At 60.7% G+C, this 57,215-nt stretch carries 53 protein-coding genes and 1 pseudogene (2 of these 54 cut by a window edge); 21 read left to right on the top strand and 33 right to left on the bottom strand.

Translation table 11 applies throughout. The features are described 5' to 3' along the window. The 3 genes in view from NGM99_RS10800 to NGM99_RS10790 are tightly spaced (each overlapping or abutting the next) and all read right to left on the bottom strand, a layout consistent with a single transcriptional unit that may run on beyond the window. On the bottom strand, positions 1-1,135 hold the start of the coding sequence (locus NGM99_RS10800; protein ID WP_252818783.1) for an error-prone DNA polymerase. It extends 2,171 nt beyond the left edge of the window; only the first 1,135 of its 3,306 coding nucleotides appear in the window; the start codon lies at positions 1,133-1,135; its stop codon lies beyond the left edge, outside the window. Next, positions 1,132-2,652 (bottom strand): Y-family DNA polymerase, encoded by a 1,521-nt coding sequence (locus NGM99_RS10795; RefSeq protein ID WP_252818782.1) that lies wholly within the window; start codon positions 2,650-2,652, stop codon positions 1,132-1,134. The genes NGM99_RS10800 and NGM99_RS10795 overlap by 4 nt, the downstream gene beginning before the upstream one ends. Continuing rightward, positions 2,567-3,328, bottom strand: coding sequence for an ImuA family protein (locus NGM99_RS10790; RefSeq protein WP_252818781.1), 762 nt, complete (start codon positions 3,326-3,328; stop codon positions 2,567-2,569). Before NGM99_RS10790 ends, NGM99_RS10795 begins: the two co-directional genes overlap by 86 nt. A 331-nt stretch (positions 3,329-3,659) precedes the next feature. Here NGM99_RS10790 and ku point away from each other — a divergent pair, with 331 nt between their 5' ends. Both ku and ligD read left to right on the top strand, forming a co-directional pair. Next, positions 3,660-4,643: a non-homologous end joining protein Ku gene (gene ku / locus NGM99_RS10785; RefSeq protein ID WP_289852439.1), complete on the top strand. Its 984-nt coding sequence runs from the start codon at positions 3,660-3,662 to the stop codon at positions 4,641-4,643. A gap of 4 nt (positions 4,644-4,647) precedes the next feature. Then, positions 4,648-7,296, top strand: a complete 2,649-nt coding sequence (gene ligD, locus NGM99_RS10780; RefSeq protein ID WP_252818779.1) for a DNA ligase D — start codon at positions 4,648-4,650, stop codon at positions 7,294-7,296. A 256-nt stretch (positions 7,297-7,552) separates the two neighbouring features. On the opposite strand, the gene NGM99_RS10775 is transcribed toward ligD, so the two are convergent. Then, a complete protein-coding gene (locus NGM99_RS10775; RefSeq protein WP_252818778.1) occupies positions 7,553-8,443 on the bottom strand; it encodes a LysR family transcriptional regulator in 891 nt (296 codons plus the stop codon). Between the two features lie 160 nt (positions 8,444-8,603). On the opposite strand from NGM99_RS10775, the gene NGM99_RS10770 reads away from it, so the two are divergent. Continuing rightward, positions 8,604-9,497 carry a DMT family transporter gene (locus tag NGM99_RS10770; RefSeq protein WP_252818777.1) on the top strand — a complete coding sequence of 298 codons (894 nt, stop codon included), beginning with the start codon at positions 8,604-8,606 and terminating at the stop codon, positions 9,495-9,497. Positions 9,498-9,919: 422 nt separating this feature from the next. On the opposite strand, the gene NGM99_RS21760 is transcribed toward NGM99_RS10770, so the two are convergent. Beyond that, positions 9,920-10,156: a helix-turn-helix domain-containing protein gene (locus NGM99_RS21760; protein WP_353937404.1), complete on the bottom strand. Its 237-nt coding sequence runs from the start codon at positions 10,154-10,156 to the stop codon at positions 9,920-9,922. A gap of 9 nt (positions 10,157-10,165) precedes the next feature. Further along, positions 10,166-10,831 carry a cupin domain-containing protein gene (locus NGM99_RS10765; protein ID WP_252818776.1) on the bottom strand — a complete coding sequence of 222 codons (666 nt, stop codon included), beginning with the start codon at positions 10,829-10,831 and terminating at the stop codon, positions 10,166-10,168. A gap of 72 nt (positions 10,832-10,903) precedes the next feature. On the opposite strand from NGM99_RS10765, the gene NGM99_RS10760 reads away from it, so the two are divergent. The 8 genes from NGM99_RS10760 (at position 10,904) to NGM99_RS10725 (ending at position 20,426) form a co-directional block, all read left to right on the top strand. Beyond that, entirely contained in the window at positions 10,904-11,644 is a 741-nt protein-coding gene (locus NGM99_RS10760) for an SDR family oxidoreductase (protein WP_252819192.1), read from the top strand. 831 nt (positions 11,645-12,475) lie between these two features. Further along, a complete protein-coding gene (locus NGM99_RS10755) occupies positions 12,476-13,501 on the top strand; it encodes a substrate-binding domain-containing protein (protein ID WP_252818775.1) in 1,026 nt (341 codons plus the stop codon). A gap of 150 nt (positions 13,502-13,651) precedes the next feature. Then, complete coding sequence (locus tag NGM99_RS10750; protein ID WP_252818774.1) at positions 13,652-15,160, top strand: sugar ABC transporter ATP-binding protein; 1,509 nt, start codon at positions 13,652-13,654, stop codon at positions 15,158-15,160. Continuing rightward, on the top strand, positions 15,150-16,115 hold the full coding sequence (locus NGM99_RS10745) for an ABC transporter permease (RefSeq protein WP_252818772.1): 966 nt from the start codon (positions 15,150-15,152) through the stop codon (positions 16,113-16,115). The genes NGM99_RS10750 and NGM99_RS10745 overlap by 11 nt, the downstream gene beginning before the upstream one ends. 30 nt (positions 16,116-16,145) lie before the next feature. Next, the gene (locus tag NGM99_RS10740; protein ID WP_252818770.1) at positions 16,146-17,030 is read left to right on the top strand and encodes a sugar phosphate isomerase/epimerase family protein; all 885 of its coding nucleotides are present in this window, start codon (positions 16,146-16,148) and stop codon (positions 17,028-17,030) included. A 41-nt stretch (positions 17,031-17,071) separates the two neighbouring features. After that, positions 17,072-18,832 (top strand): dihydroxyacetone kinase subunit DhaL, encoded by a 1,761-nt coding sequence (gene dhaL, locus NGM99_RS10735; RefSeq protein WP_252818768.1) that lies wholly within the window; start codon positions 17,072-17,074, stop codon positions 18,830-18,832. Beyond that, positions 18,727-19,410, top strand: a complete 684-nt coding sequence (locus tag NGM99_RS10730; protein WP_353937412.1) for an SIS domain-containing protein — start codon at positions 18,727-18,729, stop codon at positions 19,408-19,410. The genes dhaL and NGM99_RS10730 overlap by 106 nt, the downstream gene beginning before the upstream one ends. 44 nt (positions 19,411-19,454) lie before the next feature. Then, positions 19,455-20,426, top strand: a complete 972-nt coding sequence (locus NGM99_RS10725) for a sugar-binding transcriptional regulator (protein ID WP_252818766.1) — start codon at positions 19,455-19,457, stop codon at positions 20,424-20,426. Between the two features lie 286 nt (positions 20,427-20,712). Here NGM99_RS10725 and NGM99_RS10720 read toward each other — a convergent pair whose 3' ends face one another. Continuing rightward, positions 20,713-21,627 (bottom strand): LysR family transcriptional regulator, encoded by a 915-nt coding sequence (locus NGM99_RS10720; RefSeq protein WP_252818764.1) that lies wholly within the window; start codon positions 21,625-21,627, stop codon positions 20,713-20,715. A 104-nt stretch (positions 21,628-21,731) separates the two neighbouring features. Between NGM99_RS10720 and NGM99_RS10715 the strand changes: the two genes are divergently transcribed. Then, positions 21,732-22,784 carry an aldo/keto reductase gene (locus tag NGM99_RS10715; RefSeq protein ID WP_252819188.1) on the top strand — a complete coding sequence of 351 codons (1,053 nt, stop codon included), beginning with the start codon at positions 21,732-21,734 and terminating at the stop codon, positions 22,782-22,784. A 259-nt stretch (positions 22,785-23,043) separates the two neighbouring features. On the opposite strand, the gene NGM99_RS10710 is transcribed toward NGM99_RS10715, so the two are convergent. Next, on the bottom strand, positions 23,044-23,754 hold the full coding sequence (locus tag NGM99_RS10710) for a CHASE3 domain-containing protein (protein WP_252818762.1): 711 nt from the start codon (positions 23,752-23,754) through the stop codon (positions 23,044-23,046). Between the two features lie 346 nt (positions 23,755-24,100). Between NGM99_RS10710 and NGM99_RS10705 the strand changes: the two genes are divergently transcribed. After that, positions 24,101-25,102 (top strand): DMT family transporter, encoded by a 1,002-nt coding sequence (locus NGM99_RS10705; RefSeq protein WP_353937403.1) that lies wholly within the window; start codon positions 24,101-24,103, stop codon positions 25,100-25,102. 296 nt (positions 25,103-25,398) lie between these two features. Here NGM99_RS10705 and NGM99_RS10700 read toward each other — a convergent pair. The 7 genes and pseudogenes from NGM99_RS10700 to NGM99_RS10670 form a co-directional block, all read right to left on the bottom strand. Beyond that, positions 25,399-25,911 (bottom strand): annotated as a pseudogene (locus tag NGM99_RS10700) (FGGY family carbohydrate kinase); the annotation flags it as partial. Position 25,912: 1 nt separating this feature from the next. Further along, the gene (locus NGM99_RS10695) at positions 25,913-26,641 is read right to left on the bottom strand and encodes an SDR family oxidoreductase (protein WP_252818758.1); all 729 of its coding nucleotides are present in this window, start codon (positions 26,639-26,641) and stop codon (positions 25,913-25,915) included. A gap of 16 nt (positions 26,642-26,657) precedes the next feature. Further along, on the bottom strand, positions 26,658-27,917 hold the full coding sequence (locus tag NGM99_RS10690; RefSeq protein WP_252818756.1) for a sugar ABC transporter permease: 1,260 nt from the start codon (positions 27,915-27,917) through the stop codon (positions 26,658-26,660). Beyond that, the gene (locus NGM99_RS10685) at positions 27,914-28,738 is read right to left on the bottom strand and encodes an ATP-binding cassette domain-containing protein (RefSeq protein ID WP_252818754.1); all 825 of its coding nucleotides are present in this window, start codon (positions 28,736-28,738) and stop codon (positions 27,914-27,916) included. Before NGM99_RS10685 ends, NGM99_RS10690 begins: the two co-directional genes overlap by 4 nt. Before the next feature lie 84 nt (positions 28,739-28,822). Next, a complete protein-coding gene (locus NGM99_RS10680; RefSeq protein WP_435371420.1) occupies positions 28,823-29,890 on the bottom strand; it encodes an ABC transporter substrate-binding protein in 1,068 nt (355 codons plus the stop codon). 172 nt (positions 29,891-30,062) lie between these two features. Next, complete coding sequence (locus tag NGM99_RS10675; RefSeq protein ID WP_252818751.1) at positions 30,063-30,947, bottom strand: AraC family transcriptional regulator; 885 nt, start codon at positions 30,945-30,947, stop codon at positions 30,063-30,065. A 1,198-nt stretch (positions 30,948-32,145) separates the two neighbouring features. Then, entirely contained in the window at positions 32,146-32,535 is a 390-nt protein-coding gene (locus tag NGM99_RS10670) for a DUF930 domain-containing protein (RefSeq protein WP_252818749.1), read from the bottom strand. A gap of 201 nt (positions 32,536-32,736) precedes the next feature. Between NGM99_RS10670 and NGM99_RS10665 the strand changes: the two genes are divergently transcribed. Continuing rightward, positions 32,737-33,183 carry a BA14K family protein gene (locus NGM99_RS10665; protein WP_252818748.1) on the top strand — a complete coding sequence of 149 codons (447 nt, stop codon included), beginning with the start codon at positions 32,737-32,739 and terminating at the stop codon, positions 33,181-33,183. 90 nt (positions 33,184-33,273) lie between these two features. On the opposite strand, the gene NGM99_RS10660 is transcribed toward NGM99_RS10665, so the two are convergent. Further along, positions 33,274-33,828 (bottom strand): cupredoxin domain-containing protein, encoded by a 555-nt coding sequence (locus NGM99_RS10660; RefSeq protein ID WP_252818746.1) that lies wholly within the window; start codon positions 33,826-33,828, stop codon positions 33,274-33,276. 142 nt (positions 33,829-33,970) lie between these two features. Then, positions 33,971-34,999, bottom strand: coding sequence for a LacI family DNA-binding transcriptional regulator (locus NGM99_RS10655; RefSeq protein WP_252818744.1), 1,029 nt, complete (start codon positions 34,997-34,999; stop codon positions 33,971-33,973). Positions 35,000-35,122: 123 nt separating this feature from the next. Between NGM99_RS10655 and NGM99_RS10650 the strand changes: the two genes are divergently transcribed. From NGM99_RS10650 to NGM99_RS10635, 4 genes are all read left to right on the top strand, one after another. Further along, positions 35,123-36,148 (top strand): ABC transporter substrate-binding protein, encoded by a 1,026-nt coding sequence (locus tag NGM99_RS10650; protein WP_252818742.1) that lies wholly within the window; start codon positions 35,123-35,125, stop codon positions 36,146-36,148. 64 nt (positions 36,149-36,212) lie between these two features. Then, positions 36,213-38,447, top strand: a complete 2,235-nt coding sequence (locus tag NGM99_RS10645) for an ABC transporter permease (protein WP_252818740.1) — start codon at positions 36,213-36,215, stop codon at positions 38,445-38,447. Beyond that, complete coding sequence (locus NGM99_RS10640; protein WP_252818738.1) at positions 38,444-39,508, top strand: ABC transporter ATP-binding protein; 1,065 nt, start codon at positions 38,444-38,446, stop codon at positions 39,506-39,508. Before NGM99_RS10645 ends, NGM99_RS10640 begins: the two co-directional genes overlap by 4 nt. 5 nt (positions 39,509-39,513) lie before the next feature. Further along, positions 39,514-40,320, top strand: coding sequence for an inositol monophosphatase family protein (locus NGM99_RS10635; RefSeq protein ID WP_252818736.1), 807 nt, complete (start codon positions 39,514-39,516; stop codon positions 40,318-40,320). A 571-nt stretch (positions 40,321-40,891) separates the two neighbouring features. Here the strand turns inward: NGM99_RS10635 and NGM99_RS10630 are convergent. The 8 genes from NGM99_RS10630 to NGM99_RS10595 all read right to left on the bottom strand — a co-directional run bounded on the left by NGM99_RS10630 (position 40,892) and on the right by NGM99_RS10595 (position 47,083). Next, positions 40,892-41,857, bottom strand: coding sequence for an oxidoreductase (locus tag NGM99_RS10630; protein WP_252818734.1), 966 nt, complete (start codon positions 41,855-41,857; stop codon positions 40,892-40,894). A gap of 98 nt (positions 41,858-41,955) precedes the next feature. Beyond that, positions 41,956-42,861 (bottom strand): sigma-70 family RNA polymerase sigma factor, encoded by a 906-nt coding sequence (locus NGM99_RS10625; protein WP_252818732.1) that lies wholly within the window; start codon positions 42,859-42,861, stop codon positions 41,956-41,958. Between the two features lie 81 nt (positions 42,862-42,942). Beyond that, entirely contained in the window at positions 42,943-43,359 is a 417-nt protein-coding gene (locus NGM99_RS10620) for a cupin domain-containing protein (protein ID WP_252818730.1), read from the bottom strand. Between the two features lie 41 nt (positions 43,360-43,400). Beyond that, complete coding sequence (locus NGM99_RS10615; protein WP_252818728.1) at positions 43,401-44,150, bottom strand: SDR family oxidoreductase; 750 nt, start codon at positions 44,148-44,150, stop codon at positions 43,401-43,403. A gap of 204 nt (positions 44,151-44,354) precedes the next feature. Further along, positions 44,355-44,810: a carboxymuconolactone decarboxylase family protein gene (locus tag NGM99_RS10610; RefSeq protein WP_252818726.1), complete on the bottom strand. Its 456-nt coding sequence runs from the start codon at positions 44,808-44,810 to the stop codon at positions 44,355-44,357. Between the two features lie 301 nt (positions 44,811-45,111). After that, entirely contained in the window at positions 45,112-45,906 is a 795-nt protein-coding gene (locus tag NGM99_RS10605) for an alpha/beta fold hydrolase (protein ID WP_252818724.1), read from the bottom strand. Positions 45,907-45,977: 71 nt separating this feature from the next. Continuing rightward, the gene (locus tag NGM99_RS10600; protein ID WP_252818722.1) at positions 45,978-46,757 is read right to left on the bottom strand and encodes an SDR family oxidoreductase; all 780 of its coding nucleotides are present in this window, start codon (positions 46,755-46,757) and stop codon (positions 45,978-45,980) included. Next, a complete protein-coding gene (locus NGM99_RS10595; protein ID WP_252818720.1) occupies positions 46,754-47,083 on the bottom strand; it encodes a nuclear transport factor 2 family protein in 330 nt (109 codons plus the stop codon). Before NGM99_RS10595 ends, NGM99_RS10600 begins: the two co-directional genes overlap by 4 nt. A 136-nt stretch (positions 47,084-47,219) precedes the next feature. Between NGM99_RS10595 and NGM99_RS10590 the strand changes: the two genes are divergently transcribed. Beyond that, positions 47,220-48,056, top strand: coding sequence for a LysR family transcriptional regulator (locus tag NGM99_RS10590; protein WP_252818718.1), 837 nt, complete (start codon positions 47,220-47,222; stop codon positions 48,054-48,056). Between the two features lie 722 nt (positions 48,057-48,778). Here NGM99_RS10590 and ctaD read toward each other — a convergent pair. Further along, positions 48,779-51,283, bottom strand: coding sequence for a cytochrome c oxidase subunit I (gene ctaD / locus NGM99_RS10585; RefSeq protein WP_252818716.1), 2,505 nt, complete (start codon positions 51,281-51,283; stop codon positions 48,779-48,781). Beyond that, positions 51,280-52,038: a cytochrome c oxidase subunit II gene (gene coxB / locus NGM99_RS10580; RefSeq protein WP_289852436.1), complete on the bottom strand. Its 759-nt coding sequence runs from the start codon at positions 52,036-52,038 to the stop codon at positions 51,280-51,282. The genes ctaD and coxB overlap by 4 nt, the downstream gene beginning before the upstream one ends. Between coxB and NGM99_RS10575 the strand changes: the two genes are divergently transcribed. After that, positions 51,946-52,488: a DUF2231 domain-containing protein gene (locus tag NGM99_RS10575; RefSeq protein ID WP_252818712.1), complete on the top strand. Its 543-nt coding sequence runs from the start codon at positions 51,946-51,948 to the stop codon at positions 52,486-52,488. The genes coxB and NGM99_RS10575 overlap by 93 nt on opposite strands. Here NGM99_RS10575 and NGM99_RS10570 read toward each other — a convergent pair. The 6 genes from NGM99_RS10570 to NGM99_RS10550 form a co-directional block, all read right to left on the bottom strand. Beyond that, positions 52,455-52,946 carry a CopD family protein gene (locus NGM99_RS10570; protein ID WP_252818710.1) on the bottom strand — a complete coding sequence of 164 codons (492 nt, stop codon included), beginning with the start codon at positions 52,944-52,946 and terminating at the stop codon, positions 52,455-52,457. The genes NGM99_RS10575 and NGM99_RS10570 overlap by 34 nt on opposite strands. Further along, positions 52,943-53,458 (bottom strand): cytochrome c oxidase assembly protein, encoded by a 516-nt coding sequence (locus tag NGM99_RS10565; protein ID WP_252818708.1) that lies wholly within the window; start codon positions 53,456-53,458, stop codon positions 52,943-52,945. The genes NGM99_RS10570 and NGM99_RS10565 overlap by 4 nt, the downstream gene beginning before the upstream one ends. Positions 53,459-54,271: 813 nt before the next feature. After that, a complete protein-coding gene (locus tag NGM99_RS10560; protein ID WP_252818706.1) occupies positions 54,272-55,339 on the bottom strand; it encodes a M20/M25/M40 family metallo-hydrolase in 1,068 nt (355 codons plus the stop codon). Between the two features lie 492 nt (positions 55,340-55,831). Beyond that, entirely contained in the window at positions 55,832-55,954 is a 123-nt protein-coding gene (locus NGM99_RS21600) for a hypothetical protein (RefSeq protein WP_289852434.1), read from the bottom strand. A gap of 149 nt (positions 55,955-56,103) precedes the next feature. Beyond that, positions 56,104-56,412 (bottom strand): hypothetical protein, encoded by a 309-nt coding sequence (locus tag NGM99_RS10555; RefSeq protein WP_252818704.1) that lies wholly within the window; start codon positions 56,410-56,412, stop codon positions 56,104-56,106. 84 nt (positions 56,413-56,496) lie between these two features. Further along, a complete protein-coding gene (locus NGM99_RS10550; RefSeq protein WP_252818702.1) occupies positions 56,497-56,841 on the bottom strand; it encodes an SPW repeat domain-containing protein in 345 nt (114 codons plus the stop codon). 244 nt (positions 56,842-57,085) lie between these two features. Here NGM99_RS10550 and NGM99_RS10545 point away from each other — a divergent pair, with 244 nt between their 5' ends. Continuing rightward, positions 57,086-57,215, top strand: partial view of a DUF4142 domain-containing protein gene (locus NGM99_RS10545; protein WP_252818700.1) — the beginning only. Its footprint extends 434 nt past the window's final position; 130 of the gene's 564 nt are visible here — the first part of the coding sequence; the start codon lies at positions 57,086-57,088; its stop codon lies beyond the right edge, outside the window.

Below are 57,215 nucleotides of genomic sequence, written 5' to 3'. Positions count from 1 at the left end.
GCTCGAAGTCCACATCGATGTCGGGCGGCTCTTTCCGCTCCTGCGAGACGAAGCGTTCGAACAGGAGATCGTTGGTCTCGGGGTTGATCGAGGTGATGCCGAGCACAAAGCAGACGGCGGAGTTCGCGGCCGAGCCCCGGCCTTGGCACACGATGTCCTGAGACCGGGCGAAGGCCACGATGCTGTGGACAGTCAGGAAGTATGGCGCGTATTCCAAGCTCGCGATCAGTGCGAGTTCACGCTTGAGCGTTGCGGCGACGCTTTCCGGCACGCCATCGGGGTAAACCTGCTCGGCTCCTTCCCATGTGAGCTTCTCCAGCGCCCCTTGTGGCGTCAGGCCATCGACGACCGCCTCCTCCGGATACTGGTAGCGTAGTTCGTCCAAGCTGAAGCGGCAGCGGTCAGCGATCTCTGCCGTGCGCCTTAAGGCCTCGGGGTAGGAACCGAACAGGCGCTGCATCTCGACGGGAGGCTTGAGAAAGCGGTCGCTGAAGCGCTCGCGACGCAGGCCGAGTTGGTCGATGGTGCACTTCTCACGAATGCAGGTGACGACATCCTGCAAGATGCGTCTGCCGGGCTCATGGAACAGCACATCGTTGGTGACGACGGTTGCTGCACCGGCTTGAGCAGCGAGCAAGCTCAGCCCATGCAAACGCATCTGGTCGCGAGGACGGCGGCGCAGGGTCAGCGCGCAATAGGCCCGGCCGGGGAACAGGGCGACAAGCTGCGCAAGCTGGTCGGCGCATCTCGCGTCAGCCTCGTCGGGCAGTAACACGGCGAGCAGGCCATCGGCATGTTCTGCCACATCCGTCCACCCGATCCGGCAGTTGGCCTTGCCACCGCGCTTCTTGCCGATGCTGAGCAGCCGGCAGAGATGGGCATAGCCTTTCCGCTCCATCGGATAGACCAAGAGCGACGAGCCATCCGTCAGGTCGAGCCGGCAGCCCACGATCAGCCGCACGCCCGTGGTCTTCGCCGCCTCGTGGGCGCGCACAATCCCAGCCAAGCTGTTGCGGTCGGTAATCGCGAGCGCACCGATGCCCATGACCGCTGCTTGGGCGAACAGTTCCTCACAGGACGACGCGCCACGCAGGAAGGAGAAGTGCGAGGTGACCTGGAGCTCGTTGTAGATCATGCAAAGAGGCCGTGCATGAACCAGTGATGCGGGCCGGTGTCGGGATGCACGCTTTCGCTTTTGCGGAAGAGCCAGAAGCGCAGGCCCGCTTCGTCCTCGACATGGAAGTAGTCGCGCGTGCCGAGCATCTCGGCATCCGACCTGATCCATTCGCCGTGCATGCGCTCGGGGCCGTCCGCGCGGATCACGCGGTGACGCGTGTTGCGCCATGTGAAGGTCGCAGGCGGATGGTCGGGCAGAAGGGCAACCGTGGTGATGGGCTCGGGCGGCGAGAACAGGCGCGACGGGCGTGGCCAGTTCTCCGGCCAGCGCAGGGAGGTTGGGTTGCTGAGCGGTGCAACCCGTCGCACGGAGCGCTCGGGCAGATCGCTCTCGACCAGGGCCATGCGGTAGAGCCGTTCTGCGCCGACGCGCGAAGCGAGCGTATCGACCAGCGTCGTCACATCGGCACGTGCCTTCTCACCCAGCGTGCCGGTCGGTTTGTAGTCGAGAGGTTCAGCGACTAAGGCTGTCAGCGTCATGCGCTCGACGCCAAAGCCCGGATCGACCGTTTCCAGTCTGCTGAGCAGCAGACGCGACAGGTGTTTGGGCTCGCGTCCCGGTTTGGCCGTGCCGATGCGGATCGCCTCCACACGGGCGTCGATGCGATGGAAGAGGAGATCGAGCTTGCGCGCGCCCATGCCGCCTTTCTCAAGACGGACACATAGGTCATCGACGAGAAGCCCCGTGTAGCGTTGCAGCGTCTCGGGGGCTGAGATCGGTTCAGGAAAGCCACGTGTGACGCTGATCAGATCGGGGACGACGACCGGCGTGATGGGCTCGGCGATGTGTCCGGTTGCCTGATCGAGACGACGACTGAGTTCCGTGCCAAAGCGATGGACAAGTGGGGCGCGTGGACGGGCGAGCAGATCGCGCACGCGCTCCAAGCCCATGACCTTGAGACCTAACACGGTCTCGGCGGGCAGGCGAAGGGCCCGCACGGGGGCGAGCCCAAGCGCTCTCTTCTCCGAAGGGAAGTCATGGACGTTGATCTGCATCGGCATGGTGCGAGCCAGTGCATGGGCTGCGCCATAGGTACTGGCCATTGCCGCTTTGGCTTCAATGCCCGCCTGTCCGAGCCGCAAAACGATGTCGTTGAGCATCGGATACTCGCCACCATGCAGATGCGTGGCACCCGTGGCGTCAATCGCCAGCCCATCCGGTGCGTCGGCGGCAACCACGGGCGAGTAGCGCTTGAGCGCCCAAGCGGCGAGGCGAGCAAGATGCGCTGCATCCTCATCTGGTTCCGCTTCGAAGGTCGCAAGATCGGGCAACAGCGCCTGCGCTTGGGTCGCGGCCATGCCTGGCCAGATGCCCAGCCTGCGTGCCGAGTCATTGACGGCGAGCACTGCCCGCCTGTTGCCCTCGCGACCGGCCAGCACCACCGGGGTCTCACGCGTGGGCGCGGCGGTCCCAAGCCTGCGCGACAGACGGTCGGTCGCCCAAGTCGGCAGGAACACCGAGATAACCTTCCTCATCGCAGCCCTCGACGATCCATTCCGAACTCTCACCCGCCCGCACACGCATCAGTTCGACCAGCCAGCGGGCGCGGCTGATCCCGGGAACAGGAAGAGGACCGGACGGCACCGCCGTGATGCGCCATCGTGTGACGGCAGCGGTCGGGGAGCCGAAGTCGGCGGCTTCGGCCGGCCGCCGCCAACGGCGCACCGCGATGCCGATGGTGCCGGTGCTTTCAGCTGCCAGTTGCAGGCGGCGTGATGCGGTCATGGGAAGGCGCGCAACTTCCGCGACGACCGCGACCAGCCCACCATGGCGCAAGCCTTCCTCGAAACAGGCGAGGACGGCGTCATTGCTCCCGGCTTCCACATAGATCACGCGATCAGGATCGAGCCCGGCCTGAGCGAGTGCTGGGGCAAAGAGATCAGGTGTCGTTAGGCACCACAGCACCCAGCCATCGAGGCGTGCGACAATTCCCGCCGAGAAAAGGGCCGCCGCTGCTGCATCGACCACGCCTACACCGCCGCCAGCGACCTCATGAAGCGCACCGAGCGCCAGCCCGCCGCTCGGCAACGCCTTATCCATCGCAGGCATGCCGAACGGTAAAGCCGGGTAGCTGGTCCGTTCGCCCGCTTCGATCTGCGCCACTTCGGCACGCAGCGCCTCAAGGGCTGAACTCGTTCGTGAGGCAGACAAGACAGGCCCTCGCGGATCACAGATAGGACTTTGTTCCTTATCTGTTCCGGTGCCTGCGGGGAGTCAATGAGGGAGAGGATCAAAATTAGGGATAAGGTCCTAGGACGACACTTGGCGTTCGGCGAGTTGTTGATGGCGATTGGCGCACTTGCGCCACCCCTGCAGAGTCAACTACGCCGCACAAATTGTCCCCGTTATTCTATTTACCATCCCTGGATTTGGACTCGGAACGAGTCGCGAATGAGTCCCGTTGAGTCGTCACCTCGCGGCGTTCGACCCTTGTCCGAGTCGAGTAGACTCGCCGCTTCACTAATTATATTTGGGTGTTGTTATGGCAGCGCGTTCGACATGGAAAGGATACTTGAAGCTGTCGCTTGTGTCTTGTGCGGTCGGCCTTTATCCTGCAACGACATCTTCTGCGCGCACCTCTTTCCACACCATCAACCGCGATACTGGCAACCGGGTGAAGCGCCAGTTCATCGACAGTGAAACGGGCGACGTGGTCGAAACGGAAGATCAGGTTAAAGGCTATGAGGTCGGCAAGGGTTCGTATGTGATCGTCGAGCCGGACGAGCTTGATGCCATCAAGATCGAAAGCACGCACACCATCAACATCGAACGCTTCGTGCCGCGCGACGAGGTCGACGAGCGCTATCTCGACGTTCCCTATTATCTCGCGCCGGAAGACAAGGTCGCGCAGGAAGCATTCGCCGTTATCCGCGATGCGATGAAAGCCAAGGACAAAGCCGGTGTCGCCCGCATCGTGCTCGCCAACCGCGAGCGTATCGTGCTGCTCGAGCCCCACGGCAAGGGCGTGCTCGCGACGATCCTGCGCTATCCGTATGAGGTAAAGCCCGACGAAGCCTTCTTCGAAGAACTACCGGACGTTGAGCTGCCAAAGGAAATGAGCGAGCTTGCTGCGCACATCATCGACAAGAAGGCAGGCAAGTTCGATCCCACCGAGTTCGAGGACCGCTACGAGGAAGCCGTGCTTGCGCTCGTGAAGTCCAAGCAGAACGGGAAGGATCCCAAGCCCATCAAGGAGGGCCGCAAGGCATCCAACGTCATCAACCTCATGGACGCGCTCAAGAAGAGCATTGCCGCCGAGGGTAAGGGTGGCAAGAGCGACGAGGGTGAGGGTGATGAGAAGGCTGCGCCAGTGAAGCGGACGCGCAAGGCGGGCGGCAGTGCTGCTCCGTCCCGATCGTCCAAGAAGACTGCGACGACTGCGAAGCTCAAAGCGGGCGCGGCGAAGACCGCCGCGTCACGCGCCACGTCCAAGAAGAGCCACGCGCCGCTAAAGAAGGCCTCATAACCGCATGGCAAGGGTCGAGCATGATGGCGGTGGAGGCGGCAGCGCTGGAAAGAGCGCCAGGCCGCCCGCATCGAGGTCGAAGCTTTCCGCCTATCGCGCCAAGCGCAACTTTGCGACAAGTTCCGAACCCAAGGGCCGCTCCGCCCGGCGTAAGGGCAATCGCTTCGTCATCCAGCGCCATGATGCGCGCCGTCTGCACTTCGATCTCCGCCTCGAACTCAATGGCGTGCTCAAAAGCTGGGCCGTCACCCGCGGCCCAAGCCTTGACCCCAAGGACAAGCGGCTTTCCATCCACACCGAGGACCATCCGCTCGAATACCTATCCTTCGAGGGCGTGATCCCGAAGGGCGAGTATGGTGGTGGCACCATGATCGTTTGGGACCACGGCACCTGGGTGCCGGAGGGCGACGCGGACGCAGGCCTCGCCAAGGGCCATCTCGAGTTCACGCTTCAGGGCACGCGGCTGCAGGGCCGCTGGCACCTGATCCGCATGAAAGGAAGGGGCAAGGAAGCCAAGGAGCCATGGCTGCTGGTCAAGGGCGAAGACGAGCATGCGGTCGAGGAGGGTGGTTCGCATCTCGTTGAAAGCGAACTGACCTCGCTTTTGACGGGACAGACCAACAAGGAACTCGAAAAAGGCGGGGTTGTCCGCAAGGACCATGCCGCGCGGCAGGCTGTAACGAGTTCGACTGTTAAGAGCACGGCGAAAGCTGCCCGCGCCAAGCCCGCGCTGCGAGCGATCTCGAAAGCAAAGAAGGCGCTGCTGCCTGTCTTCGTCGAGCCAAGCCTCGCGACCCTCGTGGATGTGGCGCCGTCCGGTCCCGAATGGCTGCACGAGATCAAGTTCGACGGCTATCGCCTTCAGGCGCGCATCGACGGCAACACGGTCAAGCTCCTGACCCGGAAGGGTCTCGACTGGACATCGAAGTTCAGAGCGATTGCCGAGGCGCTGAGGGCTATGAAGCTCGGCTCGGCGCTGATCGATGGCGAGGTGGTGGTCGAGACGGAAGCAGGCTTGTCGTCCTTCTCGGCCTTGCAGGAAGCTATCAGCAACGGCCAGTCGGAGGGCATGGTGTTCTATGCCTTCGACCTCCTTTATCTCGATGGGACGAGCACGGCTGCGGCACCGCTCGTCGAACGCAAGACGCTGCTTTCGACTCTCTTCGAGGATGCCCCGGAAGGGGGCACGATCCGCTTCGCCGAGCATATCGAGACTGAAGGGGGTGCCATGCTACGCCATGCCTGCCGCTTGGGACTCGAGGGCATTGTCTCCAAGCGCAAGGACCAGCCCTACCGTTCGGGGCGGGCGCATTACTGGCTCAAGACCAAGTGCACGGATCGTCAGGAACTGGTGGTGGCAGGGTTCATGCCCTCGACCACGGCGGCGAAAGCGATCGGCTCGCTGATCCTTGGCACATACGAGAATGGCGACCTCATCCATGTCGGCCGTGCCGGCACGGGCTTCACCGAAGCGGTCGCGCGTGACATCTACAAGAAGCTCGCACCCCTCAAACGCACCACGCATCCGTTCCGGGAAAAACCATCCGCCCTCGCGTCGCGCAATGCCCGCTGGGTGGAGCCTGAGTTGGTTGCCGAGGTGGAGCTACGCGGATGGACGGCGGACGGGCAGGTTCGTCATGCGGCCTTCAAGGGCCTGCGCGAGGATAAGGACCCGCGTGAGGTGGTGCGGGAAACGCCAGAGAGGGCGCAACCGAAGCAAGGCATCAGGGCTGCGAGCAAAGCCAAGACCAAGCACACTGCTTCAACGCGTGCCGAGTCCATCCAGGCGGACCATTTTGCGCTCACGCATCCCGACCGCATCTTCTGGCCCGACATCGGTTTGACCAAGCTGGGCCTGGCCGAGTTCTATGCCGAGATCAGCGACTGGATCCTGCCCCATATCGTCAACCGTCCGCTCTCGCTCCTGCGCTGCCCGAACGGCATCGAGGGCGAGCGCTTCTTCCAGAAGCACGCTTGGGCCGGGATGGACGATGCCATCCAGCGCCACGAGATGAACGGCGAGGAACTGATAAGCATTCGCGACATCGATGGGTTGATCGCATTGGTGCAGGCCGGCGCGCTCGAAATCCATCCCTGGGGTTCGACGCTCGACAAGCTCGAGCAGCCCGATCGCATCACTTTCGATCTCGATCCGGATGAGGGCCTCGACTGGCAGGATGTGGTCGCAGCGGCGTTCGAGGTGAAGGACCGCCTGGCAGCACTCAAGCTCGAAAGCTTCGTGAAGACCTCAGGCGGCAAGGGATTGCATGTGGCGGTACCAATCACGCCCAAGCGTCAGTGGGACGAGGTGAAGAGCTTCACCAAAGGCTTTGTTGAGCGGATGGCGAAGGACAGCCCGGAGCGCTACACAGCCAGCATTGCCAAGCGCTCACGCGCGGGCCGGATATTTGTCGATTACCTGCGCAACGGACGAGGTGCGACGGCGGTTGCGGCCTACTCGACCCGCGCGAGGGCAGGGGCGCCGGTCTCGACGCCGGTTGCATGGGACGAGCTAAGGCATGGTGTCCGGCCGAGCCAGTTCACAGCAGAAAATTTTGTTCGTCGCATTGGTGTAAGGATGAACAATCCTTGGGACGGGTTCGACGATGTTTCCTCGCTGCGTTGGAAAGGCGAAAATGTCCGGTCCGAATAGGCTGAATAGCGAGCTGGATTAGTGCACGCTTCGATGCAAATGCCGCAAACCTATATTTGGCAGTTTGAATAAGAGCAGCTGATTGGTTTGAACCCGACCAAGCACGGAGTGCGTGGGCCGCCGAAGCGACCAGACTTTCCCAATGGTGGATTAGCCTATCTTGTCCCAGCTGAGATACGTTGTGTTAGCAAGCCTTTTCGGTTCAGGCGCTTGGATTGGGATGCGACGAATATCGATGAGTGGAGGTGCATAGCTATCAGCCTGCCAAGGCAAGCCTGCCATTCCGGCTGACTTCATTTTTGATCTCAGTGATCAGGGTGGTCACGGCTTCATTCCGCGTCTTCTTTGCACGGCGCACGACGTAGGCAAGCGAAGGCGGCTGGGGCAGGGGCGAACCGATCATCTCCATTTCTGGGCGCAGGTGACGATCACTTAGCAGCGCAACGCCCAAGCCCGCCTTGACCGCAGCAACAATGCCTGCAGCACTGGAACACTCAAAGACAGTTTCCAAAGCCACATGGTTGTCCTGCCCGACATCCAGCGCCCAATGACGATAAAAGCAATGGTCGTCAAAGGACAGAAACGGGATCGGCAAATCGTAGCGCAAGGCCAACTCGCGTGACTTCACCCAGTGAAGCTTCTCCCGCATCAGCACAATGTCGGTCGGACGAACTTCGTGGGCAAAGATCTGAAGGATGCCCAGGTCCAGTTCCTGACGCTCAAGCATAGCCCGCAGAACCAAGCTCATCCGCACCTTTGTTCGTACGCCAACCTGCGGGTGTAGCCGTTTGAAGCGCCCGAGAATGTGTGACAGGTCAGAACAGGTGGTGTCTTCTGTGAAGCCAAGCATGATGCGGCCTGCGAGCTCTGATCGCGTAAGGCTAAGGAGTGCTTCGTCATGCAGGCCGAGGATTCGTGCCGCATAGTCGAGCAGGCTTTCCCCTTCGGTGGTGAACAGGCTGCCGCCAGGTGTGCGGGTCAGGAGTGTACAACCAAGACTGTTTTCCAGCCGTTTGATTTTGTGGCTGATCGCAGACTGGCTGAGCCCCAGCACTTGGGCCGCGCGTGTCACACCGCCATGCAACTTGATCGCACGCAGCGCCCTCAAAGCCTCAATCTCAAGCCGCTTGGCATTGATCTCAGTCACGGCGCGTCAGCTCCAATACAAATGAGGTGAAGTGACCCATAACAACTAGCTTTGCAAACGGTAATGACACAGAAAGGGGCTTTGTCATGGTTTCATGATGATTTGTCATGCGCTTCATGCTGAGAATTTCGTTAATTCGGGTGTTCATAACCAACACCGCATGGCTCTCGCTTTGTCCGCTCCGAATACCCCACAGTCGCCCGCCCTCTTTCCTGCGCTGGCTGGTCTCCTCGTGATTGGCTGGAGCTCGGGCTTCGTCGGCATCCGCTATACCAATGAACAAGCAAGCGTCGCTCTGCTCCTGTTCTGGCGAACACTGTTGTCGGGCCTGATCATGCTGCCCTTCGCCCTCGCCATCGGTCCCCGGCTCAAGCTGGGTGCCGTGGCGTCACAGATGGGGTTCGGTGTGATGGCCGTCTTCATCTACCTTGGCGGCTTCGCACTGGCGATCGAGCAGCGCGTTCCGACAGGGCTTGTGGCCCTCATCGCCGACCTCGTGCCTCTCGCCATCGCGGCCATGTCCCAGCCGCTCTTGGGCGAACGGCTCTCGCGGCGCCAATGGCTGGGCACTGCGATCGCAGTCTCGGGCGTGCTCATCGTCTCGTTCGACAGCCTAAGCTTTGGAGCGGCACCTCTCTGGGCGTATGGGGTGACGATCGGTGCCATGCTGGTGTTTGCATGGGCGTCCGTGTTGCGCCGCGGGCGTGAGAGCCTGAACATGCCCGTGCATCAGAGCCTTTGCATCCATTCACTGACCGGAGCGGTGTTGTTTGGCGCATGTGCACTCGCGCAGGGCGGGCTGGCGCCGCCACTCACGCGCGAATTCGCCATCGGCATGGCGTGGCTCGTGTTGATCGCCACCTTTGCTGCTTATTCGGTCTACTACACCATGCTACGCCTGTTCCCCGTCGCCAAGGTCAGCGCAGCCATCTATCTGAGCCCCCCTGTCACGATGCTCTGGGCTTGGGCACTCTTCTCCGAACCGCTCACCGCTGCCATGTTCTCTGGGCTGGCCGTGACGTTGCTGGGCGTCTGGCTGACCGTGCGGAACTGATATCCATGGCGGCCGGCGGATGCGCTCAGCGTCAGCGACGAAGTCAAGAGCGAGATGGCAGCTTTTCAATGTTCCTGTTCAGACCCGGACTGACCGCTTCCGGCCCAACTGTCGCCATTCCGCTTTGCGCCTCAAGACCGCCCCGGTTCAGCTTCGGCTGGCCGAGGCCAAGATCCCGCCACAAGCCCTGGATCGCGTGGCGGCCGAACACTTGTGGGCGCTATCAGAAGAGGCGACTGGCGTGCGGTTTTAAGCAATCTTGCGAGGAGACGCACCTAGCCAAGTATCTGATCATTGTCGCATCGGGCTCCCGGCGTTGCACGAGTTGAGAACACTTCGGTTGCCTTCGGTCTTTCGATCATCCAGCCAAGCGACAGGAGCATGCAAGCCCTGCGCCTTTAAGCACTGATCGTCCTTTATCATCACACGTCTGAGCGCGGGGTTCGTCCCATTGTCCGTTTGAACGCCTGCGTGAAGGCACTCTGGGACTTGTAGCCAACCTCCCCGGCGACCGCTGCAACGCTCGAACCTGCCGCTAGCTTCTGCCGAGCCAAAACCATGCGCCAATAGATTAGGTAATCTATCGGTGGGCGACCAACACGTCGCGTGAACTGCGAGGCGAAGGCCGAACGTGACATGCCGACCTCTCGCGCCAGCATTGGCGCCGTCTAGGGGAGCGTGACATGATGGTGCATCAGGCTGAGCGCTTTAGCCAAGCGTGGATCTGCTAGCGCGGCGATCCAGCCGAGACTGTCATATGGCCCGGCGGCAACAAAGGTGCGGACAGCTTCGGCAACAAGTATTTCGGCCAAGCGGGCAGCGATAAGTGCGCTTCCAACGTCCGCAGTTTGGACCTCAGCCTGCAGCGACTCCAATGTCCGCGAAATGGCTGCCGCGCTTGGCGACGCACGGTCGATCCGAAGAAACCGCGGTAGGGCCTCGAGGACAAACGGGGCGCAACCATCTGCAAAGCCGCTGCCGCCTCCAATCATTGCGACATCGCAATCCTTTCCCAATTGTACCGCGTCCTGACCTTGGCCAGCGTAAAGCTCCATGCCGTCGACCGGTTCGACACTAGGATCACTTGCCACCGTGTAGCGCGTATCGCTGAGAAGAACGACGTCTCCTTTTTCTAACAATTCGGGCTCCATGTCCGAGAGTATGAGCCAGCATTGGCCCTGCGTTACTGCAACGAACTTAAGCCGTGACCGCCCGTCGAAGGTCAGAGCCCACTCGCCCGACGCCTCAAGACTGGTTCCACGGACGTTTCGGGTGCCGAGAACGGCTACAACTTGAGAGAACGGATCGAACATGGTTTTGGCGGATCGCGACAAGGAAGTGGTCAGTCAAACATAGAGCCGCTCATGGTCGCGTCATAGAGTGAGCCTCTCGAAGTAACGGAGGTCATCATGAGCATTGAGAACAAGGTCATCGCAATCACGGGAGCTGGCCGTGGCATAGGACGGGCAACAGCGCTGCATCTAGCTGCACGTGGAGCGTGCCTTGTGCTGGGAGCGCGGAGCGAAAGCGAGATTGCCAATGTGGCGCGCGAGATCAAGACCGGAGGCGGAAAGGCCCATTGTCTTTCGGCCGATGTGACTGTCCGCTCGGACCTTGATGCCTTGGTTGGACTTGCTCAAGAACGCTTTGGCCGGCTGGATGTGATGGTCAATAACGCTGGAATTGGTCCAATCTCACGGTTCGACGCTCTACGAGTTGAGGATTGGGATGCTATGATTGACGTGAACCTGAAAGGCGCACTCTACGGCATAGCCGCAGCGCTCATACCTTTTGCGGCGCAGCGAGGTGGGCACATCGTAAATGTCATTTCCACAGCCGGCCTCAAGATTGTTCCGGCGATGGGTGTTTATGCGGCAACCAAGAATGCGTTGCGAACTGCAACCGAGGCACTTCGACAAGAGTGCGTGCCCGGTCTTCGGGTCACGGAGATTTCCCCGGGCTTTATCGACACGACTTTCGTCGAGTCGTCAGTTTCTGAACCTAGCGTTCGCGAAGAGGTTAGTCGGCGAAAGCAGGAACTCGCAATTTCCCCTGATGCCATAGCGCGGGCAATTGCCTTCGCGATCGAGCAACCTGACGATGTCGAGATCGGCAGCATAGTTGTGCGACCGACGGCGCAGGACTGAGTAGCTGAGCCCGTGACGCACATAAGCTTTCGGACACTGCGATCGTTTAGTTCCACCCCGATGACGAGGTAGAATGGGAATGGCGACTTTGAACTGCAACTGGCGTACCAGCGACGCGGATGTGAGACGTGCGATCGATGCAGCACACGTGGCGCTCGGATAGGTCGCCTCGGCTGCAGGACCGTTGTGATGATCTGGAGATGATCTTCTTAAGGTGATGCGCACGCTCCTCGTCGCAGGGAGAGCTTCGCAGGGTGAAGAAGTCCTCTGCAACGCCAACGAGTTCGGCGTCCTTGGCAACTCCCACGGCGATGTCAGGTTAGATGGGCATCTCGAACGACCTCACAGGTAGTAGGCGAGGGGCGGCGATGCCGTGATATTCTAAGCCTAGGCCAGATATGGATGGCAGCTTCTAGTTGATTGTGCCTGAAGCCAGACGGTCTGCTTCCGGCCCAACCCCGCCATTCCGCTTCGTGCCTCAACTCGGTCACTAAGCTCGCGCCGCGCGAGTTTCGAAGTGTACATTTAGCGTGTGCGTTTTGCGCGCGTGCGGGCTCGCCCGGCTATGGCGAGATGAGCGAACCATTTCCTCATAAACCACGGATCTCTCCTGACCGCTTAGACTGGGAACTCGCCGCCAACCGCGTCCTGCCTCCCGACCCGCTGGCCGCCCTGCGCGGTCCGAGCGAGGTGCGACAGGTACGCATTCGTCGCATCTTCGAAAATTAGTCAGCCTCTAATGTTTCTGCTCTGCTGCGGGCAGCGCAGAAGTCGGAGCAGAAAACGAAAAAGGCTCTCTTGTAAATTAAAAGATACACTTGTATCGGTGGGTTGGGCTGCGCTTCTCGACGGGTGGAGATTTGTCGGCAGCGTGTTCCTGAACGCTCGCATCCATTTTGGGAGGACATCATGAAGACCCTTTTCCGGCTGTCGGTAGCCGGCCTCTTGCTCGCATCTGCGTCAGCCTTCGCACAGGATGCCGCACCCGGCACGGCGAAGAAGGATAGCTACCGCTTTGTCATCGTGCCGAAGGTCGTCCATCCGTGGTTCGACAAGGTGAATGACGGTGCCAAGCAGGCCGCCGCCGCCATTGAGGCGCAGACTGGCTCAAAGGTCGTGATCGAATACAGCGCGCCTCAGCAGGCTGACGTCGTACAGCAGAACCAGATCCTAGAAAGCTCGATCGCGACCCGTCCGGACGGCATTGCCATCGACTTGCTTGATCCGGCCGGCAACCGCGCGCCGCTCGAAGACGCCGTCGGCCAAGGGATACCTGTCACCATCTTCGACTCGGTCGCACCGGAAGGTATGGAGCTGACCAGTATCGGCAATGACTTCTGCGAGCAGGCCTCGATAGCGTCACGCCGTCTCATCGAGTTGCTTGGTGCAGAAGGTGGCGAAGTTGCCATTATGATGGGCGTGCCGACCGCACCGAACCACGCCATCCGCGCCGAATGCCACCAGAAGGTGTTCGCCGAGAATTCGAAGATCAAGGTCGTCGCCACAGGCATCGACAATGACGACATAGAAACGGCGCAGAAGCAGGCCGCAGCAATCATGCAGGCCAATCCGAACCTTAAGGGCTGGGTGGCCTCTGACGCTGCCGGCCCGATCGGAATTGGTCAGGCGATCAAGGAAGCAGGCAAGACCGGAACCGTGAAGCTTGTTGGTCTGGACGATCTCCCTGAGATGATCCAGTTGATCAAGGACGGCGTGGCTGACTCTTCCTCCTCGACCAAGCCGGAAATGCAAGGATACTGGTCTGTCATGACCATGTGGCAAAAGGCGACCGGCATCGAGACGCCGAAATATATCGACACCGGCATCGCCGTTTTGACGCCGGACAACGTCAAGTAAGTTCACCCTTCCAGGAACAAATCACGCGGGGCAATGGTCATTTGCCCTGCGTTTCAGGTCAATACGCCTCGCCTTTGCACGGCAACGCGTACCGACCATGTTCAACCGTCTGAGACGGATGACCGTCGCCCTTCGGAAAAGGTGAGATCCGTGGCATTTCTCGAAACTCGTGGGCTCGGCCGGGACTTCCCTGGCGTGACAGCCCTGAACAATGTCGACATCACAGTTGAACTCGGCCGCGTCCATGTCTTCGCTGGCGAGAACGGCGCCGGCAAATCAACGTTAGTAAAACTTTTGACCGGCGCCTATACGCCGTCGCGCGGCACAATCCGCATTGGTGGCAAGGATCCGCTCGATGATGCGAACCTGTTCCGCAACATCGCGTATGTGCCGCAGGAGCTGACCCTCTTTCCGCACATGTCGGTCGCCGAAAACCTCTTCCTGCCGTACAGCCGTTCCGGCCATGGTGGTGCGATCGTCAGCCGCAAGCGCCTCGAATCGGAGGCGGCCGAAATTCTCACGCGTTTCGGCATTTCGGCCCACTCGTCCGATCTCGTTCGCACCATCTCCGTTTCCGATCAACAATTGCTGCAGATCGCGCGGGCATCGACCAACAAAGAGATGAAGGTCCTCATTCTCGACGAGCCGACCTCGTCGCTCACCCGCACGGAGGTCGATCGTGTCTTCCGCGTCATCAACGGCTTCCGTGACAGTGACCACGCTATCATCTTTATCTCGCACAAGATGGACGAGGTTTTCTCCATCGGTGACGACTACACGGTGCTCCGCAATGGCGAGAAGGTCGCCGCCGGGCTGCTGGCCGATACTGATGCCGATGGATTGATCCGCGCCATGTCGGGCGAGGCGATCCATCTTGGCGACACGTTCCAGCCGGAAAAGGCGCCGCAAGGAGCCGGTGAGACCATCTTGAAAGTGCGCGGCCTTGCAGGCAGGCAGTTTGACAAGGTCGATTTCGACCTGAAGCGTGGCGAGATTTTGGGGTTTGCTGGACTTGTCGGCGCGGGCCGTTCGGAAGTGATGCAGGCAATCTTCGGATACCTGAAAGCCAAGTCCGGCACCGTCGAATTGGAGGGCAAGCCTTGGAAACTCGGCGACACTGCGGCATCCATCCAGAACGGCATGATCTACCTCTCGGAGGAGCGCAAGCATCACGGTATCTTCCCGTTGATGACGGTCCGAGACAACATCGGTTTGTCGCTCTACGGTCAGACGGCATCCGGTTTGGGCATCTCCTCGGGGAAGGAGAGATCCGTGGTCGCCGACATCATCAGAGCCTATGACATCAAGACTGCGGGTATGAACAAGCAGATCGTCTTTTTGTCCGGTGGCAACCAACAGAAGGCGCTGATCGGTCGCGCAATGGCGCAAAAGCCGCGCATCCTGATCTTCGATGAACCGACCAAGGGCATCGACGTGAAGACGAAGGCGGAAATCTACCGCATCATGAAAAGCCTCGCAGAAGACGGTGTCGGTATCATCCTCGTTTCATCTGAGATGGACGAACTGCGGAAATGCGCGACCCGCATAGTCACCATGCATACCGGCAAGGTGACCGGCACCTTCGATACCAGCACAACCAGCACCGAGACGCTTGTCGGCGCAATATTCGGCAAGGAGAACACGTCCCATGCGGCCTAATATCATAAAGACCTTTGTCGCCAATCCGCTCGCGGGCGTCTTCGTCGCGCTGCTGGTCATCTTCATTATTTCCGCATTGATCTCGCCCTACTTCCTGACCGGCTACAATCTGTCGGTGGTAGCGCGTGCGCTCGCCTTTGTAGGCCTCGTCACCATCGGACAGGCGTCGCTGATGATCCTCGGCGAGATCGACCTCTCACTGGGCGCCATCGGCGGACTCGCAGGCGTGGTGGCAGGCATGCTGATGATGAACTACGGGTTCAACCCGTGGTTCGCCATGCTACTCGCTTTGCTCCTTGGCGCCTTTTGTGGTCTCGTGAATGGTGGGTTGGTTTCATTCCTGCGCCTGCACTCGCTGGTGCTCACTATCGGTACTGCGGGTGTTTTCGGCGGCATCAACCTTGTGCTGACCAAAGGCGTCGCCATCACCGGCATTCCGCAGAACATCCAGTATCTTGGCCGTGGCAATCTTTTCGGCGTGCCCATGCCCTTCGTCATCATGCTTGTCGTGTTGGCGATCGTCTCCTTCATGACGATCAAGACCCCGTTCGGTCGCTATATGTATGCCATTGGCAACAACCCGGCGGCGGCACGCATGCTCGGTATCAAGGTCGATCGCATCCGCGTCCTCGTCTTCGTGTTTGCAGGTGCCGTGTCGGCGCTCGCCGGCCTGCTGATGGTGGCGCGTCTGGGCACCGCGCAGCCTTCGATTGGAGCTACCTGGGTGCTGGCGCCGATCGCCGCAGCAGTCATCGGAGGCGTCACCACGACCGGCGGCGTCGGCACGCCGCTTGGCGCGATTTTCGGCGCAGGAATTATCGCCATTATCGAGAACATCATCGTGCTGTTCGGTGTCTCGCCCTACTGGCAGGGCATGGTCAGTGGCGTCATCGTCGTTCTTGCCATTTCCTTCGATGCGATCTCACGTCGCTATCTGCGCGCCGACGCGGCCTAAGCCACTGCATATCGATTTCGGGAAGAAGTCATGAAACTCGGATTGAACCTGTCGTTCGCCATCAAGCGGTGGCTCGGTGGTGAGGCCATGGCGCGCATCGTCAAGGAAGAACTGGGCTTCGATACAGTGCAGTTCACGTGGGATCTCGTCGACCCATGGTGGCCGACGGACCAGCGCGACCCGATCGCGCGTGAATATGCCGAGGTGTTCCGCAACGCTGGCATCACAATCGAGAGCACTTTCGGTGGTCTCGCGTCCTACACCTACAATCATCTCCTCGCGCCGACGCCGGAACTTCGTGCTCTCGGCAAGGAGCATCTCAAACGCGCCATCGACATGACGTCACAGATGGGGGTGAAGGCCGCCGGCATGCCGTTTGGCTCGTTCTCGACGGCCGATGCGAACAACCCGGCCCGCCGTGAGAAAATCTATAAGGAAGCCGTTGCGGCCTATCTCGATCTCACGCGTCACGCCAAGGCGAGAGGCCTCGAACGCCTCTATGTGGAGCCGGTGCCTCTGGCTACTGAATTCCCGTCCTCAGCCACCGATGCTTTGCGCCTAATGACCGACCTCAACGCCGAAAGCGCGGTCCCAGTGAGGCTGATGGTCGATTGGGGTCACGCGCTGTTCACACCGCTCTTTGGCGATGAAGCCGACATGGACTACTGGATGGAGACGTGCGGCGACTACATAGGCGCTTTCCACATCCAGCAGTCGGACGGTCTGCTCGACCGCCACTGGAACTTCACCCACGACGGCGTCATCACGCCGGAAAGGCTTTCCGAATTCTGGAAACGTAACAAGCTGACGGACCAGACCTACTTCCTGGAAATTATCTACCCCTTTGAGGAAACCGACGAAGACGTGCTTGCCGACATGAAGGCGTCGGTGGCGCTGCTGCGTCAGGCGGTCTAGTTCCGCACTATCCAATTTTCGCAAGCATCCAAGAGGCAAGAATGACTGCCCGCACCAAGAAGATCATGAATGCGCCCGAAAACATCATCTCTGAGATGATCGAGGGCATGGTTGGCGCTCATCCTGACCTTCTACGCGTCGAAGGCGCTACCGGTCGCGCAATCGTGGCCGTCGATGGCCCGCGGCAGGGCAAGGTCGGTATCGTCGTCGGCGGCGGTTCGGGCCACGAGCCCGCATTCGCTGGTTACGTCGGTCGTGGCCTCGCCGATGCGGCAGCAGTCGGCAACGTGTTCGCCTCACCGTCGCCCGAGCAGATCATGGATGCCGCGCGTGCCGCCAATGGCGGCGAGGGCGTCATTTTCCTCTATGGAAATTATTCCGGCGACGTCATGAACTTTGACATGGCGGCTGAGGAACTCGCTTCGATCGGCGTTGCGGTAAAAAGCATTCAGGTCACTGACGACGTCGCCTCCGCGCCGAAGGAGCGTGCGAATGAGCGTCGTGGCATTGCGGGTGACTTCTTCGTGTTCAAAATCGCGGGTGCCGCTGCTGACCGCCTGCTGTCGCTCGAAGAGGTCGAGCGTGTCGCGCGCCGCGCAAACGCCTCTACGCGTACCATGGGTGTCGCACTGTCAGCATGCTCGCTGCCACAGACCCGCAAACCCAATTTCGAAATACCCGCGGACGAGATGGAGGTCGGAATGGGCCTGCACGGCGAGCCTGGCATACGCCGTGCGACGCTCGAAACCGCTGATGAACTTGCCACCGATCTCGTTGGCGCGATTCTAGGCGACCTTGATCTGCGCAAAGGCGACGAAGTTGCGGTTCTGGTCAACGGTCTCGGTTCGACCGCGCAAATGGAGCTGTATCTGCTGCATCGCAAAACGCGGTATATTCTGGCCGATGCAGGGATCAGGATCGCGCACAGCTGGGTGGGCGAATATGCTACTTCGCTGGAAATGGCCGGTGCCTCGATCACGCTCATGAAGCTCGACGATGAGCTGCGTACCCTGCTCTACCACCCCTGCCGTACGCCGGCTCTGACTGTTGGTGACTTAGCTGCTGCCGGCGCGGCGCGTCAGGCTCGGGCCGCTACGGTCGAGGTTCACAATGACGAAAAGACGGTCAGTAACGATCGAAAGGAACTAGCAACCAGTGGCGACATCACGCCTGACATTTTCCGCCGTATGATGCGCAATGTCGGGAAGGTTATCGTCACCGAGAAAGACTGGCTATCGGAACTCGATGGGGTCATCGGCGACGGCGACCATGGTGTAACCATGGAGATCGGCTGGATCGCTGTCGGTAAGGCTCTCGACGCCGCACCAGAAGACAGGACAATCGAGGCGATTTGCAAACGCATGGCGAAGGCTTTCCTGGATGCGGTCGGCGCATCTTCCGGCCCCCTCTATGCCACTGCCTTCCTTCGCGCAGGAACCGCAGTCGGCGAACGTCTCAATCTTGACGCCTCCGCGCTCGCTAACTGGATCGCGGCGGCCTCGCAGGGCATTCAAGATCGAGGCCGCGCCGCTCCCGGTGACAAAACCATGGTCGATGCTTGGGCTCCTGCCGCGGATGCGGCAAAGGCGAGTGCGGCAAAGGGTGCATCCTCGCTAGACGTGATCGACGCCGCCGTCGCAAGCGCTAAGGATGGCATGGAAAAGACCGCCAACATTGCAGCGCGGCGCGGTCGTTCATCAAAGCTCGGCGAACGCTCGCTAGGCCATATCGATCCGGGCGCTGCATCGACTTACTTGACGCTACGCGCCATGGGCGAAGCTCTACGCGAGGCGTTGGGTTAGACTGCGAAATACCAAGGGAGGGGACACTGTACGACATCTATCGCAGGGCACTCGACGAACTCCATGATGTCCTTATCGCTGTCGACGAAAACCAAGAAGCAGCCGCGCTTGATCTGATCACCGAGGCGAAGCGCATTGCTCTTTATGGCGTCGGCCGCGAGGGTCTGCAGATAAAGGGTTTTGCCATGCGGCTCTTCCATCTCGGCCTCGACGCACATGTCGTCGGCGATATGTCTGTACCCAATCTCGGCGATGGTGATCTCCTGATCGTCTCAGCTGGGCCGGGCGATTTCGCAACCGTCAGCGCTTTGATTGGGGTTGCGAAAGCCGCGCGTGCGAAGACACTTTGCGTTACTGCCGAGCCAGACGGCGCTGCACCCCGCGCGGCTAACGCTATCATCACGATTCCCGCCCAAACCATGGCGCGTGACACCACTGCGCCGAGTTCCACTCTGCCGATGGGGTCGCTCTATGAAGGCGCTCTCTACGTACTTTTCGAAATGCTGATACTAAAGCTGCGCGAACGCCTGTCTGTCACCGCCGTGGATATGCGATCGCGCCATACTAATCTGGAGTGAACGCGTCCAAACTGGACCCCGAATCTGCCAGATAGGCTGCCGAAGTGCTCAATAAAGCTCAGACCGAACCGACCGATGACGAGTTCCACTCAGAGCGCGAGATCGCGCGTGTAGCCTGGCTCTATTTTGTTGGCGGCATGACGCAGAAGGATATCGCCACCGAACTCGGCACGACCCGCCTGCGCATCAACAAGATGATAGGGCAGGTGCGTGCTTCCGGTTTAGTCAACATCGAAGTACGAAGCCCGCTGGCCGACTGCGTTGCTCTCGAAGAGCGGTTGAAGGCTAAGTTCCATCTGAAAGGAGCCGTGGTTGTTCCCGCCCTGACGGATCCGATTGAGCAGCAGCGCACCATCGGCGAGGCTGCCGGCGAACTCCTCAACTCTGTCATTGCCGGCCGCGATTTGGGTGTCGGCATTGGCTGGGGGCGCACTCTTGCCTTCGCCACGCGCCGACTCGAAGTAAAAAGTAACTCGCATTCTTGGGTTGTTGGCCTCATGGGGGGTGTCACCCGCGCCTCATTGACGAACACATTTGAGGTCGCCATGTCCGTTGCGAAGGCGCTCGGCCTCGAATGCCACTATCTTACTGCACCTATTTACTGCTCCAGTCCTGAAAGCCTGGAGGCAATCTTGCACAATGACGAGATCGCAGATGTACTCGCGCGGACGGAAATCGCTGATGTCGCACTCGTCGCCTGCGGGGATCTGCACGAGCGGTCGCCGATACCGTCACTACGGGTCGTGAAAGACAGTCTCGACGAGTTAGAGCGACTCGGCGCAGTTGGGGAAATTCTCGGATATTTCTTACGTGCGAACGGCGAATTGGTCGATCACCAGCTGAACCGCTCAATCATGGCGATTCCGCTCGAGGCGCTACGCGAGAAGCCTGTCTCTGTGCTCGCTTCTGGCGGCCTATACAAGGCGCCAATCATCCGTGCCACGCTCAATGGTCGCTACGTTAACCACTTGGTTACCGACGAGGCTGTTGCTCGCGTATTGCTCAGCGAGCTGTAACCCCCTCGCCAATTCGGTGAAATTGGCATTCGTGTAGCGCTCAGGACATCGCGTCGGTCGAAATTTTCAATGCAGCTTATCGGTGGCACCACATAAACGCGTGCCGTCGATTTTTCGGCCCATATTCCGACATTCCGCTTTGCGCCTCTTTCCAGTCATTCTGATTGTCTGGAAAGTGCCCCGAAAGCTGCCGTTGGCGCCAGACGCAAGGCTCGTCAGGAGTGGAGTGGAGCGGAGTGGAAAACGGAAGGTAGCCTTCTGATCCATGAACTGGAAAAAGCAGTCGCTAGGTCTCGCTACTCACCCTGCCTTTCTCGGCGAGAAAGTCCAGCAGTACGCGAACACGTGAAGGGAGCGGCCCCCCATGTCCAATATGAACAGCGTGAAAGGCTTCCGTGTCACATGGGTTTAGCTGTTCGAGCACAGGGCAAAGGCGACCGGAGGCAATGTCCTCGCGCACGGTGAATGCGGCAAGGCGAACCAGACCAGCGCCGCCAAGCGCCAGCTGGCGCAGTGCTTCTCCGTCGCTCGCCTGAACCCGCCCGGCGACAGGCACGACAATGGTTTCACGCCCGTCCTTGAAGGGCCATCCATCGATGGTGCGGATGTATGAGAGACCTAGTCGCCTGTGGTGACCGAGCTCTGCGAGCGTTTCTGGTGTGCCGAAACGGGCGAAGTAGGTTGGGGCTCCGACGATGACCATTCGGGTATCGCCAAGCTTGCGCGCAACGAGGCTTGAGCTCTTCATCGGTCCCGCACGCACTGCCACGTCTGTTCGCTCGGCGATAAGGTCCACAATGGTGTCAGTCTGGATCAGATCGACCGTCACGCCGGGAAAGTGCTCTAGGAACTCAGGCAGGATCGGGGCCAGGATGTGCGTTGCGTAGGATGCGCTGGTGTTCAATCGGATGCGTCCTTTCGGCTTTTCGCCGGCACCTGCATTGCGTTCTGCGTCCGCGATATCGGCAAGGATGCGTGCTGCCCGCTCGTAGAACACGCAACCTTCCGAAGTCAGTTGCAGGACGCGTGTCGATCGGTTGATCAGGCGCACGCCGAGCCGCTTCTCCAATCGGGCAATGAGCTTGCTGACGGCCGAAGGCGTCATGCGACTGATCCGGGCGGCAGAGGAAAAGCCGCCTTGCTCGACCACACGGACGAACACCTCCATTTCACCAGATCGATTGGTTTCCGTTCGCGCCATTGTTCCTTGAGTTCACAGATGATGTTCCAGTCGACAGACTAGGTCATCCGGCCTGTGGAAGCTACTTCCCTTCTCACGACAGCAATTCAACTGAGAACATCGCCATGGAATATCGTTCGCTCGGCCGTTCGGGCCTCAAGGTGTCTGTCTTGAGTTTCGGCGCAGGCACATTTGGCGGCACCGGACCACTGTTTGGGGCATGGGGCAACACGGATGTCGAAGAGGCCCGGCGCCTGATCGACATCTGCCTTGAAGCCGGCTTGAACCTGTTCGACACGGCCGACGTCTATTCGGGCGGTGCGTCCGAAGCGGTGTTGGGCGCTGCGCTCAAGGGTCGGCGCGACCATGTGCTGATTTCTACCAAGACCGGCCTGCCGATGGGTGATGGTCCTAACGATGCCGGAACCTCTCGGCTTCGGCTGGTTCGCTCGGTCGAGGCAGCGTTGAGACGGCTCGACACGGACTATCTCGATCTTCTGCAACTCCATGCCTTCGATGCGACGACGCCTGTCGAGGAAGTGTTGTCGACGCTGGACATGCTTATTCGCGACGGCAAGGTTCGCTATGCCGGCGTGTCGAACTTCTCGGGTTGGCAGGTCATGAAGGCGCTGGGTGTTGCTGAGCGTCATGGCTGGCCGCGCTTCGTCGCCAATCAGGTGTATTATTCTCTGATCGGCCGCGATTATGAATGGGATCTCATGCCGCTGGGTGCAGATCAGGGGTTGGGTGCACTGGTGTGGAGCCCGCTTGGCTGGGGGCGCCTTACCGGCAAGATCAGGCGCAGCACACCGTTGCCCGAACAAAGCCGCCTTCATGACACGGCAAGCTTCGGTCCGCCGGTAAATGACGAACACCTGTTCGAGGTCGTCGATGCGCTGCAAGAGGTGGCGGAGGAAACGGATAAGACCGTGCCGCAAGTCGCCCTCAACTGGCTCATGGGGCGGCCGACCGTATCGTCCGTGATCATCGGCGCTCGCAACGAGGCGCAGCTGCGTGACAATCTGGGCGCGGCTGGTTGGCGCTTGACTGAAGATCAAATCTCCAAGCTCGATAGAGCGAGCCACGTCCCCGCGCCCTATCCACACTTCCCTTACGAGCGCCAAGACGGCTTCCGTCGCCTCAACCCGCCAATTATTTCTAGCTGGAATGCAGCCTGATCGATCATTCCGCTTCCATATCGCCCGGCGCGGACCGCGCCGCTGGTCGGCGGCGTAGCGCCGTGAGGCCGCAGCCGGGATAGAATGGTCAAGCAGCGCTGCGTTCTGCATCGTGGCCGCAGCTACACCGAAGTTCCAAGGTCCGTCGCGGGAACTCCAGTATCAGGACTGCATTTGTGAGCACACTTAAAGCAGCGCTTTCAGCCCACGATGTGGCTCATCAATCGTGCTCGGCTCAGTAGACTTCGATCTGTGTTTCTCAAGAACTAGTGGCGTTTGCTTCATTCGCGCGAACGGCAGATCTGTTTTCTGCCGTGATCCCGCGTCGTGCCAGATAGAGTTCGACGCCGGCGCGTGTCAGAAAAGAGCAAAGGCCGATCGCGATGGCGACCAGGCGAATACGGTGCTCATCGCTTTCAACTTGGCTTTGCCGCGAAGCAAGAAGCGCCTTCTCGGCCTCGGTCATTTCGCCAATAACATGGCGGATGTCGTCCATGGTCGCGCGTTCCATCATGCCGACTTCTTCACGCTGTGCGGCTTCAAATCCGCTTTCATCGTGAAAGGCGATCGATTTCTGGAGCTCACCGAGCTTTGCATCGATCAACGTGTTCAAGCGCGCAACCCGCCCGATCTGCGCGCCATTGTCCGCGATCAGCTGTGCGAGCGTGACGCGCAACGTTGTGAGTCTGTCTAACGCTTTCGCATACGGTTCGAGATAGCGTTGGTCGGCACTGAGCAGATAGCCGCGTTGTCCTGTTTCAGCATCATCGAGGCCGATCAAAACATCCTTGGTCGTATCGATTACCTTGAACGTATGGACAACGAGCTCTTGGTGACTGCTCAGGAGCGAATGTGTCCAGGTCGTTGCAACGATGCCCGCTGCGATGACGACCCCAACGGGGATTGAGCGTAAGAGAACCGCGGTGGTCAGCCATTTTTCACGCAGGTTGCGCCAAGATAGATCGATCATTTCGAGCCGCCCCTCTTGGCTGCGGACATACCCTGAGATGTCCGATTCTTCCGGACACCCAATTCGATCTCATGAAGTCCCAGCTGCAGCAAAAGCTCCCCAGTCGGCGGTGACAGCTTCAAATGAAGGGTAAGGAGTCGCTCGAACGAGCTGGGCCCCGTAAGCTCACTGCAAGCGCACTTAACTTCAGTTTTAGAAGCCAGCATACGTCGGACCTTTATACCCGCATGCTTCAGCCGATCGCTGGTGGAAAGATCGCACGGTACGTTGCGGCTGCATGTTTGAGGGTTGGCGCAACATTCGACATCCCATGCAGCAATGCTTGCCGTAAATCCGCGCTTTATGGTTGCTCTTTCAAAGAGACCTCAGCGCGTTGACCCACATTTCATCCTCTTCAGCTCAGACCGAGGCTATTCCGCCCGTTGCGAGCCGAAATGACGCCACGCTCGGCATCGTCTCGCTCGTGGCTGGGATTGCCGTGTTCTCCGCTCAGGATGTGATCATCAAGCTGCTCAGTGACACCTATCCGGTCCACCAGGCAATGACGATCCGAAGCCTCGTCGCTCTGCCACTTCTGCTAGCCCTCGTCGCTGTTACCGGAGGGGTCTCGACACTGGTTTCGAAAAGTGCGCCGCTACTTGCCGCACGGGGCGCGATCATGTTTGTTTCCTACACGTCCTACTATTTGGCCTTTGCAGCGCTGCCACTCGCGACCTGCGTTGCGATCTTCTTCGTGGCACCACTCTTCATCACCATTCTCTCTGCATTCTTTCTGCGCGAGAGCGTCGATGCACCGCGCTGGGTGGCCGTGCTGATGGGCTTTCTGGGTGTCTTGGTGATCATCCGCCCGGGTACAGTCGTGTTCGATGCAGCCACCCTTCTGCCCGTTCTGGCCGCGCTCACCTATGCCGTGTCGCAAACGCTCGCGCGCAAGTTGGGCGAGACAAACAGTGCCGCAGTGATGACCTTCTACGGAAATGGGGTCTACCTTCTCGCCGGGATCGTTCTTGCGATGGCTTTTGGAGGCAGCGGCTCAACTGAAGGAATGCACAAGAGCCTCTCGTTTTTGATGCGCAGCTGGTCTGATCCGAGTGTCAGGGACCTTCTGCTGATGGCTGCCTGTGGGGTTATCGCGGCTGTTGGCCTCACGCTGTTAAGCCAAGCCTATCGCAGCACACGGGCGAGCACGGTGGCACCCTTCGAATACGTGGCCATCCTTCTGAGCATTGCGTATGGCTGGTTCATATGGGGAGAGTGGCCAGATTTTATCGCCTGGGCCGGGATCGCTATTGTAATCAGTTCCGGGCTTTATGTGATGGCCCGCGAACGGGGCGGGCAGGCGAGTTGAGGCTTCACTGAATGGGTTTTACCTCCACATGTTGCAAGATCATTGAAGGCATTGCTGATCCTGCCCCGGCTCAACCGCATCGCTATGGTTGCGCTTGGTGTCGGCCTCGCTCTGGCTAGATGTCCGGCGAACTGACCGCTTCCGTTTCCATGTCAGCCTGCATGAGCGAAGGGAGGCTTCCGCCTTGGCACTAACAAACCATGACCTGATCGAACTTACAGCTTGGCGCAGGAAGCTGCATCAGCATCCTGAGATCTCGAATGCAGGGCGAGCGCGAGGCTTCCGCTCGCCTTTCAAGTGAGGAAGTCCGTGAGGTCCATGAAGGCTCAGGCTCTAACGAACGTGTCAGGCTTGTTCTCGGCGAGCCAGAGAAGCTTGGACGTTTCCATCTCAGGCGAGATTACGCCGCTGACATAGGCCAGCACCGGATGCGAGGTCGCATTGATCCGCCGTGCTTGATCGGTGGCACGATGGTCCATCCAGACGATGATGTTGCGCTCAGCATCGTTGGACGGACTCGCCGAAAACGGCGTTCCCTCTTCGCCCAGCACGACCTGCGAACAGGTTGCGTCGAAGCCGATTCCACCCACTCAAGCGGGATCGATGCCGGCCTCTTCCATCGCCGCGCGAACACACGCGCAGACCGCCTGCCAGATATCCGTGCTCGACTGTTCCACGATCTCGCCGGAGTCCCGAGAGATCAGGATATCCCGCTTGGCGGATGCGAGCATGGTGCCGCTCGCATTGAAGACACGGGCCTGCGCGCTGCCTGTGCCGACATCCACCCCGATGAAATGCCCTGTCGCCATCTCAGAGTTCGACGCTGTTGGGCACGATCACGAGGTCGCGGATGGTGACATTGCGCGGCCGCGACAGCATGAAGAGCACGCAGTCGGCCACTTCTTTCGGCTCCATCAGCGAACCGTTGGCGAGCGCCTCCTCCATTTTGGCCTTCGGCCAGTCGCTCAGGAGGGCCGTCACGACGGGCCCGGGCAGGACCGCGCCGACGCGGATGCCGTGTTTCGCGACCTGTCTCCGCACCGTATGCACGAAGGCCTGCACGGCGAATTTGGACGCTGTGTAAATCGGCTCCCAGACGACGGGCACCACGCCCGCGATCGAACTTGTGACGATCACATCGCCCGTGCCGCGCTCCTTCATGTGCGGCAGAACGGCATGGATGGTGCGGAAGGCGGCGTTGACGTTGAGGTTCAGCATACGGTCCCAGGCATCCGGGTCGCCTTCCAGCACGTCGCCGCCGATATAGGCGCCGGCATTGGCGTGAAAGATGTCGAGCTGGCCGGCATGGTCGAGGATCGCAGGCAGCATCCCGTCCACGCTTTTGGGATTGAGCAGGTCGACCACGACCGGAAAGGCGTTGGCCCCGAGCTCTGCGCAGAGTTCCTTGAGCCGATCTTCCGCCCGGTCCACCAGTGCGACCTTGGCGCCCGCCGCGAGCATGGCCCGCGCGCATTCGAGGCCGATCCCGGAGGCCGCGCCCGTCACGGCTGCGACCTTGCCCATCATTTCTTGTGCCATAGGCTTCTCCCTTTGCTTAGGCTCGGCCATGGGAGACGCGCGAGCGTCGGGCGAGCGAGTCCACGATCACCGCGACCGCCAGCACCCCGCCGGTGATCATGTAGCGAAGCGAGGAAGACAGATCGAGAAGCGTCAGCCCGCTGGCGATGGCCTGGATGACGATGATGCCGAGAAGCGCCGAATAGGCGCTGCCGCGTCCGCCGAATAGGCTGGTGCCGCCGATCACGGCTGCTGCAATGGCGTTGAGGTTGACGTCGCCCGTGCCGGCTTGCTGACTTGACGAGGCAAGACGTGCGGCCGCAAGCACGCCGCCGGCCGCGGCCAGAGTCGAGCAAAGCACAAAGGCCGAAGCATAGACCATTCGCACATTGATGCCCGCGCGCCGTGCCGCCTCGCGGTTGCCGCCCACGGCGGTGAGGATCCGGCCCCACCGGGTGCGCGTGAAAGCGTAGTTCATCAGAAGAACCAAGCCGACGAAGAGCCCGAACATCCACGGCACGCCGCGCGCCTGGTTGAGGTAGAAGACGACGAGCCCGAGCAGGATTGTGATCACCGCCGCCTGAAAGACGATGGCGCCCGTCGATCGCGCCGAAAGCCCTGCCGCACGCCGACGCGCGGCGTTGCGCATCTTGGTAAGAAGAAGGACGACGCCCGCCACCACCACGAGTGCTGAGGACACCCAGCCCGGCATGATCAGGATCTGCCCAAAATTCACGAGCGCGGTGTCGTAAGGCAGGTTGATCGAGCCGGTGGAGCCCAGAATGTAGAGCTGGAGCCCGAGCACCGCGAGCAGGCCGGCGAGCGTCGACACGAAGCTCGGCATGCCGAAGCGGTTGTAAAGGAAAGCATAGATCGAGCCGATGAGTGCCCCGACCAGAAGGGCGCCGAGGATCGCCCCCGCGACCGGCCAGCCATGGTTGACCCAGAGCACGCCGGTGAGCGCTGACGCAAAGCCGCTGACCGAGCCGACGGAAAGGTCTATCTCGCCCACCATCAGGATGCACACGATGCCGAGCGCGATTACACCGATGGTCGAGCAGTCGAAGAGCAGGTTAACGAGGTTGTTGGGCGACAGAAAGATTGGATTGATCGACTGGAAAATGGCCGCGATCACAACGAGGCCGACCACCACGGGCAGGGAGCCGAGATCGCCCGAACGTACACGGTCGATGAAGCCGCGAACCGAACCGGCAATGCCGGAGCGATCTTGCAGCCGCTCGTCGGCCCGGTCCATCAATGGCGCTCTGCTTGCGACCGGCTTGGAAACGGTGCTCATGGATGCGCCTCTCCGGCTGAATGTTCCGTGCCCGCACGGCGACTCGCGCGGCGCGACACGGAGTTGTCGGATGCGCCGGTGATGGCGCTGACGAGTTCCTGGTTGGAGGTGTCAGGCGTGAAGACGCCGTTGTTTTTTCCCAACCGCAAAACCACAACCCGGTCGGCCACCGCGCGTACGTCTTCCATGTTGTGGCTGATCATGACGACGCCGAGACCCCGGTCGCGCACGCGCTCGATGAGGTTGAGAACTTCGGCCGTTTGCGCCACTCCGAGAGCTGCTGTCGGCTCGTCGAGCAGGATCACCTTGGGGTCAAGCAAGAGCGAACGCGCGATGGCCACCGTTTGCCGCTGGCCACCCGAGAGCGAGGCAATGGGTTCGCGCACGCTCGGGATGCGGGCGGACAACTCTCGCAGAAGTGTCCAAGCCCGGATCTCCATCGACACTTCGTCGAGTGCCATCGGGCTCAGTTCCTGACCGAGATAGATGTTGGCGACGACATCGAGGTTTTCGCAGAGAGCGAGGTCCTGAAAGACCGTCGCGATGCCGAGCTTGAGGGCTGCGCTCGGACCGTCGAGCACGACCGGCACTCCGTCGAAGGTCATGGTGCCGGAACTCGGCTGGTGCACGCCGGCCAGGATTTTCACCAACGTGGACTTCCCCGCGCCGTTGTCGCCCACCAGCGCCACGACCTCGCCCTTGTAAACGTCAAGCTCGATATCGGTGAGCGCTTGGACTGCCCCGAAATTCTTGGAAACGTTGCGTAGGGAAAGCACGGCCTCGCCGCGCCCGACTATGCCGCCGTCAAATGCATTCGCCATGACACTGGCCCTCGCTCGGATTTCTGTTTCACGAAGAGTTCGGCGTCCGGCCAAGGGAGTTCGGCTGGACGCCGCGCAGTCGACTCAGTTCATGATGCCGAGCGTCTTGCAGCCTTCGGTGTACCGGCCGGTGCAGAGTTCCTCAGCGGTCTGGATCTTCTTATCGATGATCTCGGCCTTAAGGTTTTCCTGCGTGACTACGGCGGGCACGAAGAGCTGCGAGGGCGTCTCGTAGAGCGTGGTTTCCGCCTTGGGTGTCTCGCCTTTCAGGAGTTGCACCGTAACGTTGGCGGCAGCCGCCGCCACGATCTCGCTGGGCTTGGAGATCGTGTTGTACTGGTCGCCCGCAATGATCAACTGAAGGGCTGCGATCGTCGCATCATTGCCGGTGACGGGCGGAACCGGATCGACGCCCGCCGCCTTGAAGGCCGCGATCGCACCGCCCCCTGTACCGTCATTGGCTGCGACCACGCCGAGAATCTTGGTGTCGAAGCGCGTGATCTGGCCTGCCGCCCATTGCTGAGCTTTGGGCGGCGCCCAGTCGGGCGTGTCGTATTCGGCGAGAATCGGGAAGCCCGAATTGTCGAGACCCGCATGGATGCCTTTCTTGATCAGCCCGGCTGCCGCATCGACCGGCGAGCCGTTGATCTGGAGCACGCCCGCGCCGTCCTCGACCTTTGCGCCCATCGCCTTAAGCTTCTGGACGAGCCCGTCCGCGATGGCCTTGCCGATCGCCTCATTGTCGAATGACACATAATAGTCGGCCTTGGCATCGGGGATCGGGCGGTCATAGGCGATCACCTTCACGCCCTGCGCCTGCGCCTGCTTCACGAGCGATGCAGCGGAGGTGGAGTCGACGGGATCGAGAACGATCACCTTCGCGCCTTGCGTGATCAGCGAGTTGAATTGCTGCTGCTGGCGCGCGATATCGCCGTCCGCGTTCTGGTAGATCACCTTGCAGCTCGCGCAGAGCTTCTTCATCTCGCCGATGAAGCCTGGCGAATCGTGTTGCTCGTAGCGGGTCGAGCCTTGGTCAGGCATCAGGAAGCCGACCGTGGCATTGTCCTGTGCCCATGCCGCGCCGCCCATCAGGCCGAGCGCGAGCGCGCCCAGACCGGTCGATTTCCAGGCGCTGCTCATCAGTTTAGTCATTTTCAGTTCCTCCGCATTGTTGTTCTGTTGTTCTACCGCTGGCTCACGGCTGGTCTCGTCCACCGCATTCGCGGCTTCTCCAGGCAAAGCTTTCCGGTGCGCGGAACAGGTGCATCGCCCGTTCCGTGTTGTCGTCTGCAGGTCCTGATCTCCTCCCTTGCCTCACTTTCAGTCAGGCTGCCTTGGCGGCGCCAATGTTCTCACCGAGCAGCCGCCGGAAGCGCGAAGGTGGCATGCCCTTTTCCGCCAGGAACTGGCGGTTGAAGTTGGACAGGTTATTGAACCCCACCTCGAAGCAGATGTCGGTGATCGAGGCCGCCTCGTCGCTCATCAGGATCTGGCAGGCGAGGTTGATCCGGAGCCGCTTCACATATTGCACGAGCGACATGCCCGTACGCCGGCGAAACGAACGCGAGAACGCACTAGTGGACTGGCCTGCGATTGCTGCCAGGTCGCACTCGTCGAAGGCATGCGTCAGGTTCTCGCGGATAAAGGCGATGGCTTTGTTCATGCCGGCCGACATGTAGCCGGACGGGTCGGGAAGATAGTTCGGACTGGCCAGGCTGCGGGCGCCTTCCGCACGGCTGAGCACGCCCATGATCAGGATGAAAAGTTCGATGCGGCGCACGCCCTGCGCCTCCATCATCTCTTCCATCAAGGGCCAAATCTCGCGTCCCGTTTCGGGCGAGAACTGCAATCCCCTTCGTGAGGCTTCCAGAACGGGTTGAAGGGCCGCGAGCTCAACCAGGACCTTGGCGGCATCGCCGATGAACCGCTCACTGAACTGGATGATGCGGCAGCGCAGCGGCACGGTCGTGCCTTCGGGAACATCGCTTACCCAGTTGTGTGGCAGGTTGGGGCCGGTCAGCACGAGGTTGCCCGGTTCGAACTCGCCAATGAAATCGCCCACGAAGCAGCGGCCGCGCGTTTCGACGATCTGATGCAGTTCGTATTCCGGATGAAAGTGCCAGCGCACCGTGTGGTAGGGATATCCGTGCGCCCAAGCCGTGAATGACTCGCCGCGGCGGATCTGGACCAGTTCCAGATCAGGTCTCATGCGGTCTCCTCCCGAACCGACGCGGCTCCCCTTCCGCATCTAGCTCCATCCGCCCCTGTCGGTTCTTAATCAGAAGAGGCCGAGCAAACGTGAGACTAGACCCTCTCCCATGCAAGGCGCCACTATGTTTCGTATAGCGAACCGATACTTTTTTGATCTAGGAGTGTGGTAGCAACCGAGAATTATGGATACGTTCTGTGCTCTCCCGGTCCCTTTCTTGAGTGCCAAGCCACAGCATCAATTGTGCTGCACGACATCGCTCTGGGTCCAGAGATTGAAAGATTGTTTTCGGGCTATGGCTGGAGAATGGCAGGTGATGCACTGCATTACAGACTCTACTCACATCCGTCGGTGCCAGCTTTCTGACGAAGAAAATAGTGGCTTCGTCCAATAGCAGCTCTTCACCCAACATCACCCGAAACCGGACTGCCCGCTTTCGGCCCAGCTTATGCCGTTCCGCTTTGCGCCTCATTTCGGTTGTTCAGGTCAAGATCGTAACACCTCAAGAGCAGACGTTACGAGTGTCAGGAGGTAAGTCGCCTTCGCGCCATCAAGGGTTGTTTCCAAGGCAATTCTGTTGTGCGGCGTTGGCGCGGATCAGTGCGTGTTCGCTTCTGAGTAAGAGGCATGCCATTCAGCCGCCGATGATGGGTGACGGACCGGGTGGGCTACGATAGCCTGCCACGGCACTCCCATTTCCCGAGAGTTCGCACCAACTGCCCCAGCTCAGCTTCGGCTGGTTGGGGTTTTTTGTTGGGACGATCAAGGCGGCGGGGGCGAGCTATGGTGGGGGGGCAGCCGATTTGATCTATAGAGCCCGTCGTTCCATACCCGATTGACCATCGAGGCAAGGTGGCTGCGGATCGGACTGGAGTGGTGTTTGAATGCGGAAGTTTGGACTAACCCTTGCAGCGGCAGGACTCGTCATGGGGCTGACCGCGACGTATCTCGTGCTTGATGATGATATGACCGGCGAGCCGCAAGGCTGGTACCTTGGCCTAGGTTTCACTGGGGCGGCCACGATTGTGTCGGGTGTCCTGTTCGCCGCCGTCGCGCGATAGCAACGGCGCCTCGATCGAGCGTCGGCCGTCAGACAGGTTCCTCCCTGTAGAGCTTGAGATTAGCCCCAGGCTTGGCTTCGGTAGGTTTTGCCGCATGAATCTTTGCCGGGTGTGGCGCCTACCGTGACACTCATAATCTAATCGTACAGATATCGCTGCTGCCAATCTTCGTGCGGGATTTTGCTGCCGATCTTGTATCGCAGATCTTGCGCATCGAGGTGTCGGGGTCCGGTGCGGCAGAAGTATTTGAGGCGGTACCATTCTCCGTTGCTGCGAACCGCGGCACCGAGCGCCTTGATCGAATGCTGACCGAGTTGGGGTTCGGCGAAGGTGTAGGCGACCACCTTGTCCGCCTGGAAGTGTCGATCGTCATGGTTGACGCGCTGCATCACCTCGGCATCGCATGTTTGCTCCAAACGCGTTGCTGGATCCAGACGAAGCAACTGCTGGTCAAACGCTCGGCTTTCAGTGGCCCGCACTTTCATGGACGGGAAGGCAAACCCGATGCATACCAAGGCGACTGACATGCACTGGATCAGAGGCCGTGGTCTCAGTTTGAAGATGCAGGATAGCATCCGTCACCAGTAATCACTTCATCTGCTAGCTCAACCCTCGAGGGGCCCCTCCAAGTGTTTCCTTACCGATAATTAATGAACCGGTTCACTTTCCATTCACGCCACGCCAGCCATTTCCATGGCGGGGTTGCTGACTTGAAAGGAAGACCAACGATGAGAAAGATTGTTTCAGGCATCTGCGCAGCAGCCATGATGCTTACAACACTCGGAACGTCTCTCGCCACCGCTGCGCCAATCAATGCGCCGCAGTTTGAGGCTCAGAAGAGCGATGTCATTCAGGTTCAGAATCGCCGTGATCGTCGCGACCGCTTCGACCGTCGTGATCGGTTCGAGCGTCGTGGTGACAGCTACTACTACAACGGTCGACGCGGCTACCGTGCGAAGCGTCCAGGCTATCGCTATCATAACGGCTACTGGTTCCCGGCCGCAGCCTTCATCGCAGGAGCAGTGATTGGCGGAGCGGTTGCAAACCAGCCTTCAACACGGCTGTCTGACGCGCATGTCCGTTACTGCGCGGATCGGTACCGCTCGTACCGGGCGTCAGACAACACCTTCCAGCCTAACAACGGACCCCGTCAGCAGTGCCGGTCGCCGTATTGATCTGCCCATAGGTGCTCGCAAAGACCGCCCCGTCACTGGCTTCGGCTGGTGGCCGGGCGTTCTATTGTTTGAGAGATCGCTTATCCAACCCTACTTGGTCACGGTCAGCGTGTTGTGCATTCCGGCCTTATAATGGCCCTTGATGTTGCAGAACAACATGTATGTCCCTGGCTTCAGCGTGGCTGTCAGCTTGCCGCTGGCGCCCGGCTTGATGTCTTCAACCTCTCCCAAGGTCTTAAGCTGAGACTCGTCCACGTGGTTCTTCTTGGCGTTGAAGGGGAGTTTCTGATCGGCCGACTTCAGCCGCATCAGGTTCATTTCGTGCTCATCGATCGGATCAGCGTTTTTGACCATGAACGTGACTTCGCCTGCTTTCACAGAAACTGGCTCGAGCGTAAGCGTCATGGCGTCTTCGGTTTTTCCATTTTCCGTCACATTAACAGTGGTCGCAGCGAGGAAATGACCTGCCGCAAGTGTGAGCGCCAAGGCGAGGAGAACGCTGCGGCTGGTAGTGAGATACGTCGATACAAATGAATGCCTTCTGCGGGTTGGAACACCGGAACAATTCGGGCAGGCATTTGTCTGCGCGCGTCTCAGGGCAGGATTGTGTCTTCTGTTGTTTGCACCAATCGTGCGGTCAGCCACCCTTCATGCTGCCGCTGTTGAGGTTGCCGGTGCTTGCAAGAAGTTCGTGGGTTGGGGTTTGGTCCGGAGGCTGAAGTGGGAGCCAATGTGATTGGCGACCGCTTCAACAAAGGTGTTACTTCAGCAAGCACCGCAGCTTGGCTCACGGCAATGTTGCCCTCAATGAACTCCGCCAAATTAGCGGGGCCTCGAATGTTCGGGAAGAGGCCTGAATTTCCGCCGACTTCTGTTCTACCATTCTGACTGTATATGCTGTTATTGCTTCGACCGGTTGACTGAAGGTGGTCAGATCGTAGGACGACCAGCTAGCTTGATCGATGTCATCGAAACCGATGACACCAATATCGTCCGGCACACGCTTGTTAAACCTTTGCCGAACGGCATCCATTACCCCACAGGCGAGGAGGTCTGTAACGGCGAACACTGCATCGGGCGGCTCGGGCAACGTCATCAATTCCGTGCCGGCCTGAAAGCCGCTTTGGTAGGCCGTCGGCCCGCCTTCCCAGACTTGCGCGGTCAAATCGGCCATACGGAGCGCTTCAAGGAAATGGTCGCGCCGGGCATTGAGGCTGGGTGTGCCGATACCCGAAGAGACGAGCGCAGGGCGACGATAGCCCCCTCGTCGGATAAGCATCGCTGCGGTCTGTGCTGCCTTGGCATGATCGACTGAGATCCCAACGGTTTGCTCAAAATGGTCGTCGCGGTTGATAAGAATCAGCCGCTGACCGCTTTCGAGGCATTGGCGGGCGATCGAGCGGTAGGGCGTGCCTGACAGCACAATGGTCGCGTCGGCGCGGTAATTCAGGGTCTGCCTGAGTGCGGCTTCCACATTCTTCGTGGCGCGGCCGGCATTAAGCACCATCACCGCCTTGCCCGCCTCTTGCAAAGCGCGCGACAGGTAATCGAGCAGGCGTGAAAGGTAGGGCGTATGGATATCCGCCACCACGAGGCAAACGATGCCGCTTTCGTGCCGCATCAGCCCGCGTGCGAGGTGATTGACATGGTAGCCGAGCTGGGCAGCGGCGGCCTCGACGCGCTGGCGCGTTTCCACTGAAATGCTGGCGCCAGGAGTAAATGCTCGTGAAACAGCGGAACGCGAAACGCCAGCGAGCCGTGCCACTTCTTCAGCGCTGACGAAGGTAGCCTGCCGTCTGTTTGCTGCTTCCGACATCCGCTTGCTGCACTCGTTTGCAATCACGCCGATGCGATATGACAGGGATTATATGAGTTGACAACCGTGAGGTGGCTAAGCATTCTTGCACACGCGTGCAAATCGAAGACGGGAGGCTTCCTCATGCGCATGGTATTTCTCGCCACCACTTTCCTTTTCGGCGCCGCGGCGTTTGCCGCGCCGGCGCATGCCGCCGGATCGCTCAACCTCGTCTGCGCGGCGGACGTCAAATGGTGCGAGCTGATGGTTCGCCTTTTCGAAAAGGACCACGACATCAAGCTCAACATGGTGCGCATGAGTTCGGGCGAGGCCTATGCCCGCTTGCGCGCCGAAGCACGCAACCCCAAGACGGATATCTGGTGGGCTGGCACGGGTGACCCGCATCTGCAGGCCGCAGAAGACAAGCTCACGCTTGAATATAAGTCGCCGTTGCTCTCCGAATTGCAGCCTTGGGCGCAGAAGCAGGCAGAGGTCTCGGGCTTCCGCACCGTCGGCATCTATTCCGGCGCGCTGGGCTGGGGCTACAACACCGACATCCTGCAGAAGAAGGGCTTGGCCGCGCCAGCCTGCTGGAAGGACCTGACTTCTGACAAGTACAAGGGTGAAATCCAGATCGCGAATCCGAACTCGTCCGGCACCGCCTACACAGCGCTTGCGACGCTCGTTCAGATCATGGGCGAGGATCAGGCCTTCGACTACCTCAAGGCGCTCAACACCAATGTGACACAATACACCAAATCGGGGTCGGCACCTGTGAAGGCCGCAGCACGCGGCGAAACCGGCATTGGCATTGTCTTCATGCATGATGCGGTGGCGATGACGGTGCAGGGCTTCCCCGTTAAGACGGTGGCACCCTGCGAGGGCACGGGCTTCGAGGTCGGCTCCATGTCGATCGTCAAGGGCGCAAAGAACCTCGAAAACGCGAAGGTCTTCTATGATTGGGCGCTATCGGCTGAGGTGCAGTCCCATGCCAAGGAAGCCGATTCCTTCCAGTTGCCCTCGAATACCAAGGCCGAAGTGCCGCCCGATGCGCCCAAGCTCAGCGAGATCAAGCTGATCGACTACGATTTCGCGAAATACGGCAATTCAGACACGCGCAAGGAATTGCTCGGCCGCTGGGATCGCGAGATCGGCGCGCAGGCCAACTGAGCAAGCCCGAGCGGGAGCCGGGGAGGGCTTCCACTTCCATTCAACAGTTAGGGGAGGAGTGCTGATGGATCGCCATGTCCGCCGGCTCGACGGAGCTCTGCTTCTCGGGCTGGCCGCCTTCGTCATCCTGCCCTGGTATGGGCTCGAAAGCGGTATCTGGAACGGAAGCTGGTTCGCGAGCTATCCATTCGACCCGAGCGTCGCGCCGGGTGCCGCCCAACTATTCCTCCGTCCTGGCTTCTGGCTACTGCCTGCGGCACTCGCGCTTTTGTCCGTTCTCGTTTTGCGCTTCACTCCATCCGGCGAGAAGCGCGGCACGCGTCTGGCATTTGCTGGCGGGTTTGGCATCGCTGCGCTCGTCACTGAAGGCCTCGCGGTTGGCTACCAAGGTTGGAACTGGAGCGGTTGGGAAAGGCTGTTCGGCGCGCTTGGGGACGGCCAGCCGCCTTTCGGGCTCGGTGCCTATACGCTCGCGCTCGCCTTTCTGCTCACACTTGCCTTCGGACTGGCTGAAAAGGGACGCCTGCGCGGCGACGCCTTCGTGCTTGGCGCGATCACAATCGTCGTAGCGCTCGTTTCAGCCTTCGTGCTTTATCCTCTCTTGAGCCTTTTCATTGGTGCGTTTCAGGCCATCGACGGCACGTTCGACGCGTCGAGCTTTACCGCAAACCTTCTCGATCCTTCGATCTGGTCGCTCGGCTGCGCCACCGGTTCAGGCGCCTGCGGCATTGCATGGCGCACGGTGTTCTTGGCCCTCGTCACGGGTCTGGGCACCACGGTGCTTGGCCTCTCATTCGCACTAGTCGCGACCCGTACGCGCTTTCCGTTCAAGCGCCTGTTGCGGCTTCTTACCATTCTGCCGATCATCACACCGCCCTTTGTGATCGGTCTGGCGCTGATCCTGCTATTTGGCCGCTCGGGCGTCGTGACGCAATGGCTTGCTGTCGTGACGGGTTTCGATGGCGGGCGCTGGCTTTACGGGCTTCCCGGTATCTGGATCGCGCAGATGCTGAGCTTCACGCCGATCGCCTTCATGGTGCTGATCGGCGTGGTGGAAGGCATCAGCCCCTCAATGGAAGAGGCGGCGCAAACCATGCGCGCCAATCGCTGGCGCACCTTCTGGACCGTGTCCTTCCCCTTGATGCGGCCTGGCCTTGCCAACGCCTTCCTTGTCGGCTTCATCGAAAGCATGGCGGATTTCGGCAATCCGCTGGTTCTGGGCGGCAGTCATGGGGTGCTCTCGACCGAAATCTTCTTTGCAGTGGTCGGCGCGCAGAACGATCCGGCACGCGCGGCCGTGCTCGCGCTCGTGCTTCTCGCTTTCACGCTTTCCGCATTTTTCGCCCAGCGTCTGTGGCTCAAGGGCAAGAGCTACACCACCGTCACCGGCAAGGGAGACGCCGGCCGCCCCATCGATCTCGATCCTAAGCTGCGCCTCGCGGCCTACGGCATGGTCGTGCCCTGGATCGTCTTTACCGTCACCGTTTACGCGATGATCCTCGTCGGCAGCGTCGTGCGCACGCTCGGGCTCGACAACACGCTGACGCTTGACCATTACGCCAAGGCGTTTTCGGTATCCTATGGCGAAAACGGCATCCAATGGACAGGCGTTGCATGGAATTCCTTCTGGACGACCATGGAGATCGCGCTGGCTTCTGCGCCCCTGACAGCGGCGCTTGGGCTCTTGTCCGCCTATCTTCTGGTGCGCCAACGCTTCGCAGGCCGCGAGGCGCTCGAATTCCTCTTGATGCTGTCCTTTGCCATTCCCGGCACGGTGATTGGCGTCTCCTACGTGCTCGCCTTCAACCTGCCGCCGGTCGAGATGACCGGCACGGCCCTGATACTCGTGATCTGCTTCGTGTTCCGCAATATGCCGGTCGGCGTGCGCGGCGGCATCGCGGCGATGAGCCAACTGGACAAAAGCCTGGACGAAGCTTCGCTGACGCTCGGCGCCAACAGCTTCACCACCTTGCGCCGCGTGGTGTTGCCGCTGTTGAAGCCGGCCATCACCAGTGCGCTGGTTTATAGCTTCGTACGCTCCATCACCTCGATCAGCGCCGTGATCTTCTTGGTCAGCGCTGAGTACAACATGGCGACCTCTTATATCGTTGGCCTCACGGAAAACGGCGAATACGGCGTGGCGATCGCCTATTCCGCGACGCTGATCATGGTGATGGTCGCGGTCATAGCGCTGTTCCAACTTGTTGTCGGCAAGCGCACGTTGCGCCGCGAGGCGCAGACGGCAGCCCCCGCCACACTCGCTCCCGCTTCCGCTCTCGCGCAGGAGACCCCCGCATGACGGTTCCCTTGAAACCCGGTTCGGTCCGCTTCGAGAACGTCCAGAAGCGCTTCGGCGCGGTGACGGCAATCCACGACCTGTCGCTCGAAATCGAGCCCGGCACACTCGTCACCCTGCTCGGCCCCTCGGGCTGCGGCAAGACTACCACGCTGCGCATGCTGGCCGGTCTCGAGCAGCCGAGTGCGGGGCGCATCCTGATCGGCGGACGCGACGTGACCGCATTGCCCGCCAACGAGCGCGACGTGTCGATGGTGTTCCAGTCCTATGCGCTCTTTCCCCATATGAGCATCGCCGACAACGTCGCCTACGGCCTGCGTTCGGGCGGCTTGTCGCGCAGGGCGGCGCACGAACGAGCCGAAGAGGGGCTTGCACTTGTCGGGCTGAACGGCTTCGGCGAGCGGTTGCCGAGCGAGCTGTCCGGTGGGCAGCAACAGCGTGTGGCGGTTGCCCGCGCACTGGTTCTGGAGCCCCAGGTTCTTCTGCTGGACGAGCCGCTGTCAAATCTCGACACCCGCCTGCGCCGGCATGTGCGTACCGAAATTCGTGAGCTGCAGCAGCGGCTGGGCTTCACTGCCGTTTATGTCACGCACGATCAGGACGAGGCACTTGCCGTGTCCGACCGGATCGTGGTGATGAAGGATGGCATCATGGCCCAAGCCGGTTCGCCACGTGAGCTCTACGAACAGCCGGCCTCGGCCTTCATCGCCGACTTCATCGGCGAAGCCAATGTCGTGCCCTGCGATGTGGTGCGCACAAGTGATGGCCGGCTCGGCGCGCGGCTCGGCGGCATGGTCCATGCAATACGGGCCGACAGCGCGCGAGAAGGTGCCGCGAAGCTCGCCATCCGTCCCAATGCGATGTTTCTGGGGGACCGGCGTCCCGGCTTTCTCGACGGTCGCGTCTTGAGCGCGGCCTATCTGGGCGATCACATAGAATACGAGGTCGAAACAGCCTTCGGCCGCCTTTTCATCACCGATCCAGCGGTCGAAACCGTGCGTCCCATCGCTAGCGAAGTGGGTGTGGGGCTGCACGACCGCGGCGTCGCTCTTATTCCGGCTTGAACCTGATGCCCTTACGCTCCCATACCGAAGCCGACGCCATTGCCGCGCGTCACGAACTGGCCGAAGCAATCGCGCGTGAGGGCGGCGCTCTCGCACTTCGCTATTTCCGCAACCGCGACACCCTGAGCATCGACATCAAGACCAATGGTCAGGACGTGGTTTCCATCGCCGACAAAGAGGTTGAGGCCCATTTGCGGCACCGCATCGCAGAGGCTTTCCCCGATGATGGCGTGCTCGGTGAAGAGGAGGGAATGAAGCCCGGAACCTCCGGTTTCACCTGGGTGATGGACCCGATCGACGGCACCACCCCCTTCGTGTTTGGGATTCCAGCATGGTGCCTGTCGATTGCGGTCACACGCGACAGGGCAATCGAGACGGGCGTGATCTATGATCCGGTTGCCAACGAGCTTTATTCCGCACGACGCGGTGAGGGCGCCACACTGAACGGTCAGGCGATCCGCGTCTCGACCAGTCACGACCTCTCGACCGGAGTTCTTGGTCTCGGCGCCAGTCATCGCGTGCCGAGCGCGCAAGTCGCCGGCGTAGTTGAACGGCTTCTGGACAGCGGCGGCATGTTCATCCGTAACGGTTCGGGCGCTTTGATGCTCGCCTACGTCTCCGCCGGCCGCCTCGCTGCCTATTGGGAACCTCATATGAACGCGTGGGACTGCTTCGCCGGCTTTCTGTTGGTAGAGGAGGCGGGAGGTTGGGCAGTTGACCTCCACACTGAATGGGGAGAGCTGATCAATGGTGGCCCTGTCCTTGCAGGCGCACCAAATACTGAGGCACAACTCCGGAAGCTCACAGAGTAGGCACCCGGAGGCACCAACAGGCCATGGAGTTGCAAGTGCTGAAAGAACTCCAGCGTCGGGCGATGCGTAGCGGGTCTTGGGGCCGGAACTCTCCATGATGCCGAGCGATAGCCCCCCGCAGAAAGGTAGCTTTCCAATGATTGTGCTTGACACCTGACCGACCGCATCCGGCCCAGTTCCCACCGTTCCGCCTGGCGCCTCATCTTGGTCATACAGGCTGCCCGAGTTCTCTCTGAAAAGCAGCCACTGAAGCAAGAAGGAACGGGCGCCTGAAATGGGGTGGGTGCCTGCCGGCCCGCTTAAAATCCGTCTGCCAACGAAGCAGACGTAGCCTTCGCGGAAGGTGATCAATCTCTCCGCGTTATGCACGTGACTTTCGCGCCACCTGCCTCTCTGATTGTATGAGCTGCAGGCATCGGTGCACGAATCTTGGTTTTTGAACCGTTGATGAATATCTAGGAAAGGTGGAAAGGAGATCGTCTGCTTCCGGCAATTGAGGCTTGAAAGCAGCTACTCGCGGCAACGCATTGTCCCAAGACATAGATGTCTTCCATTGCAAAAGCTCCCGGGTTCAAACGGCGTCCGACCCCGTCCACGCAGCGGACACTTGCCATAGGCTCTCGGCCGAGTCCGGATCGCATGCCCACGGGCTGACACCCTTCCTTCCAAGGTTTGGGTCGTTGACAACCGCGATGTCACAGTCTTCGCAGTAGACCCCACCCATACCGTCGATCTGCGGGCTCGTCGCGCACCAGACGCTCGTGGCAGCCCCTTGCTCAACCGTTTTCATCCCGCGCTCAGGATCGACGATCGGTCGTCCGGCCTCGTCCAGCGCATCGAACGAGTTAATCTCCTCGGCGCTGAGATGGCGGGCGAGGTCGGTCAGAATCTGACCGGGATGCAGCGAGAAGGACCTGATGCCGTGATCCCGTCCTCGGCGGTCGAGTGACATCGCGAAGAGGGCGTTGGCCGTCTTCGACTGACCGTACGCGAGCCACTTATCATAGGGACGAACCCGGAAGTCGATGTCCTCGAAGTCGATCCCGGCGATCTGGTGGCCGCGCGATGATACGCTGACAACACGTGCCCCTTTAGCGGCGACGAGAGCCGGCCAGAGGCCGAGGGTGAGACGGAAATGGCCAAGATGGTTCGTCGCGAACTGCGCCTCGTGCCCGTCGGCATCGCGCGTCTCGGGCGTCGCCATGATGCCCGCACTGTTGACGAGGATCGACACTGGCCCGCCGGCGGACACGACCCATCCAGCGAAGGCGGCGACGGACTGCGGATCGGCGAGATCCATGTGCTCGACCGTGGCGCCGGCGAGCCCGCGCAAGGCGGATCTTGCCCGCTCGGGACTACGCGCCGGCACGATCACCTTCGCACCGGCGTGAACAAGAGCGCGCGTCGTCTCGAGTCCGAGCCCCGATGCTCCTCCGGTCACGACCGCAAGCTTCCCCGAAAGATCGATCCCGGAGACGACTTCCATCGCCGTGCTGGCAGCACCGAAGTCCGAGCCGATGGGTTTCTGCTGTGTCATAGTGTTGTCCTGCGAGAGTTGGCACGCCCTGCCGCGGCATGGAGCGCTTCAAGGAGCTGGATTTTGCGCGAAGCGTCCCTCCGGTCGCCCGCCACCCATCACTGTGGTCGGAAGGCCGGGTCCGGCTCCGCTGCGAGAGCCTGCGCGAGGTGGCGGAGCTTGTCGGGATTGCGCGTGATGTAGATCGCAGTGATCCGGCCGTCCTCGATGGCGAGCGCCGTCGTCTGGAGGACGTCGCCCCGCTCGCGGCTGACATAGCCGGGAAGCCCGTCGATCCAGACGGGCTCGAGCATCTGCGCCCAGCCTTCCCCCCATTTGCGGTGCACGCCCTCGAACATACGTAAGAGGCGGTCCAGTCCCGCGATGGGATTGATGAAGGCTAGGACCTTGCCGCCGCCGTCCGAACGCAAGACCGCGTTCTCGGCAAGAAGTGTCCGCAGCGTTGCAGTGTCGCCGCTGGTCGAAGCCGCGAAGAAGGCACGCGCGATCCGCTCGCCTTCCTGGCGCTCGACCGGGAAGCGCGGGCGCGCCGCCTGAACGTTCCGCCGCGCCCGGACGGCGAGTTGGCGCACGGCTGCGGCTTCCCGGCCGAGCGTGTCCGCCACCTCGCCGAGCGGCACGCCGAAGACATCGTGGAGCAAGAAAGCCGCCCGCTCGAGAGGCGACAGGCGCTCAAGCGCCATCATCAGCGTAAGTGTCAGGTCGTCCTCGTCTACGCCATCCTCCTCGGCTTCCACCAGCGGCTCGGGCAGCCAGGCGCCGACATAGGTTTCCCGTCGGGCGCGGGCCGACTTCATCTCGTCGAGGCAGAGGCGGGTGACGACGCGCGCGAGGAAGGGATAGGGAGCGGCGATCCCGCTCCGGTCAGCGTCGACCCAACGCAGCCACGCGTTCTGCACGATGTCCTCGGCCTCGCTGCGCGAGCCGAGCATGCGATAGGCGATGCGCAGGAGCCGCGCCCGATGCGTCTCGAAGATAGCCGTGGCGTCGTCTGCCTGCCGCATGTGCGCGTCCTCGACGGTAGTTTCGCTTGCCTCAGCGGTGATGGTCAGGGATGGCCCCGCCGCCCAGAATACATGGGTTCTCTACGGATGGTCCGGCGTCGTCAGTTTGGTATCGTCCGTATCCACGACGAAGACGGCGAGGAGCTTGGAGGGATCTTCGTCACTCGCGTTGGCGCTGACGCCGTGATGGTCGCCTAGCATCTCGACGAAGCTCTCGCCGACACGGAAGACCTTTTTTCGCCCATCGTTGATCCGGCTGCGCACCGCGCCCTCGATGACGGTCGCCGTGATGAAGGCGGATGCGGCGTGGGTGTGGGACGGCGAGGAGCCGCCCGGGCCGCACTCGACAAGGACGCCACGCAGGCTTTTGCCGGGAACCGAAGGCAGCGAGTGGTCGAAGATCGTCGTGACACGGGCTTCGCCCCTGGCGACGTCCGCGGCCATGACGGGGATGGCAGAGACGGCAAGGAAGGTGCCCAGCAGGGTTGTCCCGAACATGGATGAGGCCTTTCTTCGTGGATGGGAGAAGTGCATCGGGCTCAGGCGGCGGAGAGCCAACTCTCAAACCGCGTCGGCCCGAGCCGCGCTGCGCTCGCATGCTCGGGAACTAGCGACCCCGTCTCGAGCGCCGCGCCGAAGTAGCGCGCCGCCCTGTCGGCCTGCACCTCCCGATAGTCGCCATTGGCGGCGATGCGGCGGGCAACGAAGTCACGGAACGGCTGGCGGTCTGGTCCGGCGATCTCGATCGTCGCATTGCGCGGCGGAGCGAGCGCGACATCGGCAAGTGCTGCGGCGACATCGGCGGCGGCGATGGGCTGTAAGTCGGCATCTGGTACGATGAGGCGGTCGCCGTCGACGGAGGCTTCGGCGATGGTGGCGACGAACTCAAAGAACTGGGTCGCGCGTACGATGGTGAAGGGAATGCCTGCGTCCTTGACGAGTCGTTCTTGCACGACTTTGGCCCGGAGGTAGCCGTTCCCCTTGAGGCGGTCCGTGCCGACGATGGACAGGGCGACGTGGTGCTTCACACCCGCCTCGCGCTCGGCGGCGACGAGGTTGCGGCCGGAGCGCTCGAAGAAGTCGAGCACCGCCGCGTCCTCGAAAGAGGGCGAGTTCGACACGTCGACCACAGCACCGGCTCCGGAAAGAGCCTCCGCGAGCCCCTCGCCCGTCAGCGCGTTCACCCCGCTTCTGGGCGATGCCGCGATGGCTCCATGCCCTTGCCGCGAGAGTTCGGCTGTCAGGTGCCGACCGATGAGCCCGCTGCCTCCAATCACCACGATCTTCATCTTACCTTCTCCTTGTTCGAGAACGAACGGGGCGGCTCCATGCCGCTTTCGGCTTCCGTCGAACAATGACGAGGTGGGCCGGGCCGGATGTGACATGCCCTGGGAAAAATTAGCGACGTGAAGTACGGAATTGTCGGGCAGGATCGATCAACGTCGGCGGGCGGGACGGCATTGGCGCCGTTCCTGACGAAGCAGCAGAACGGACTAGGCTTTCGCCTGGACCGGGAGGCGGAAGGGCGCGCCGAGACGGTTGAACGCGTTCATCGCAGCGATCGTAATCGTCAGGTCGACGAGGTCCTTGGGAGCGAAGGCAGCGCTTGCGGCTGTGTAGGCCTCATCGGTGGCGTGCGTCTCGCTGACCCGTGTGACCTCCTCCGCCCAGGCAAGTGCGGCGCGGTACTGGTCGGAGAACAGGTGGGGCACTTCGGCCCAAACCGGAACCAGGACCACCTTATCAAGCGGCATCGTCTTCAGCAGGTCCCGGGTGTGAAGGTCGATGCAGTGCGCGCAGCCGTTGATCTGCGAGACGCGTAGGAAGACAAGGTGGATCAGCTCATGTGGCAGATCGGTGCCCGTCGTGATGTAGTGGTGGATGCCATAGAGCGCCTTGGCACCCTGCGGCGCCACTTCGTTCCAGACCAACCGCATGTTCTCGCTCATGTCTCGTCCTTTTGCTCGGAACGCCGAAGATCGACGTTCAAAGGGAGGACGAGCCGAGCGAGCCGGATGTGACATGCCAGCAGCATTTCCATTCAACGTTGCTCGTGTTCCAGCCGAACGCATCTACGTCCGCTTCAGATCAGCCTGAGCATTTCGATGACCGACCGACATGGGTCGAAAGCGATCAGTCGCTGGGTGCACAAATCTTGATTTATGTACCGAACGATCAACCGGTTTCGACTGCTTGCAGCCATCGTAAAGCGGGGTGGGCACAACAAGGTCGCGCTCACCCCAATAACTCTCAGTTAGCAGCGGCGAGGCCAGTGGTGTGCGCCGCTTCATCAATGGTATCCGAGACGACTTCGGGTTGCGTCATAAAGACAGCGTGGCTCGCCGAGACTTCGGTGACCGTTGCGCTGATCTTTTTGGCCATATGTCGTAGCATCGCCAGATCGAAGGCCTTGTCCTCGGTTGCGATAACCGACCAGCTTGGCTTGTTGCGCCACGCAGCATTTTCCAGCTTGGTGCCAAACGCCGACATGTTGATCGGAACCTGCGAGTCCCGCATGAAGGCTGCCTCATTGTCGGTGGTATCATGCGCGAACCCGGCCTTGAATCTGGAGGGATCAATGAACCCAAACCCATCGGGACGCACATCGAGCACGAAGTCTGGAGTTGGCGCGAAGCCTTCGTATTGCTGCGCAGTTGTCTCGCCGGCGTCGGGCGACAGAGCCGACACATAGACCAGCCCGGCAACCTTAGGATGGACACCGGCTTCAGTAATGACCGTGCCGCCCCATGAGTGGCCGACGAGAATGGTCGGTCCGGTCTGCAGGTCGAGTACACGACGGGTTGCAGCGACGTCATCTGCCAGCGAGGTCAGGGGGTTCTGGACGATGGTGACATTGTAGCCACGGGCAGTCAGGTTATCATAAACCCCGCGCCAGCCGGAGCCATCGGCGAAGGCTCCATGCACCAACACCACATTGCGAACCGGCTGGGGCGAGGCATTGCGTTCCTGAGCCTGAGCGACCGGAACCGTTGCAATCAATGACGCCGCAGCAGCGGCAAGTATGGTCTTGTTGGTAATGCTCATGATTTGTCTCCTAAACTTTCGTACTAAAATGAATGGTGACGTCGCGGTGCATATTGTGGGCTCCGGCTGCCTTACGCGGTAGGAACCGTCCCACCGTCGATCACGTGCTCCGTGCCCGTGATGGATGCGGCCCGATCCGATGCTAGGAACGCGATCAAGTCGGCCACTTCTTCCGGTGCAGCCGGTCGCCCCAACGGAATGCCGCCGAGCGAGTTCATGATCATCTGCACAGCTTCGTCGTATGTGATGCCAGCTTGCTCGGCGATGCGCAGGGCCAGACCGTTCGTGCCCCGATCGGCTATCCAGCCAGGGGATACCCGCACCACCCGTACGCCCTTCGGAGACACCTCCTTGGAAAGGCTTTTGCTGTAGGTGTTCAGCGCCGCCTTAGCCGAAGCGTAGCCGGTCGTCGCCTCCGGCAGCGGAAGTCTGTTCTGGATCGAAGTGACATGGATAACGACGCCGGTTCCCTGATCAAGCATGCTGGGGATGAGTGCACGATCGAGCCGGACAGCTGGAAAGAAGTTGAGGGCGAACTCCTTGTCCCATTCCTCGTCGGAGAGTGCGGCGAAGCCGCCTGAGGGGGCAGATGATCCACCGAGTACATTGATCAAGATATCGAGCCCGCCGAACTCCTCCTGCACCGCGTCAACCACGGACTGGACCCCCGTTTTGGTCGTCAGGTCTGCTTCGATGAAGCTGGCACCGGAGAAGTCTGTCGGTTTGGTGCGTGCGGTAGTAAGTACGCGGGCGCCAAGCACTTGAAAGAGCGCCACGGTTGCTGCCCCAGCACCTGAGGTGCCCCCGGTGATCAGGGCACGGCGGCCCTGGAGGCTGATGAACGGTGTCATACCGTGATCTCCAGCTCGGCAACCCTGTCTCCCGAAAGGACGAAGAAGAACCTGAGGTCGATCGGGCTGCCAGGGAAGTCGCCAACAGCGTGCGCCGTTACGAGCGTCTTGCCGTTCTCGGCGGTGACCAGGAAGGGCTCCACTGTATAGCTATACTGCTGGGCCTCAGCAGCCATCCAGGCACGGATGGCGTCACGTCCGCGATGGGTTTGGCCCTTGTCTTTCACCGTGCCGTTTTCCGAAAAAGTCGCTGCGATAGCGTCAGGGACGCCGCTTCGGTCGGCCTCGAAATAGGCTTCAATAGCCTTGGGTAGTTTAATCGTCATGGTAATCTCCGGATTGTTGTCGCGCCCTCACTGGCCGCATGCCCGACCTTTGTGGGCCGGCACTAACAACCTATGCCTTGGCCATTGCCGTGATAATTGGGACAAAGCAGGATGTGGAATTACGAAAAGAGGGACTATGACGCGATCGCTACTGGCGGACCTTGATGCGGTCCTGAGCATTGCCCGAATGGGCTCTTTCAGGGCGGCCGCCCTTGACCTTGGGATGTCTACAACGTCGCTAAGCAACGCCATTGCCAAGCTCGAGCGCCATCTCGGGGTCCGGCTGTTTAACCGGACCACACGAAGCGTATCGCTGACGGAGGCCGGACAGAACTTCGTGGCGCGGGTCAGCCCGGCGATGACTGACATCCATGATGCGATGCTGGCCGCGCAGTCGCTACAGCAGATACCGATGGGCACTCTGCGCATAAACACCTATGCATCTGCAGCACGGGAGGTAATGGCGCCACTCGTTCTGTCGTTTCTGCAACGCTATCCGCAGGTGCACATCGACTTGGTTACAGAGGGGCGATTGGTTGATATCGTCGCCGGCGGTTACGACATGGGCGTGAGGTCTGCCGATCTTGTGCCGAGTGACATGATCGCCATCTCACTCGGAATGCCGCGTCGAAATGCAGTTGTAGCTTCTCCGGACTTTTTAAGCACCTATGGACACCCGGTCGTGCCCAGCGATCTCTATCGCTTTCGCTGTATTCGGGCGCGCCTCCCCAACAACGCGCTACTTCGCTGGGGCTTCGAAAAAGAGGGGAGCGCTGTGCAAATTGATGTTCAGGGCGCGATTACGCTTGATGAGCCGAGTCTAGTGCGAATTGCGGCAATGAGCGGTATCGGATTGGGGTATATAATGGAGTCGGATGTGCGCGAAGATGTAGCGGCGGGACGACTGGTAACTGTCCTGGATGACTGGACACCCAAGCTGCCGCCGCTTGCGCTTTACTACCCGGGCAGATAGAACCCGCCAGCCGCATTCAGTGCATTCGTCCAAGTTGCAAGGGAGTTCGCGGCCACCAACGAGAGGCCGGCGCCTTTGAATTGATGGCCAAAAGCTGCCGCACTAAATGGTCAATTTACCTGCTTGAGGGCTCATACCGGACCGTCTGCTTACCACCCACGCGTATCGCGTGGTGATTGTCAATTGGGAGCAGAAAGTCTGCTTTGATTCCGATGTCTGCATTTCCGTTTTGCGCCTCATTCCAGTCATTCCAATTAGCCTGAGTATCTCCCAACAGCCGACATTGGCGGACGAATGTACAAACGACATAAATGGGGTAGTGTGCCGACCATCTGCTTTTTGACGGCAATGATGCAGTCGCAGCCATTCGTTTGCTGGGCGCAGTTCTTTCTGTTTGCTTCAAACACACACAACAGAGAAGGCGCTTGGAGCGTAGGATACGGCTGTCGCACCAAGTCCTACGATCGCCGAGACACGCGCCAGCCGTAGTTCGAAGGCTCCAATGGAGCGAGATCTGCCGAGCCGCCAGCTCCATAGGAGCACAAGGCAATTGGCGAGAAGTGTTCCCGCCCAACCGATCAGCATAACCCAACGAAACAGCGAAAGCGGTCCAAGCGTCACGAGCGGCCAGCCCAGCGCGCAGCCCAGCCCATGCAGCGCATATACAAGCGAAAAGCCTGCTGCCCAAACGATCAGCCCCAAACTCGAGCGAAACAAGAAACTCATGCGAGCATCACTGGCAGCATCAGCGCGAGAAGCACGAGCCCCGTCGCGGCGCCAGCAAACGCGGTGAATAGCGTCGCGACGCGCGGCTCCAGAGTGCGCGCGGGCGACACATAACCCGCCGCGATCCGGCGACTGACAAAAAGCGCCATCATCAAGGCGATCGCCGCATGGAGCACGGCGTAAGCGACGAGCGTCGCGCAGGCCGCGCCATAGGCATGGATAGTAGGGTCGGGCAGATGGCGCAGAACCAGAGAAGCGAGAGCCACGATCACCACAGCCTGTGCGGTGCCGGCAAGCAACAGCATCCGCTTTGCCTTGTCCAGCTTCCCGCCCAGCACGGCCACTGTCGTACGGCCTGCGGCAAGGGTGGCAAGTGCCACGCCGAGCAGGGCCGCAGAGGCTTCCGGCCAGCCACCTGCGACCAGTTCCGGTGGCGGCCAATTGGGTGCTATCGTCCAGAGAAAGGCATAACCAAAAAGGAGCGAGGCGCCGAGCGTCGCATCGGCACCCAACAGAAATAGGCTCCCCACCCAGCCTGGCGCTTCGCGTGCTTCCCAATGGGCCGGCAGCGCCTCACCCCGCCCGGCATCGAGCGGACCAAGATCTTCGTGTGATCCAAGTGTCCATGCCCAACGCCATCCGAGCAATACGACGCCGGCAAGTGGTGCAAGTGCCAGCCAGTAGAAACCGAACAGCAGCGACAGAAAGAACAGCCCCGTCACCGCCGCCGTGATGATCGGCAGAGAGGTGTTGCCCGGCACCACCGCGACGAAGTCAGTCCGCCCCGTCACCATGTCGACGGCCATCGTCTCGCGCCAGTTATTGCGGGGCGTCGCCAGGTACCCTTCGCCCCGCGCAAGCCGTACCGGCAATTCGGAATCGTCGACAAGAGGCTCGCGGCTTTTCACATGCGGCTGGCTTGCGATGTTGTAGGCGGGTGCTGGCGTCGCCATCGCCCATTCGAGCGTGTTCGCACCCCACGGGTTCCGCGGCGCGCGGCGGGCAAGAAAGATCTGCAGGGCGACGTCGATGGCAAACAGCGCGAAGCCGAAGGCCATCACGAAGGAGCCGACCGACGATAGAAGGTTGAGCCATGTCCAGCCGATGCCGTCCGGATAGGTGTAGACCCGGCGCGGCATGCCCAGAAGTCCTGTCAGGTGCATTAGGAAGAAGGCCAGGTTGAAGCCGATGAAGATCAGCCAGAACGCGGCTTCGCCTAGGCGCAAGACCCGCGCGCGACCGGTAAAATGCGGCAGCCAGTAGTAGGCGCCGGCCAGCATCGGAAAGATGAAGCCGCCGACCAGAACGTAATGCAAGTGCGCGACCACGAAATAGCTATCATGCGCTTGCCAGTCGAAAGGCACCACCGCCAGCATCACACCCGTCAGTCCGCCGAGCACGAACACCACGAAGAAGCCGAGCAGGTAGAGCATGGGCAGACGCACGTCCGGTCGCCCACCCCACAGCGTGCCGATCCAAGCGAAGATCTGCACACCGGTGGGGATCGCGACCAATGCCGAGGCCGCCGAGAAGAAACCCAGCGCCATGTGCGGAATGCCAGTCGTAAACATGTGGTGGACCCAGAGCCCGAAGCTTAGGAAGCCGAGCGCTAGGATGGCCGCTACGATCGCGCCGTAGCCGAGGATTTGTGTGCGCGCCATCACCGGCAACACGGTAGAAACGACGCCGGCAGCTGGCAGAAAGATGATGTAGACTTCCGGATGGCCGAACAGCCAGAACAGGTGCTGCCAGAGCAACGGGTCGCCGCCGCGCACGGGGTCGAAGAAGGGCCAGTCGAAGGCACGCTCCGCTTCGAGTAGGATCGATCCCAGGATCAGTGGCGGAAAGCCCGCCACCATCATGAGCGCGGTGACGAGCAGATACCATGCGAAAAGCGGCATCCGGTCGAGCCGCATGCCTGGCGCGCGCAGTTTCAGGATCGAAACCACGATCTCGACGGCCGCTGCCACCGCCGAAATTTCCACGAAGGTGATGCCAAGCAGCCAGACATCGGAATTGATGCCGGGCGTGAAGGGTTTCGAGGACAGCGGCGGATACATGAACCAGCCACCATCGGGCGCGACGCCGAGCGCGAGCGCAACAAGCAGGATTGTGCCGCCGAACAGGTAGCACCACCAGCCATAGGCGGAGAGGCGTGGGAACGCCATGTCGCGGCTGCCGAGCATCTTGGGCAAGAGGTAGAGCGCCAGCCCTTCGAACATGGGAATGGCGAACAAGAACATCATGATGCTGCCATGCATCGTGAAGAGCTGGTTGTAGATGTCGGGTCCGACGAATGCGCTGTTGGGCGTGGCCAATTGTGCGCGGATCAGCATGGCGAGCACGCCGCCGACCGCGAAAAAGAAGAAGCTTGCGAGGATGAAACGCTTGCCGATATCGGAATGGTTCACCGACTGCAGCGTGCCGCGCCAGCCCTTCGGCGTCCCCCAGATGCGGTCGAGCGCGCGATGGCGGCCCAATGCGGTCAATCGGGTGGTCATCGGGGCTCACTCCGCTGGAACGCGGCCCAGCCGTCGGCATCATGAGCGACGACACGAAATACGTTGCCCGCGTGGCCGATCCCGCAGAACTCGGCGCAGCGGCCCTCATAGGTGCCGGGCAGACTCGCCTCGATGCGCAGCACGTTCGTCTTGCCGGGAATGGCATCCATCTTGCCAGCCAGTTGCGGCACCCAGAAGGAATGGATCACGTCTTGCGTGGTGATATGCACATCGACCGGCACGCCCACCGGAATGTTGAGTACGCCTTCCGTCGCGATCTCGCCACTGACCCCCGGCTGGCGGAACCGCCAGTCCCACTGCCGCCCTTCGGCCGCCACCGCCACTGTGCCGTCGCGCGGGGTCGGCAGCGTGGATTCGCCCAGCACCAGCGCGTAGGCGAGCAGCGCCATGAGCACGGCGGACGTGAAGCCGAGCCCAAAGCCGCCGATCCAGAGTTTCGGGCTGACGCGCGTCTCGCTGTCGCGTTTGACGAACGCCACGACAATCAAAACGGCCACAAGGGTTGAGATCAGAGCGCTTCCGCCCAACATCACCCACCAGAGCGTTGCGACCCTCTCGGCCGCCGGTCCGTTAGGCTCAAGCGTTGAGAACGGCCCGGCGCAACCGGCAAGCGGAACGCCAATCGAAAGCAGGGAAAGAGCATGAGCGCGACCACCGCCGACCAAGGCGCGAACGAGGATCGGGATACGGAAGCGAAGCTGGTCGATCCGATTTCCAGGACGCCGGGCTTCCATCGCACCGAGTCCAAGATCGCCATTGCCGGCCACCCCATCCACGCGATGCTGGTGGCATTCCCCATTGCGCTGACCATGTGCACGCTGGGTGCGGACGCCTTCTATCTCTGGACCGGCGACCAGTTCTGGGCACGCGCGGCGCTCTGGGCCAGCGGCATGGCATTCCTGTTCGGGCTGGGCGCGGGGCTTTCGGGCACGGTCGAGCTTCTGCTTGTGCCCGGCATCCGCGCGCGAGCGGCGAGCTGGACGCATTTCGTGATCGCGGTGATGCTCTTGTCGATCCTCGGCGCGAGCTGGGGCTATCGCTTGGGCGGATACGAGCAGGCCGTGCTGCCCTGGGGCATCACGCTTTCGCTGTTTGCTGCCATCTTCACCGGCTTCACCGGCTGGCATGGCGGCAAACTCGTTTTCGACTATCAACTCGGCACCTCGGTAACCGGCAAGGGGTGACCCTGCGGTTCGAGGAGCCAGACGGGAAAGAATTCAGGCCCAAGCACCGGCTTTCCCAGAACCAGCATGAGGATCAGGAGCATCGCGAAAAGCCCTGCGCCTAACAGCGGCAAGGGGCCGGGCGTGTCCACCTCGCCCTTTTCCTCGCCGAGCACCAGCGTGACATGGCCGATATAGGCATGCAGCGCGACAAGCAGGCCGACCACCATCAGCTTCACGAAAAGCCAAGGCACGAATGCCTCGCGCAGGAAGATCAGAGCAGTGCCGAAGGCGATCGCCAGCACGGCTGCCGGTGTCACGATGCGCGTATAGGCATAGTGAGTGACAATGCGTAGGCGCGCATAATCGAATTGTGGTTTCTCGCGGCTATGCTTGGCCAGCACCAGCGGCAGTCCCACCAATCCCGCGCTCCACACTACCAGCGCGGCGATATGGGCGAACTTCACCAGCGCGATCATCCAGCGAACGCTGCGTTCCGCTGCCAGACCCGCCGTGCGAGAAGTGCGAATACCACCGCGTAAGGCACCATCCCCGGCACCCACATCACGAGCCCCGCTAGCTGTTGGTCGCCAAGCGCGGTGATGTTCCACGGCAGCGTCGTGAACAGGTGCGAGGCATAGACCGGCTCAGGTGCGAAAGTGAGGATCGCCGCCAGCAACCCCATCTGCGCCATCGCACCGACCAGCCCAAGCATCGCTGGCACGGCTTCCGAAGCAAACAGCGTACGCCAGAACAGAACGCCCGAACCTAGCAGGCTTGCCTGCATCAGCCAGTAGAGATCGCTGCGCGCGAGTGCCAGGTCATAGAACGCGGGCAGGTGCCATATCCAGAAGACCAAGGTCGCCAAAATGAAAGGCAGCGCGAGCGGACCGATCCGCCGAGCAGGAAACGCCGTCGCGAAAAGCGGAGCCGCGACCGAAGCAAGCAGGAGATGATGTACGGCTCGCGCTGAGAAAAGTGATACGCTCATTGCGCATAGCGGCGATACGAAGGCAACCACAAGTACTGTCCAGCCTAGGAGTAGCGCTCTTGGGTGCGTGCTGAAACGAGTGAGGCCGAGGGGAAGCGCTAGGGCAGTAAGTAGCCAAGGATCGAAATTCCAGCGAAGAAGAATCTCGCCGGGAACCGGCGGTGAACCGCAATAGCTCAAGCAGCGTCTTTCAGGTTTTGATTACTTCAGTGGTTTCCTTAATTCGGCACAGAGTGGCAAGCCATTTTTCCAATGCGCGAAATTGTTACCCAAACCTCTCGAATAGCCCTGAGTGACAATTCGCCGGCTTGGGAAGGCTGTGGCAATCCCTCGAAGCTTTAGTTGTCGGAGATGCCAAGTGGAGTGCGTTGAGGGACCCGTGGGATCGAAAACGGAACGGCGTCTTTTCGCTAACGGCGCCCGAAACCGGACTGTCTGATTAAGGCCCAGTTCCCGCCATTCCGCTTTGCGCCTCAAAGCAGCCATTGCGGTCATCCTGAAGCTATCCCGAAAGCGGACATTGACTTGAGGCTATAGGACATCAGCAGCGAGGTGAAAGGCGTATGGCCATCTTGGTATCAATTGATCAAGCGTCTGCCGCGTTCGAAGGTACCCTATGTGAAACTCTTTTCGATCAGCACCATCATGTTTGGGCGCGCATCGCTTGCTAACGGCAATCCGAGCAAGCCTGCCTATGACGATGAAACGCAAAGAGGGCCGTACCCACCGATACCCAAAGCTCCAAAACCGGATCCGAACGATAGTGGCTCGCCTGATAAGGATCATGCAGCCAAAGGCTAATGAGCTACTTCGCTACCAAGGGATAAAATTCGTATCGGGCTTCAACTGACGACAAAAGGCGCAGACCAGCCTGACCGTCGCTTCAACGTCGTCGAGGCACATCACCTCGGAGGGTGTGTGCATGTAGCGCAGTGGCACGGAGATGACGCCGGTTGCGACCCCTCCGCGACTGGCCTGCAGCAGGCGCGCATCAGTGGGGCTCGTGCTGCCGTCCGCCATGAGCTGAAAAGGGATTGCCTCCTTGTCCGCAGCTTGCCTTAAAAGCTCAAACACGACTGGGTTAGTGTTGGGCCCTTGCCAAAGAGCCGGCCCCTTGCCGAGGTCGAGCCTGCCTTGATCTTCGGGCCGGGCGCGGGGGTAATCCATGGCAACGCCCATATCCACGGCAAGCGCCACATGGGGCGCAAGGTTGAAGGCAGCAGTCTGCGCACCCCGCGATCCGATTTCCTCTTGCACGGTACCGAGAAGATGGATGCCGACATCTTTATCGATCCCACCCTCATCTGCGAGATTGCGGAGGACTTCGGCTGCAATGAAGAGACCCACCTTGTTGTCGAAGGCGCGACCGACAACTTGACTGCCGAGCAGGGTCGCAAAGTCCGTTTGAAGCGTGACCGAGCTACCGATTTTGACGACGCGTTCGGCCTCCTCGCGCGAGGTGGCACCGATGTCGATCCAGAGATCCTTGAGCGTCGGCGTCTGCGAAGTGTCGGAAGCGTTGAAGGTCTGGATCGCCTTGCGGCCGATCACGCCTTCCACGCGCTCGAAGCCATGAACCCAAACACGCTGGCCAATCTCGGTTGCGACATCCGTACCCCCGATCGTGGAAAAGAAGAGAAAGCCGTCGGCATCAATGTAGTGAACGATGAAGCCGATCTCATCCATATGACCGGCATACATGAAGCGCAGCGGCGCATCGGGATTGATGACCGCCGTCACGTTGCCCATCACATCCGTGGTGACACGATGGGCAAAGCGTTGCGCGTGGTCGCGATACAATTTGGCAACCTCGCCCTCGAAACCACTCGGCGAGGGCGTGTGAACCAGGGACTTCAGAAGATCGAGTGAAGCTTCGTTCATGGAAGGCACTTCGCTACAGGGAGGTAACTGTGATCATCGACACGTGCCACTTCTTGGCGCAGCGCCGCATGCTCACAATAACGAAGGTTAGTATGGTTCAGACCTGCGTAAAAATATCAGCCCTTCAATTGGCTTGAATGGACACTAGCCTGTTGGGCTTCGACAAGGAACACGTGCAGAGCACTGAGCCTAGTGCGATCATGTCGGATCTCGTGCGTACTGGTCCTGTGGTTGAATGGTTCGGTCGGGTTCCTGCGTCTGGCATCCGACCGAGAGCAGGGCCAGACCGCAGAAGAGAATGAAGGCAGGGATCGCAAGTGTGACTCGCATGTCGCGCTCCTTTATGAATGGAGCGAACAGTGACTGCGAGGGCCGGTTCCGCAGGAAGTGTTCTTGCCCGGCGGCTGACAGCGCGACCTCAGGGCAAACCCGGCGCCTCCCTGAATGGCTAACAGACCTCGCGCCACGCCCCCATACCAGTTGGGTGGCATACTACTCCTGCACCGACTGTTGAGGCACCGGACCAGCTTCATTGGTGTCGGCGAGATAGCGATAGGTCGCGAACCCGAACACCAGGACGACAACGATGAGAAGTGCAATGGCTTTGGCATTCATGGCATGATGGTCCTGTTCGTGACGCGATTGCGGTAAGTGACGCGATGTTCCGGATTTGGGGAGGCGGGCATCAGGGAAGGTGGAAGCGCCCGGTCCCGGGAAGGCTGAAAACTGCGGTTCGGAAGCGTCTGACCTGATCCACCTCAGCCTCACATCTCGTCATTATAGGGATGCTTTGTCTCGCCAACCATGCGAGCGAGCTCGCTGAACGGGATGACATCACTGCTGTCCTGCGAGTTGTTCGCAAGACGCAGCAGACGGATCGGGAAGACGACCGCGTCGCGCTGCACGGGCTTCATGTCTTCCGCCAGATGATCTTCGCTTGTCAGCGACGCTTCCGCCTTGTGCAGCGCGGTGTCGATCTCGGCCACTGTAGCCACGCCCTTCTGGACGAGCACCTGGTTCAAGGACGCCACAGCCATCATCAGGCCTTCGAGCTGCAGATTTGCGACGTTCATGGGACGACTCCAGTTTGGCGGACGCTGAAATTAAAGCTTCTGGACAGTACGAATGCCTTGCCCCTCAATCCTTGAAGGGGTCATTCAGGCGTAATCCTTTCGACCACTCAAGGCGATCACAAGGAGAGCCGCCAATCCGAAAACCACGTGCGGCCACCAAATCAAGTTGCTGAAACTGAGAAGCCAGGGCGACGCGATCAAGGCCAGGGCAAACAGCCCGTCCAGAATCAGATGCGTTCGGAACCTGAAGATGCCGATGGCACCGAGTTCGTAATTCGTGAACAGGCTGTAAACGATCACGAAGATGCCGAGGCCGATCGCTGAGTACTGGGCCGGACCGCCATCCGCGAAGCCCAGCACGAAGGGTGCTGCGATCAGCACGATGGCCACAAGATAATCGATAACGCCGTGGATCTTGGTTGAGATCATGGTTGGCTCCGAGGCACGCCCTGGGTGAAGCGCGGTCGTGTGAACTCGTTCCGTCAGTTTGATGGATAGGGGCCAGCACAGCGGAACATCGATGACGCCAAACCGAAGAGGAACAGGTCCGCTCGCCAAAGGGGAAAAGAGATTGTGCGCGCAAGGAAACGAATGAGACTGTGGAACGGAGGCGTCAAGCCGGGATTGCGCCGGTAATCGTTGAGCAATGGGCTCAATGCCTGGAGACAATGCCGTGAACCGTCGCCGAATGATCACCACCCTTGCCGTGGCATCCGCCGCGCCTGCTGCCCTGATGGCAACGCGCGCGCTTGCACAGTCGGCCATGCCGATGGGCGAAGCGGAAAAGAAGCATGCCATGGAGA

It is taken from the genome of Mesorhizobium liriopis, from assembly GCF_024053505.1.
GTDB classification, from domain to species: domain Bacteria; phylum Pseudomonadota; class Alphaproteobacteria; order Rhizobiales; family Rhizobiaceae; genus Mesorhizobium_B; species Mesorhizobium_B liriopis.
Note: the sequence above shows the minus strand (reverse complement) of the source record. Positions and strands in the feature narration are given on the sequence as shown.

Excerpts from the sequence above, each read along its gene's own strand:
- NGM99_RS10795 (WP_252818782.1), bottom strand. The coding sequence starts at position 2,652 with ATGAGGAAGGTTATCTCGGTGTTCCTGCCGACTTGGGCGACCGACCGT.
- ku (WP_289852439.1), top strand. The coding sequence starts at position 3,660 with ATGGCAGCGCGTTCGACATGGAAAGGATACTTGAAGCTGTCGCTTGTG.
- ligD (WP_252818779.1), top strand. The coding sequence starts at position 4,648 with ATGGCAAGGGTCGAGCATGATGGCGGTGGAGGCGGCAGCGCTGGAAAG.
- NGM99_RS10770 (WP_252818777.1), top strand. The coding sequence starts at position 8,604 with ATGGCTCTCGCTTTGTCCGCTCCGAATACCCCACAGTCGCCCGCCCTC.
- NGM99_RS21760 (WP_353937404.1), bottom strand. The coding sequence starts at position 10,156 with ATGCTGGCGCGAGAGGTCGGCATGTCACGTTCGGCCTTCGCCTCGCAG.
- NGM99_RS10745 (WP_252818772.1), top strand. The coding sequence starts at position 15,150 with ATGCGGCCTAATATCATAAAGACCTTTGTCGCCAATCCGCTCGCGGGC.
- NGM99_RS10740 (WP_252818770.1), top strand. The coding sequence starts at position 16,146 with ATGAAACTCGGATTGAACCTGTCGTTCGCCATCAAGCGGTGGCTCGGT.
- dhaL (WP_252818768.1), top strand. The coding sequence starts at position 17,072 with ATGACTGCCCGCACCAAGAAGATCATGAATGCGCCCGAAAACATCATC.
- NGM99_RS10720 (WP_252818764.1), bottom strand. The coding sequence starts at position 21,627 with ATGGCGCGAACGGAAACCAATCGATCTGGTGAAATGGAGGTGTTCGTC.
- NGM99_RS10715 (WP_252819188.1), top strand. The coding sequence starts at position 21,732 with ATGGAATATCGTTCGCTCGGCCGTTCGGGCCTCAAGGTGTCTGTCTTG.
- NGM99_RS10710 (WP_252818762.1), bottom strand. The coding sequence starts at position 23,754 with ATGATCGATCTATCTTGGCGCAACCTGCGTGAAAAATGGCTGACCACC.
- NGM99_RS10695 (WP_252818758.1), bottom strand. The coding sequence starts at position 26,641 with ATGGCACAAGAAATGATGGGCAAGGTCGCAGCCGTGACGGGCGCGGCC.
- NGM99_RS10690 (WP_252818756.1), bottom strand. The coding sequence starts at position 27,917 with ATGAGCACCGTTTCCAAGCCGGTCGCAAGCAGAGCGCCATTGATGGAC.
- NGM99_RS10685 (WP_252818754.1), bottom strand. The coding sequence starts at position 28,738 with ATGGCGAATGCATTTGACGGCGGCATAGTCGGGCGCGGCGAGGCCGTG.
- NGM99_RS10680 (WP_435371420.1), bottom strand. The coding sequence starts at position 29,890 with ATGACTAAACTGATGAGCAGCGCCTGGAAATCGACCGGTCTGGGCGCG.
- NGM99_RS10675 (WP_252818751.1), bottom strand. The coding sequence starts at position 30,947 with ATGAGACCTGATCTGGAACTGGTCCAGATCCGCCGCGGCGAGTCATTC.
- NGM99_RS10670 (WP_252818749.1), bottom strand. The coding sequence starts at position 32,535 with ATGTCAGTCGCCTTGGTATGCATCGGGTTTGCCTTCCCGTCCATGAAA.
- NGM99_RS10665 (WP_252818748.1), top strand. The coding sequence starts at position 32,737 with ATGAGAAAGATTGTTTCAGGCATCTGCGCAGCAGCCATGATGCTTACA.
- NGM99_RS10655 (WP_252818744.1), bottom strand. The coding sequence starts at position 34,999 with ATGTCGGAAGCAGCAAACAGACGGCAGGCTACCTTCGTCAGCGCTGAA.
- NGM99_RS10650 (WP_252818742.1), top strand. The coding sequence starts at position 35,123 with ATGCGCATGGTATTTCTCGCCACCACTTTCCTTTTCGGCGCCGCGGCG.
- NGM99_RS10645 (WP_252818740.1), top strand. The coding sequence starts at position 36,213 with ATGGATCGCCATGTCCGCCGGCTCGACGGAGCTCTGCTTCTCGGGCTG.
- NGM99_RS10640 (WP_252818738.1), top strand. The coding sequence starts at position 38,444 with ATGACGGTTCCCTTGAAACCCGGTTCGGTCCGCTTCGAGAACGTCCAG.
- NGM99_RS10635 (WP_252818736.1), top strand. The coding sequence starts at position 39,514 with ATGCCCTTACGCTCCCATACCGAAGCCGACGCCATTGCCGCGCGTCAC.
- NGM99_RS10630 (WP_252818734.1), bottom strand. The coding sequence starts at position 41,857 with ATGACACAGCAGAAACCCATCGGCTCGGACTTCGGTGCTGCCAGCACG.
- NGM99_RS10625 (WP_252818732.1), bottom strand. The coding sequence starts at position 42,861 with ATGCGGCAGGCAGACGACGCCACGGCTATCTTCGAGACGCATCGGGCG.
- NGM99_RS10620 (WP_252818730.1), bottom strand. The coding sequence starts at position 43,359 with ATGTTCGGGACAACCCTGCTGGGCACCTTCCTTGCCGTCTCTGCCATC.
- NGM99_RS10615 (WP_252818728.1), bottom strand. The coding sequence starts at position 44,150 with ATGAAGATCGTGGTGATTGGAGGCAGCGGGCTCATCGGTCGGCACCTG.
- NGM99_RS10610 (WP_252818726.1), bottom strand. The coding sequence starts at position 44,810 with ATGAGCGAGAACATGCGGTTGGTCTGGAACGAAGTGGCGCCGCAGGGT.
- NGM99_RS10605 (WP_252818724.1), bottom strand. The coding sequence starts at position 45,906 with ATGAGCATTACCAACAAGACCATACTTGCCGCTGCTGCGGCGTCATTG.
- NGM99_RS10600 (WP_252818722.1), bottom strand. The coding sequence starts at position 46,757 with ATGACACCGTTCATCAGCCTCCAGGGCCGCCGTGCCCTGATCACCGGG.
- NGM99_RS10595 (WP_252818720.1), bottom strand. The coding sequence starts at position 47,083 with ATGACGATTAAACTACCCAAGGCTATTGAAGCCTATTTCGAGGCCGAC.
- NGM99_RS10590 (WP_252818718.1), top strand. The coding sequence starts at position 47,220 with ATGACGCGATCGCTACTGGCGGACCTTGATGCGGTCCTGAGCATTGCC.
- ctaD (WP_252818716.1), bottom strand. The coding sequence starts at position 51,283 with ATGACCACCCGATTGACCGCATTGGGCCGCCATCGCGCGCTCGACCGC.
- NGM99_RS10575 (WP_252818712.1), top strand. The coding sequence starts at position 51,946 with ATGAGCGCGACCACCGCCGACCAAGGCGCGAACGAGGATCGGGATACG.
- coxB (WP_289852436.1), bottom strand. The coding sequence starts at position 52,038 with ATGGAAGCCCGGCGTCCTGGAAATCGGATCGACCAGCTTCGCTTCCGT.
- NGM99_RS10570 (WP_252818710.1), bottom strand. The coding sequence starts at position 52,946 with ATGATCGCGCTGGTGAAGTTCGCCCATATCGCCGCGCTGGTAGTGTGG.
- NGM99_RS10565 (WP_252818708.1), bottom strand. The coding sequence starts at position 53,458 with ATGAGCGTATCACTTTTCTCAGCGCGAGCCGTACATCATCTCCTGCTT.
- NGM99_RS10560 (WP_252818706.1), bottom strand. The coding sequence starts at position 55,339 with ATGAACGAAGCTTCACTCGATCTTCTGAAGTCCCTGGTTCACACGCCC.
- NGM99_RS21600 (WP_289852434.1), bottom strand. The coding sequence starts at position 55,954 with ATGAATGCCAAAGCCATTGCACTTCTCATCGTTGTCGTCCTGGTGTTC.
- NGM99_RS10555 (WP_252818704.1), bottom strand. The coding sequence starts at position 56,412 with ATGAACGTCGCAAATCTGCAGCTCGAAGGCCTGATGATGGCTGTGGCG.
- NGM99_RS10550 (WP_252818702.1), bottom strand. The coding sequence starts at position 56,841 with ATGATCTCAACCAAGATCCACGGCGTTATCGATTATCTTGTGGCCATC.